Here is a 57,671-nt window from a genome sequence, read left to right as displayed (position 1 = left end):
TGGGCAGTGGATTGGCGGTGGTGGGAACGGCGATGCAGGCTTTGCTGAAAAACTCCCTGGCTGATCCTTATATTATCGGGGTTTCCGCCGGAGCTTCCGTGGGAGCCACCCTGGTGATCCTGTTGGGAGCGTTCAGTCTGTTAGGGGTTTATGCCTTGTCGGCGGCTGCCTTTATCGGGGCTCTGTCGGCGGTTCTGACCGTACTGCTGTTGTCTCATATTCGCGGGCATCTGTCTCCAGTGCGGGTGATTCTGGCGGGAGTCGCCATTTCCGCGATCGGTTCCGCCATTACCCAATTGATCGTCATCACCGCCAAAAACGAAGCGGAGATCCGCAATGCGATGTTCTGGCTGTTCGGCAGTTTAGCCGGCGCTGAGTGGACTTCCCTCTCGCTTCCCTCCCTCGTCGTGATCGCGGGTATCGTCTACCTGTATATCAGGCACCGTTCGCTGAATGCCATGCTTCTCGGTGAAGAGACGGCGGAAACCCTCGGTGTCGCTACCCGGTGGTTCCGTGTGGAGATCATCGTTGCTTCCGCATTGTTGACGGGGATCATTGTGGCGGTCAGCGGGCCGATCGGCTTTGTCGGGTTGATGGTTCCTCACATGGTCCGTCCGTTTACGGGCTCGGATCACCGCCGCGTTTTGCCGGTGAGTGCTTTACTGGGAGCGATGTTCGTCATCTGGGCGGATGTGTTGGCCAGGGTTGCGATCGCCCCGGAAGAACTGCCCATCGGAATCATCACCGCCCTGTGCGGGGGACCTTTCTTTATTTGGCTTTTGCGTCGCAGCTCGTATACGTTTGGAGGGGATGATCGATGAACCTTTCATGTGAGGCTGTCTCTTATTCGATTGGGGAACGCGAACTGCTCCGGGAGATTGACTGCCGGATCGACAGCGGAGAATTCGTCGGGCTGATCGGTCCCAATGGGAGCGGGAAATCGACTTTGTTGAAAAATGTGTATCGCCGTTTCAAGCTCGATCAGGGGGTGATTCGGCTGGACGAGCGGGATGTCCGTTCCCTCTCCCGCCGGCGAATGGCGCAGTTGATGAGTGTTCTGCGCCAGGAAACCATGGTTGAATTCGATTTTACCGTGGAAGAAATGGTGCGGATGGGTCGTCATCCTCATAAAGGATGGTGGGAGGCGGAAACCGATTCGGATCGGGACATTGCGGCGAATGCTTTGGAGCGAGTGGGGATGGCGGATTTCCGGGGGCGATCCTTTTTAAGCCTGTCCGGCGGAGAAAAACAACGGGTATTGATCGCCAGGGCGTTGGCCCAGGAGGCTCAGGTTCTGATATTGGACGAGCCGACCAACCATCTGGATGTCCGTTATCAATTGCAACTGATGGATTTACTGGAGCAACTGGATATCACCATCTTCGCCGCTTTACACGATCTGAATATCGCCGCCACCTACTGTCATCGGCTGTATGCCATTTGCAACGGAAAAATTGCGGCTTCAGGACCACCGGAACAGCTGCTCCAACCGAATTTGCTTCGTCAAATCTTCGGCGTGGATACGGAAGTGATCCGCCATCCGAGAACCGGTCGCCCCCACATTCTTTTTTTCTCCGAAAAACAACGGAAGAAGGAAAGAGATACACCCTAGTAGCGTTGTGATTTAATGTTCGATTCAAGAAGAGGAGGGGAGCGTTTACCCGAATTAGCGACTTTGCACCCACGGGCACCACAGAATTGATGGGCTAGCGCCCGAAGTAAAGGACGCTGTCCTGCCCAGCGGAGAATCAGCCTGCAAGGGCGTTTAGGGGCAAAAGCTTCTTTGTGTTGCATCCGCAGGCATTTGCCCCTGCCCGCAGCAGGAAGATTCGGAGCGGCTTCGGGTAAATGCCGCCGCTCACTTATTTCACAACGCTTCTAGTGCCCCGATCTGGAAACCAAGTTGGGGAGGGGGAGGGCGGCGTAGATCCTTTGCACTCATGGGAGCACAAGCCTCGCCAAGGTTGCTCCATTGACCGGTCTCGCTATGCGTTTTTTGCATATCAAAAACGCCCACCCGGTGCAGTCGGGTGGGCTTTTTTCTTAAAGACGGCAACCGTCGTGCTTAGCAGGTTGAATGGAGTTTATTCCTTGACCTGAACGACGATTTTCCCCCGGGTATGGCCTTCTTTGTTCTTTTCGTGAGCCTGTTTGATCTGTTCCAGGGGAACGGTTTCGGCGATCAGGGGTTTTAATTCGCCCTCTTCCAGCATGTCTCCGATTTTAGCCAGCTGCTCCCCGTTGGATTGAACAAATACATAACCGACCCGGACACCATAGGGTTCCGCATCGCTTTCCCGGGGAGGTTCGGCGATGGAGACCAGTGTACCTCCTTTTTTCAGGACTCGATAGCTTTTTTGCTGGATTTCTCCGCCCAGCGTGTCAAAGACGAGATCATAGTTTTGCAATCGCTCTTCGAAATCCTCCCGGGTATAATCCACCGCTTCATCGGCTCCCAATTTCTTTACCAGGTCGACGTTTCGGGTACTGCAAGTGGTCGCCACGTGGGCTCCGGCACGTGGGCTCCGGTATGTTTGGCCAACTGGATTCCCATACTGCCCACTCCGCCGGCACCGGCGTGGATCAATACCTTTTGCCCTTCGTTCAGGCCGGCGAAATCGAACAGGCTCTGCCAGGCCGTCAAGGCGACAAGAGGGACGGAAGCCGCTTCCTCAAAGGAAAGGTTGTCCGGTTTGGGAGCCACATAAGACTCGTCGACGGCGATATATTCTGCATAAGCGCCGTTCCGTTGAATGTCCGGGCGGCTGAATACCTTGTCTCCCGGTTGAAACCGGGAAGCCTGCGAACCGGTTTCCACAACGATGCCGGCGACATCAAATCCGAGAATCAGAGGAAAGTCGTATTCCAAAAATCCTTTCAGATAATCTTCCCGAATTTTCCAGTCCACGGGGTTGACCGAAGTGGCATGAACTTCGATCAGGACGTCCCGGTCACCCGGTTTCGGCTTGGGGACATCGGCGAGTTCCATCTGTTCCGGCCCGCCGTATCCTTTCATAATAACGGCTTTCATACAAACGCTCCTTTCCCGGTCAAGGATTATACGCTTGAATCTTTCCTTCTGAAAGGGTTGTTCAATCACGGGGCGCTCATTTTTGATCCTACAATAAAATGGGATTGACACCCTTAATACAAATGGAGTAGGGTTGAACAAAAAGAAAGTGTAACCGGTTACAAATAATCTTTTTTACATAAGGTTGTAATTGGTTACCAGTCGAAAATGGGTGATATTCACAATATGACGACTATTCGAGATGTGGCCCGACAAGCCGGGGTTTCCGTGGCGACTGTTTCCCGAGTGATCAATGGGAACAGCTATGTGAACAAAGATACGGAATCCCGGGTGCGGGAAGCGATCCAGGTGATGGATTACGAACCCAATACCGTCGCACGGGGGTTGGCCAGTAAAAAAACCGGGACAATCGCCGTCATTTTGCCGGATATCATGAACCCCTTTTTTTCGGAACTGGCCCGGGCGGTGGAGGATACCGCCCGGCATCACAAGTTCACGGTGATCTTCTGCAATTCCGACGATCAGGCACCCAAAGAGAAACTGTATATCCAAGTGCTTCAGCAGCGGTACATTGATGGTATGATCTTCGCTTCCAACACGTTGGATGAGGAGGATATCCAGACGATGAGGGGCCACGGAATTTCACTGGTGGTATTGGACCGGGCCCCCCGGAGAGGAAACTGCAGTATCATCCGTTCGAAAAATGTCGAGGGGGCGAAAACGGCGGTCCAACACCTGCTGTCCCTCGGGTGCCGCAAGATCGCCCACATCGCCGGGCCGGAAGAGCTGATTACCGCCCAGGAGCGAAAACAGGGATATTTGGATACGATCCGTCATTTGAAAGGGTTCGATCCGGCACTGATTGTTCCCGGACATTTTTCCATATCCGGGGGCATCGGGGCGGCACAAGCTTTGCTGGAGTATCATCCGGATGTGGACGGGATTTTTGCCGGGAATGACTTAATGGCGGCGGGGGCGCTGAAAGCTCTCCATCGGATGGGAGTCTCCGTTCCCGAGCAGGTCAGCTTGTGCGGTTTTGACGGAGTGGCGATTGCCGAGATGACCGAACCGGAACTGACGACCGTTGCCCAACCGATCTACGAAATGGGAGCGACAGCGGCGAAACGGCTGATTGGCCGGATCCGCGGAGAGACGGAGGAGCCGTCCGTGACGGAGTTGGACGTTCAATTGGTTGAAAGGGATTCTACCAAAAGGAGAGTCAGGCGATGAGTCAAAGAGGTAAAGTGACAGTCGTGGGCAGTCTTAACATGGATCTGGTTGTGAAAGCGGAACGGGCGCCTCAGAAAGGAGAAACCGTGATGGGAGAGGAGGTTCACTTCATCCCCGGCGGAAAAGGGGCTAATCAGGCGGTTGCGGCGGCCTCTCTCGGTGCGAAGACCTCGATGATCGGATCGGTGGGAGACGATCCCTTCGGCGAGTCTCTGCTGTCCTCTCTACAGGAGCGGGGAGTGGATACCGGAACCGTGAAAACCGTGACGGAAGCCTCTACCGGGATTGCTTCTATTCTTCTTTCACAGGGAGATAACCGCATCACTGTTGTTTCCGGGGCCAACTCCCACACTTTGCCTTCGGATGTGGAGCAGCACCGACAAGTGATCACCGGGGCGGATGGGGTCTTGTTGCAGCTGGAAGTCCCCTTACCGGCGATCCAACAGGCGGTGGAGCTGGCGAAAAAAGCCGGGAAAACAGTGATTCTCAATCCGGCTCCGGCACGGGATTTACCACAGGACCTGCTGGAACAGGTGGACTATCTGACGCCGAACCGGTCGGAGCTCGAGCTTTTAAGCGGAATTTCCCCGGAAAAAGAGGGATTGGATCGGGCGATGGGTCGCCTGTTGGATCGGGGGGTCGGTCATGTGGTGACCACCCTGGGAGAGGATGGAGCGGCCTACCTTTCTCCCGGGGAAGAAACGGTGCGAGTACCCGGCCATTCCGTGAAAGCAGTGGACACCACCGGAGCCGGCGATGCCTTTAACGCCGGACTGGCTGTCGCCTTGGCGGAGGGCGGGAGTCTGGAAGAGGCGGTCCGTTTTGCCGGAAAAACCGCCGCATTGGCGGTCACTCGGTTAGGGGCCCAATCGGGGATGCCGAACCGGGAGGAAGTGGAATCATTTGATCAAGGAAGAAACCGTCCATGACTGAACCGTTGTTGGAGATGAAAGGGATCAGCAAAGCGTTTGCCGGTGTCCGGGTATTGAAGGAGGTGTCTTTCACTCTCGCCCCCGGAGAAGTACATGCCCTGATGGGAGAAAACGGAGCGGGAAAATCCACGTTGATCAAAATTCTCGGGGGCATCTACGCCAAGGATGAAGGTCGGATTTGGGTGGATGGGAGGGAAAGAACGATTCGTTCCCCCAGGGAAGCGACCCAACTGGGAATTGCCATCATTCATCAGGAGCTTCCGGTGGTTCCCCAACTCACGGTGATGGAAAATATGTTTTTGGGCCGGGAGTTTACATACAAGTGGAGGTCGATCCGATGGAACCGGATGCGGGAGGAGTCGCAAAAATATCTGTCTCAGCTGGGAGTTCGGATCGATCCCGATCAAAAAGTGGGGGAACTCTCCGTCGGACAGCAACAGATGGTGGAGATTGCCAAGGTATTATCCCTCCAGGCGAAGGTGTTAGTACTGGATGAACCGACCGCCGCCTTGACCAACCGGGAGATCGAGTCTCTCTTTGAGGTCGTTGAATCGTTAAAGCGGCACGGGGTGGGTATGATCTATATCTCCCACCGGATGGAGGAAGTTTTCCGGATTTCCGACCGGATGACCGTCCTCCGGGACGGCACTTTTGTCGGCACTCGGGAAACCGGTTCCACCGATATGGACCAACTGGTTCAAATGATGGTGGGACGGGAGATCCGGGAGCGCTTTCCCCGGCGGAGTCTCCGCATGGGCGGGGAGCGTTTGCAGGTGGAGGGGATGACCCGAAAAGAAAAAGTATCGGATATATCCTTTACGATACGGGGCGGGGAGATCTTGGGACTGGCCGGATTGATGGGAGCGGGGCGGACGGAGGTAGCGGATTTGCTCTTTGGCGTCGAGCGCTTGGATGCGGGAAGGGTGTCCATCGACGGTTGGCCTGTTACCATTCGTCGACCGATCGATGCGATTCGCGCCGGAATAGCCTATGTGACAGAGAACCGCAAGGAACAGGGATTGGTCTTGTCCCGGTCGGTTAAGGAGAATTTGTCCCTGCCCAACCTGGGGGCGCTTACTTCCTTCGGTATTCTACGTCGAGGTGTGGAAAAACGAATGACAGAGGCACAGGTGAAACAGCTTTCTGTCCGTGCCGCCGACTCCGATCAGGAAGTGGGGACACTCAGCGGCGGAAACCAGCAAAAGGTAGTGATCGGCAAATGGTTGGCCGCCCGGCCCAAGGTGTTGATACTGGATGAGCCCACCCGGGGCGTGGATATCGGGGCGAAGGCGGAGATTTACCGGTTGATGAACCGGTTGGCCGAAGAAGGGATGGCGATATTGCTTATCTCCTCGGATTTGCCCGAGGTCCTGGAGATGAGCGACCGGGTGCTGGTGATGCATGAAGGACGGATCAGCGGTGTATTCGACCGGGATGAAGCGACCCAGGAAAAGGTGATGATAGCAGCTTCGGGAGGTGGAAAACTTGCAGACTGAAATCAAAACCGAAAATCTCAAACCCGGTCGGGTACAGCAAATCGGTCCACTGGTGGGTCTGGGTTTGATTATCTTGGCCCTGTCCCTGATCAGTCGTGAATTCCTGAGTATCACAAATATTTTCAATGTGTTGCGCCAAATCTCAATTAATGCACTCCTCGCTTTCGGGATGACCTTTGTGATTCTCACCGGGGGGATCGACTTGTCCGTCGGTTCGATTCTGGCTTTGTCCGGCGCATTGTCTGCCGGGATGTTGGCCGGCGGGATGGATCCCTGGCTGGCCGTTTTGGCAGGATTGGCCGCCGGCACGGTGATGGGAGCAGGAAACGGGGTGTTGGTCGCGAAGGGGAAAGTGGCCCCCTTTATCGCCACTTTGGCTACCATGACCATCTTTCGAGGACTGACGCTGGTTTATACCGAAGGGAGGCCGATTTCCTACGACAGTGATACCTTTGCGATGCTGGGGAAGGGGTATTTCTTTGAGATTCCGATTCCCGTCATTTGGATGCTGGTCTCTTTTGTCATCGTCTACTTGATATTGAAAAACACTCCCTTTGGCCGTCATGTTTACGCCCTGGGCGGCAATGAGGAAGCGGCTCTGCTGTCCGGGGTGCGGACCGATCGGGTGAAGATCCGGGTCTATGCCGTCAGCGGTCTGTTTGCCGCTTTGAGCGGGATCATTCTGACTGCCCGGCTCAATTCCGCTCAGCCGACCGCGGGTACCACCTATGAACTGGATGCGATCGCCGCGGTGGTGTTGGGCGGAACCAGCCTGGCCGGAGGAAAGGGATGGGTGACCGGAACCTTGATCGGTGCCATGATCATCGGTGTGTTGGATAACGGGCTCAACCTGCTTAATGTCTCCTCCTTTTATCAGCAAGTGGTGAAAGGGGCCGTGATTCTCTTGGCTGTTTTGCTGGATCGTTCCCGAAAGAAATGACCCTGCACAGGGTTTTGAACAAGAAGGAGGTCATTTCCATGCGCAAAGGGCTGTTGTGTCTGTTGGCGGTCGGGTTGGTTATGGGGTTGTTGTTGGCGGGTTGTTCAACCGAGTCTGCTCTGGAGCAGGAAGAGAAAAAACCGGATCAGGACGTAACGATCGGCCTTTCGATTTCCACCTTGAACAATCCCTTTTTCGTCACCTTACGGGATGAGGCGAAAAAAACGGCTGAGAAAGAAGGGGTGGAGCTGATCGTCGCCGACGCTCAGAACGATACGGCGAAGCAGATCAATGACGTGGAAGATCTGATGGAGAAAAATGTGGATCTGTTGTTGATCAACCCAACGGACAGTAAGGCGGTCTCCACCGCTGTGGAATCGGCCAACCAGTCGGATATCCCGGTTATCACCATCGATCGGGAGGCCGAAGGAGGAAAGGTGGTTTCCCACATCGCTTCGGATAATGTCAAAGGCGGTGAAATGGCCGGAGAATTCATCCTGAATGAGATCGGCGGTGAGGGGAATCTGGTGGAATTGCAAGGGATTGCAGGCACTTCCGCCGCCCGGGACCGCGGCAAAGGGTTTCATGAAGCCGTGGACGGAAAAAAAGATGTCAAGGTGGTGGCCTCCCAACCTGCCGGTTTTGACCGGGCGGAGGGACTGAAGGTGATGGAGAATATCCTCCAGAGCCATTCGGACATCCAGGCGGTTTTCGCCCATAACGACGAGATGGCTCTGGGAGCTTTGCAGGCGATCCGTTCCGCCGGAAAAGACATCCTCGTCGTTGGCTTTGATGCCACCGATGATGCAGTTGAAGCTGTGAATAAAGGAGAAATGGGGGCGACCATCGCCCAAAAGCCGGGAGAGATCGGCAAAATCGCCGTCCGCGTAGCGGCTGAAGCCGCCCAGGGAGAGAAGGTGAAGGAGTTTTATCCGGTTCAGTTGGAGTTAATCACCGAGAAGTGAAGAAAAACCGGGGCCGGAAGAATGCCGGCCTCGGTTTTTGGGGTGATTGTTTTATAAAAAGAAAGGGGGCATCCTATTTGCCTCTCCATATCGAGCCCCTGGTCAAGAAGGATGGTTCGGATGTCGTCCTTCTTTTCGATCGACTGGGTTGGGATTATTCGGAAGAGGAAATCGACCTTATTTTAAAATCGGGATCTCTTTTTGGGCATCGAAACAAAAAAGGAAAAGTGATCTCGACGGCTGCTATTTTTCCCTACAAGACGATAGCTTCCTTAGGTATGGTTATGGTAGATCCGGATTATCGAAGAATAGGATTGGCTACACAATTAGTCAAAAAATGTATCAGTAAGGTTTCCGACCGCTCGATCATGTTGGTAGCCACGGAGGAAGGAAAACCCTTGTATGAAAAACTGGGCTTTCAAACAGTAACTACGCTCCATAAATTCGTGGCCAAAGAATACATAAGCGGTTCCTTGTCCGGGACGGATAGCTATACAATACGACCGATACTGAAACAAGATATTCCGGAAATCATCCGATTGGATCAGGAAGCCTTTGGGGGGGATCGGAGCATTTTTTTGGAGAATCGAATCAAACAAGCCGTATATCGCGTGATGCTCCGAAGCCGGACAGGGGAAGTGCTTGGTTATGGACTCGGAGTTCAAAATCCGAGAATGCTGATGATCGGGCCCGTCGTAGCCCCGGATACGATGGGGCCTATTTACTGATTGATCATCTGGCCAAAAAGCATAACGGGTGGAAGCGTATTGATATCCCTTCAGAACACCGGGTGTTGTCCCGGTTCTTATCCGACAGCGGGTTTGAACGGGTACGAAAGCCCCCGGTGATGGCATTAAAGGGGGATGATCCCCCCTTCAACGAGCATCTATTTGCGGTCGCTGCCCAGGCTTACGGTTAACCCCGTGCGATCAGTGATGCATCTATTTCCGTAGAAAAGAAGAATCTTCCCTCATGATCTTTGCCTTCGGTACCCCATAATCAAAGTCATCAGCAAGGAAAGATACAGGAAGAAGGTGAAGGGGAGATATTCCCCGACGGAGACTCCCAGGGTCGAAGCGAAAAAGGCACCGCTCACTCCCCAGGGAATCAGCGGATTGATCAGGGTTCCGGCATCCTCCAGGGTTCGGGACAGGTGTTTTAAAGGGATGTTTTGTTCTTCGTAGACGGATTTAAAGGCTTGTCCGGGCAATAAAATCGACAGATACATTTCTCCTGCCAACAGGTTGACCCCGACGGAAGAGGCCGCTGTCGCGGCGATTAAATGCCCGGTTCGTCTCAGAGATCCCCGAATCGCTTGCAATAAGAGGTCAAATAAGCCCAAAGTTTTGGTCAGACCTCCCAGAGCCAAAGTGATCAGAATAAGGGAGACGGTTCCCATCATCGACTGTAGACCGCCTTTGTTGACGATGGCGTTTACTGCTTCATTGCCTGTTTCCATGTCGGGGCCGTTTTGCAGTACTTCCATCAGCCGGGGAAGGGTTAAGTCGGGGATCAGGACAAAAGAAAAAAGGACGGAGGCCAAAAGGCCCGACATCAGAGTGGGGAGAACGGGATATCTTCGGTATGCCAGCCCCATCACGATCAGCGGAGGCGCTAAGGTCAAGGGATGAATGGGAAACGATTGCTGCAGAGTCTGCTTGATATCGGTCAACCGGGTCAATTCCCCCGAAGAAGCCGGAGTACCGATCACCGCAAAGAGGACGACGGTGACGAGCAGGGCGGGAACGGTCGTCCCTGTCAGGTGGCGAATATGGGTAAACAAGTTCACTCCCGCTGTTCCCGAGGCCAGATTGGTTGAATCGGACAAAGGGGACATTTTATCCCCGAAACAGGCTCCGCAGATAACGGCTCCAGCCGCCAGGCCCGGGGAGATCCCCATCGCGGAGGCGACACCCATCAGGGCGACACCGATGGTTCCCACGGTGGTAAAGGAGCTGCCGGCGAAGGTGGAGACCAAGATCGTGATGAACAGCGCACTGATCGCAAACCATTCCGGATCGATCCACTCCATTCCGTAAACCAGCAGAGTGGGTACGGTCCCGCCGATCATCCATCCGGCGATGACCAGACCGACGACAAGCAGGATCAAGATTGGTTGCAACCCTTTGGAGATGCCGGTGATTATCCCCTTTTCCATCGATCTCCAGTCCGATCCGGTCAAAAAACCGTATCCGGCAGTGATCACTAAACTGACGAGCAGGGGAATATGGGGGGGTATTTGAAAATGAACCAATGACACGAATAAAATAGCGAATAAAACGGAAAAAAGGAGAAGAACAGGTCCTGTTTTTCGTTGGTTCATGATAGATCTGTATCCTTTCTACAGCCTCTGGGGTGGATGAATAAAAAAACTTCCGTTCCAAAGGGACGAAAGTTTTTTCGCGGTACCCTACTGGTAAATCTTCGATGTGCAGATGTGTACGATCGTTTTTTGAGGCGAAATGGCAGTTCATTCTTCTTTATTGCTTATACGCTTTTAAGTGCTAAAGTGAATTATATAGAGAGAGGCTCATCGATGTCAACTAAAAGGATGCGGTAAAATCAGGATCGACCAGGTTGCCGGAATAGAGTGGAACCTGATACGATCGGATCAACCGTCGAATAGCAGGATATGTCCGGTTCATGAAAGAGTTGACCCTGATTTCCGGTATGACGGTGTTTGTCCGACAAACCTCGCGGAGTTTTCGGAGGATACGGAGCGGATATTCTTATATCTGGGGGCAACCCGGTGCGGAGACAAAAATCGGAGTCAGCCCCCACCTGACCCATGATGAGGGTCGATGACAGTGATTCGTGAAAAGGAGTGTTGGAGTGATGGAAACGGCGGCTTTTGGAGCGGGATGCTTTTGGGGTGTGGAGGAACTTTTTCGTAAAGTGGAAGGTGTGGTCGAAACCGCTGTCGGTTATATGGGCGGGAAAACCGAGAACCCGACCTATGAAGAGGTTTGCACGGATCAAACCGGACATGCGGAGGTGGTTTACCTGAAGTACGATCCCTCTGTGATCTCCTATGAGGAACTGCTTCAGTTGTTTTGGGAAAACCACAATCCGACCACCCTCAACCGGCAGGGGCCGGATGTCGGCCGTCAGTACCGTTCGGTTATTTTTTATTATCATGATGAACAAAAAGAGGCGGCGGAAAAGTCCAAAAAGGAACTGGATGCCTCCGGTCGATTTAAGGATCCGATTGTCACGGAGATTGTTCCGGCTCCCACCTTCTACCGAGCGGAGGAATACCACCAGCGCTATTTGCAGAAACGGGGCCAATCCTCCTGCCAGATCTGAAAGGATCGATTGTGGCAGAATAAATGAAACAAACAAAGGCGATGCCTCCTCTGTCGAGGCATCGCCTTTTTCAGGTCCGTGTTTTGTTAACAGACGGAATCCTCCGGTTTCGGATTCTTCATCCCGAACAGGGGACGCAGGAATAATCCGAGGTAGGACCCCGCCAGGGCCAGGATCATCCACAGCCAACCGTGAAGGCTGAAGGAAGCGATTCCGGAGAAATAAGCCCCGATGTTGCACCCGTAGGCCAAGCGGGCTCCATATCCCATCAATAATCCGCCGACGATGGAGGCAATGGCGAGCCGCCCATCGATTTTTCGGAGGGCGAAAGCCCCTCCGGCGGCTGCGGCCAGAATTGCCCCGAGGATGATGCCAAAGTCCATGACGCTGGTGGCGTGGGCGAAGACGGGATCTTGAAGGGAGGCGGCTCTGTCACCGGACCAGTAGGTCCATTGGGTGACATCGATCCCCCATGCCATCGCCACTTTGGAACCCCAAAGGGCGAAGGCGGAGGTAATACCCCAGGGTTTCCCATTTACCAGGAGAGTGATTGCGTTTAATGCGGCCAAAGCCGCGGCGGCGGCCCAAAGAGGCCAGGATCCGCGGATGATCCGCACCCAGCCTTTAGCACGAGGCAGAGGCTTCATCTGCGGTGGCCGCCGCTTGCGGGCGATATACAGGGTTCCGCCGGCGATAGCGGCCAAAATAGCTAGTTGTACCGCAAGAGCACCGCCGTATCCAAGCCCGGTACTTTCCGCGAGGGAGATCGGGGGCAAGGAAGGCATCCGGTTCGTCCAGAAGTCCCAATGCCAGGCTCCCGCTACCGATCCGGTGATAAAACCGGTCAGGGTGAGCAGGGAGGCGGAGCGGCCGCCCCCGATGTGATAAAGAGTTCCCGAGGCACACCCTCCTCCTAATTGCATGCCGATGCCAAAGAGGAAAGCACCGACGACGACACTCACCCCCAGGGGAGCGACGGAGGCGGTGGGTTCCACTCCGAAAAAGCCGACTCCGGCGGCCAGCAGAGGGGCGAACAAGGCGGAAGCGACCGCCAACATCAACATATGTGCCCGGATTCCGGCTCCTTGCCCGACGGACAGGAGTTGCCGGAAAGCCGATGTAAATCCGAACCGGGCGTGAAACAGCGTATAACCGAACAGGAGACCGATGCCGTAGAGGAGGCCCTGTTGCGGCCCTTGACTGCTCCAAATGGCGTAGCTGAGCGCGAGAGCGATGATCAGGGTGGCGGCGATCACTCCGGTTTGCGGATCAGCCATCGCCGGTTGCCTCGATGATCCAGGAAAATCGCTCGCTTTGTTTAACGGCGGACGGACAGATTCCATCGCCATCTTGATCACCTCAAATTCCTATAAATTTAATCGGATATAAGAATTACAAATATCTTACTATAAGAAAGAGAAAATGTAAACCGAAAGATGTATCACTCACCGGGGAAGACCTGGAGAACATGTAACCATTGAGGGGTACTCTCCTCTCCTTTGTCATCGACAGACAGCACGGCTCATGATCCAGTAACATAGGTGTAAAAAGAGGTGTCGTGTTCTGCCATAGTGCGACCGGCGAAGCGCCCCTAGAGTGTGTCTGGTAAATCGCCGATTCCAGCGTAGCGCCCTTTGCACTCAGGGGAGCACAAGTCTCGCCTCGGTCGCTTCACTCCCGGGTCTCGCTATGCCCGACAATCGAGCGGGTTTTCGAAGGACCGTTTCACATTTGCAGGAGGGAACCCGGCGCGGAGTCGGAAATCGGTTCCCGTACCCCGTTATCGTTCATGATCAGACACGCCCTAGACTCCACCGTATGAGAATTCTCGTCGACAGGGTTTTCTGTGTTAAAATACAGGGTAAGGTTTTATCAGCGAGTTTTGCCCCTTTTCGGTTTCGGGGCATGCTGGAATAAAAGGGATTCAATGAAGATCAGGAGGTTGAAGACAAGCGATGCACAAAGTAATCATCCTGGGAACCGGACCGGCGGGATTGACCGCCGCCATCTACCTGGCCCGGGCTAATATGGAACCTTTGGTAATCGAGGGGCAGGAGCCCGGCGGACAGCTGACCACTACAACGGATGTGGAGAACTTTCCGGGTTTTCCGGATGGGATTCTCGGTCCGGAATTGATGGATCAGATGCGGAAGCAGGCGGAACGCTTCGGAGCCGAATTTAAGCGGGGTTGGGTCCATAAAGTCAACCTGTCCCAACGGCCCTTCAAGATTCAAGTGGAAAACCAGGGAGAACTGGAAACGGAATCCCTCGTACTCTCCACCGGCGCTACGGCCAAGTTGCTGGGAATTCCCGGTGAAAAGGAGAATATGGGACAAGGCGTTTCCACCTGTGCTACCTGTGACGGGTTCTTCTACCGTGGTAAAAAAATCATCGTCGTCGGTGGTGGGGACTCGGCGATGGAGGAAGCCAACTTTTTGACCAAATTCGCTTCCAATGTCCATATCATCCATCGGCGTAAGGAGTTGCGGGCCTCTAAGATCATGCAAGAGAGGGCCAAAAACAATCCGAAGATCAGTTGGGGGTTCAACCGGGTGCCTGTAGAGGTCGTCACCAAGGAAGAAGGCGGCGTCAAAGGGTTGAAGGTGGAGAATAAGGACACCGGAGAAACCGAACTGGTGGAAGCCGACGGAATCTTCATCGCGATCGGCCATCGCCCGAACACCGGCTTTTTGGAAGGCCAGGTCAAGACTGATGAGCTGGGCTACATCGAGGTGGAACCCGGAACGACCAAGACCAATGTTGAAGGGGTGTTTGCCTGCGGGGATGTCCAGGATCACGTCTACCGCCAAGCGATTACGGCGGCGGGTACCGGTTGTATGGCGGCGATGGACTGTGAGAAATTCCTGGAAGGGGCCGCTGTCGTCGATTGGAGCCAGTCTCTGTAATTAACATGTGTGAAGGATGTAGCCGGTTCGCTTTTCACCAGCGAGCCGGTTTTTTTGTTTTGACAATCCTGTATATACAGGTTACAATGCAGAAAAAGAGATAATGAAAGGGCTTTCCTTCGTTTTTATTTTTTGTCCGTAAACCTGTATATACAGGATTGCGTTAAAATCGAATGCTTTTTTACAGGGTCTTATGGAAGCGGATACAATCAACAGGGAGTGAATTCAAATGATCGGAAAGAGATCCTTCGACTTTTTTCAGCGGATCGGGCGGTCCATGATGGCGGTAGTCCTGATTTTGCCCCTCGTATCCATTTTGATGGGGCTGGGGGGCGTGCTGTTGAATCCGAGTGTTCACGAGTTGGTTCCCTTCCTCGGAGGATACGGCTGGCAAGTGACCGGCGAACTGATGCAGCGGGCTGGTCAGGCCGTTTTTAACAATCTGCCCGCTTTGTTTGCGATTGCGATCGCCATTACATGGACCGGCCGGGGCATGGCTGGATTTGCGTCCTTTATCGCCTTTGCGATCATGCATACTACGATCGGGGCGCTGATTGACATTACGGGTATCAAGCTGAATGAGCGGATCCTCGGAACCGAGATGGGCATCGAAACAATGCAGACAGGCGTGTTTGGCGGAATTCTCATCGGTTTTTTGACGGCGTACTTTTACAACCGCTTTCATAAGGTGGAACTGCCCGACGCGATTTCCCTGTTCAGCGGGGAACGTCTGGTGCCGATTGTGGCTTCTTTTGGGGGGATTGTGGCGGCAGTGGGTCTATTCTTTATCTGGCCCCAGATCGGTAAGGGGGTGCTCGCCCTCGGGGATTTTGTAGCGACCCATACCAACCCCTTGATTGTCGGCTTGTACGGGGGGATCGAGAAGCTTTTGATTCCCTTTGGATTGCATCATATCTACAATACCCCATTGCTGTTTACCGAGATCGGAGGTACCTACACCACTCTGGAAGGGGCCCGGATTGTCGGAGACCAGAATGTTTATATCTCCCAGGTGATCGATAAGATGAAAGATGGAAGCGTCTCGATCACGGGTGGAACATATATCGCCGGGAAGTTTATCCCCGTGATGTTCGGTCTGCCGGCGGCGGCTCTGGCCATGTACCGAACAGCCCGGGAGAACCGGAAGGTGAAGGTGAAATCCCTGATGATCGCCGCCGCTGTCACCGCCTGGATTACAGGCATTACCGAACCGCTGGAGTTTACCTTCCTGTTTGTCGCACCGGTGCTCTATGGTGTTCATGCTGTATTGACCGCTCTCGCCTTCGGTCTGATGAATGCCTTTGGCATGCATGCCGGTTTTGCCGGAGGGTCCGGTTTGATCGATTTCGTCCTGTTTAATGTTCTTCCCAACCAGTCCAACGCATGGTTGTTGACGATCGGTTTGGGTATATTGTTTGCAATCATCTATTACTTCACATTTAAAACCATGATTGTGAAAATGGATCTGAAGACACCGGGGCGTGAAGATGAAGGAGAGGAAACGAAGCTTTACAGCAAAGAAGAGTACCGCAGGAAAAAAGGAATCGGGGCGGCGGCGTCGGAAAACCCGGTGGAAAGCAACCGTGCGGCGGAAATTTTGGCCGCTCTTGGCGGCAGGGACAATGTGACCCGGCTCGACGCCTGCATCACTCGCCTGCGTGTGGGTGTCAAGGATGTTGGCCGGGTGGATGAGGAGGAATTGAAACGCTTGGGGGCATCGGGAGTTCTCAAGATGAATGACGGGATCCAGGCGGTTTACGGAACAAAATCATCCATTTATAAGGCAGAGATTGAAGAATGGATGCAAGGTTGAATGTTGGAGGCGATACGGTGACGGAATGGTGGAGGAAAGCAGTCGTCTATCAGATTTATCCCCGGAGTTTTTACGATACCACAGGGGATGGAATCGGTGATCTGCAGGGAATCATTGAAAAACTGGATTATTTGAAGGAGCTCGGTGTGGACGTCCTCTGGCTGACACCGATTTATGACTCTCCCCATCGGGATAACGGTTACGATATCAGCGATTACCGGTCGATCCACGAGGATTACGGTACGATGGAAGACTTCGAACAGCTTTTGGCTGAAGCTCATCGGCGGGGGATGAAGGTTTTGCTGGATATCGTCGTCAACCACACGTCGACCGACCATGAGTGGTTCCGGCAAGCCCGCTCATCCAAGGATCATCGATACCGTGACTTCTATATCTGGAAAGACGGGAAAAACGGAGAGGAGCCTAACAACTGGCAATCCAAGTTCGGCGGTTCCGCCTGGAAATACGATCAAACCACTGGTCAGTATTATCTGCATTTGTTTGATGAAACCCAAGCGGATCTCAACTGGGAGAACAGTGAAGTTCGGCAGAAAGTATACCGAATGATGCGCTGGTGGCTGGACAAAGGGGTGGACGGATTCCGGCTCGATGTGATCAATCTCATCTCCAAGGATCCGGAGTTCCCCGATGACGACGGCTCCATCCCGCCGGGGGACGGGCGAAAGTTTTACACCGACGGTCCGAGGGTGCATGAATTTATGAAAGAGATGCACCGGGAAGTCTTCTCCCGATATCCGATCATGACGGTCGGCGAAATGTCTTCCACATCCATTCCCCACTGTATCCGGTATACCCGTCCCGACAGCGGGGAGTTGAACATGACGTTTAACTTTCATCATTTGAAGGTGGATTACCCCGACGGGGAAAAGTGGGCGCGGGGAGAACTGGATCTTCCTTCGCTGAAACGGACTCTCGCCGAGTGGCAGACGAAAATGAATCAAGGCGGAGGCTGGAACGCACTTTTCTGGTGCAACCACGACCAGCCCCGGATTGTGTCCCGGTACGGGGATGATCGGGTTTATCTCCGGGAGTCGGCGAAAATGCTGGCTACGGTGATCCACATGATGCAGGGGACGCCTTTCCTTTATCAGGGGGAAGAGATCGGGATGACCAACCCGGACTTCGCGTCGATCGATGATTTCCGGGACGTGGAAACCCTCAATATGTACCAAATCCTCCGCCGACGGGGATGGAGCGAGGAAGAGGTGATGGCGGTGATCCATCAGAGATCCCGGGATAATGCCCGGACACCGATGCAATGGAACGCTTCTCCCCACGGGGGGTTTACTGCCGGATCCCCTTGGATCTCTCCGGCACCCAATTACAAGGAGATCAATGTGGAGCAGGCCCTTGCCGACTCCCGATCGATCTTTTATCATTACAAAGAGTTAATCCGGCTTCGCAAAAGGTACGGGATTGTGACGACGGGATCTTTTGAACTGCTCCTTGAGGAGCATCCCGATATCTTTGCTTATCTGCGCGAGGGTGACAGTGAAAAACTCCTCGTCGTCAACCATTTCCGCGGCGGTGAGACCTTATTTCGTCTGCCGGATCGGGTTGAAACCCGGGGTTGGAAGATAACCCCACTCCTGTCCAATTATGATGATTTCCCGGAAGATCCGGGACGAATCCGGTTAAGACCCTATGAATCCGTGATATTTCACTTCACGGTGTGAATGGAGCCCGGAGAGGAGCAGGATATGGAAAATATCTATTGGACGATCTACCGCGATTATGCGGATCAAATCGAACAAGGGCGCCTCTCTCCCGATAGCAAGCTGCCTTCAGAGAATCAACTGGCGAAAAGGTACGGGACCTCCCGGGAAACGGTGCGTAAGGCTTTGCATTTACTCTCTCAAAACGGCTACATCCATAAAATCAAGGGAAAGGGTTCTTTCGTCCTCCATGTGAATAAATTCGACTTTCCGGTTTCCGGTTTGGTCAGTTTCAAGGAGGTTGCTACGAAATCAGGAAAGGAATGGAACACAGACGTGGTTTCCCTGGAGACGGGGAAACCGGATCCTTATGTGGCTTCCCAGTTGAACATCCAAGGGTCGGAAGCGATCTGGAAAGTGGTTCGGGTGAGGGAGGTCGGTGGAGAGAAGATCATTCTCGATAAGGATCATTTTCACAAAGGGCTGATCCCTCCTTTGACAAAGGACATTTGCCGGGAGTCGATCTATGAGTACCTGGAACGGTCTTCAGAGGTGAAAATCAGTTTCGCCAAAAAAGTGATCACCATCGAAGGGGCGACGGAGGAGGATGAAAGGCTGCTCGACCTCGACCGGTATGCGATGATGGCTGTCGTACGCAACTATGTCTATTTGGATGACAGCACCTTGTTTCAGTATACCGAGTCGCGCCACCGTCCGGACAAATTCCGCTTTGTCGATTTCGCCCGGCGTTATTGACGGGACCGTGTGAAGAAAAAAGCCCTTGACTCCGCCGTTAGGCGCGGGGTCAGGGGCTTTTTAAGCAGATGGATCACTTTTTACAGGCTGTATCCGATGAATACACCGACAGCCAGCAGAAATCCGAAAAAAGTATTGACCTGGGCGGTGAATTTCATCGCCGGCATCATCTCCGGCGGGGCGGTTTTCCCTTTGAACTCCCGAACAGCCTGAACCGCTTTGGGCAGGCTGAGAAGAGCCAGAAGAGATTCGGGAGGAACGACCTCCGTCAAGGTGAGGACTACGAGCCAGACGTAGGCGGCGGCGAACATTCCTGCAAGAAGGCGGACGGCTCCCTTGTGGCCCAGCAGGATGGCCAAGGTGCGGCGCCCGTTTTTTTCGTCGCCGACGCGATCGCGAATGTTGTTCGCCATCAGGATATTGCCGATCAGGATCGAAACGGGAACGGACGTGAGAATGGCGGTGTCGGAGACGGTTCCGGTTTGAATGAAGAAAGAGATCCCAATGATCACCAATCCCATGAACAGTCCGGAGACGATCTCTCCAAAGGGGGAATAGGCGATCGGGTACGGCCCTCCGGTGTACAGGTAACCGGTGGCGATGCAGACGGAACCGATCGCGGCCAGCCACCAACTGCTGACCAGGCAGATATAGATGCCCAGTCCCACGGCGGCGGCGCAACATCCGACCGCAATCGCCATCACGGTTCGGGGAGTGATCCCGTGGCGGACGATCGCCCCTCCGATGCCGACGGATTCCGCTGTATCCAACCCGCGCTTGAAGTCAAAGTATTCGTTGAACATGTTGGTCGCTGACTGAATCAGGATGGAAGCGACGAGCATGGCCAGAAAAACCGGGACGTGAATCTCAGTGACGGGCAGTGCAAGGGCGGTTCCGATCAATACGGGAACAAAGGAAGCGGTAAGTGTATGAGGGCGCATGAGTTGCCACCAGATGCGCCACCCGGATTCTTCGGAGGTATGTGTACGCTTTTCCAACGGTGGTTCTCCCCTTTTCTATATCATGATCAATGAAGGATCATATGGCAGAATGAAACGAGGTCATTATATCTCCTCCGTCGGGACAACTCAAGGGGAGAACCGGCCGGCGGGCGGCGGCGAAAAGAGTCGAAAATCCCCGTCGATTGACAGTTTCAGACTGTCAAGTGTATCCTAAAATAGGCGAGACCGAAGGATCGGTCTGCTTCGGTATGGAATGATCTGGGGGGAACAGCCGTGTCGATGGTAAAACAGTTGGACATACGAGAATTGTTGGCACAAGGGGCTGTCCGAGCGCGGGAGGAAGATTGCGAAGTGCTCGTCAGCCAAGTCATCCCGGTTAAACCGATGGACCCCCTTGCTTTTTTTGCATATGGAGCCGAACCATACGCCGGTGAGCGGAGTTTCTGGGCCGATCCGAACCGGGATCGGATTCTGGCGGGATTGGGTACCGCTTACCGGGTGGAAGCGGAGGCGGAAGACCGCTTTGCCGGGGTGGAAGCCCGGTGGCGGGACCTCCTCAGGAAAAGTATCCGCGAACCCCATACACATAGAAACGGGACAGGGCCGCTGTTAATGGGCGGTTTTTCATTTGATCCGTTGAAGCCGAAGTCCGGCAGGTGGGAGGAATATGCCGATGCGTCGATGGTGTTGCCGCGGTTTTTGCTGACAGTGGCCGGCGAAGATTGTTGGCTGACCGTCAATGCAGTGATCCGTCCCGCCGAGGATCCTGTATCGCTGGCGGATCGTTTGGAAAGGGAGAAACAAGATTTGTTGTCTGGAGTACCTGCCACTTTTACCCCGATGGAGTCTCCTTCCTTTGAGACGGTGGAAGTGGATCCGGAAGCGTGGAAACGGTCGGTGGCGGAAACCGCCCGGGAAATTCGGGAGGGAGTCATGGAAAAAGTGGTGCTGGCCCGGCAGCTCCGGGTGGAAGCATCCGGTCGCTTGGCACCCGCCTCAATATTAAAACGCTTACAGGAGCAGCAAACGGACTGCTTCCTCTTTGCCGTGGAGCGGGGAGCCTCCTGTTTTTTGGGAGCTTCACCAGAGCGGCTTGTCCGACGGAATGGAAAGAGGTTTCTTTCCACCTGCCTGGCCGGTTCAATCCGTCGAGGCTCTTCGCCGGAAGAGGATGAGAGACTGGGTCAGGAGTTGCTTTCTGACGGCAAGAACCGGGTGGAGCACGAAGTGGTGGTTCATATGATCCGGGAAGCGTTCCGTACCGGTTGCGACGCGGTGGAGGTGCCGGAAGAACCGGTTCTGTATAAGGCGGGATATATCCAACACCTGTATACACCGGTGACGGGAAGGGCCCGTCCGGGAACGACGCTGTTGTCCATGGTGAAACGGCTTCACCCCACGCCGGCTTTAGGCGGGTATCCCCAGGAAAAATCCGTCGAGAAAATCCGGGAAAAGGAACGGATGGATCGGGGATGGTACGCCGGGCCGGTCGGTTGGGTGGACTGGCGGGGGGACGGAGAATTTGCCGTCGCCATCCGTTCCGCCCTGGTAAAGGGGGATCAGGCTTTCCTTTTTGCCGGTTGCGGGATCGTCGGCGATTCCGATCCGGACAGCGAGTATGAAGAGGCCCGGATCAAGTTTCGCCCCATTCTGTCGGCGATGGGAGGAAGGGACCGATGAGCGTTCGTGACGCAGCCACGGCCTATGTAGGGGCTTTTGTGGACGAGCTGGCGGAGTGCGGTGTTCATCGCGCCGTCATCAGTCCCGGTTCCCGTTCCACCCCGATGGCGATGGTGTTGGCCGCCCATCCGGGAATCCGTGTCTGGATGAACGTGGACGAGCGTTCCGCCGGTTTTTTTGCCTTGGGAATGGCCAAGGCGACGGGGGAACCGGTTGCTTTGTTGTGTACGTCGGGAACCGCCGCCGCCAATTATTTTCCGGCGGTGGCGGAAGCCCATCTGTCCCGGGTTCCCCTGGTGGTGCTGACGGCGGACCGCCCCCATGAACTGCGGGATGTAGGCGCTCCTCAAGCGATGGATCAGCTGCGACTCTACGGCAGTCATGTCAAATGGTTTGCCGAAATGGCACTGCCGGAAAAAGAGGAAACGATGCTGCGCTACGCGCGGACAAATGCCGGCCGGGCGGCGGCGACGGCGAAAGCGGGACCGCCGGGTCCGGTTCATCTCAATTTCCCCTTTCGGGAGCCTCTGGTTCCTGATTTGAACGATTCCGCTCTGTTCAGCGGCGGAAAGCGAAAAGGCAGGCCTTCTCCCTATGTGCGGGTGGCACAGGGGGAAAAAGAGTTGCCGGAATCGGAGCTTGCCGCCTTGGCGGCGGAATGGAGCCGGGTGGAACGGGGACTGATCGTCTGCGGTCCTCAGACGGATCCGGAGCTGGTGAAACCGCTGATCCGGCTGGCGGAGGCGCTTCAGTTTCCATTGTTGGCCGATCCTTTGTCCCAGTTGCGTTGCGGCGATTTTGACAAAGCCCGGGTGGTGGACGGTTATGATGCTTTTTTGCGGGATGCCGACGCAGTGGAGAAGCTGGTGCCGGAAGTGGTGATCCGTTTCGGTGCCATGCCCGTTTCCAAGGCGTTTTTGCTGTATTTGAAGGCACATCCCGACTGCCGCCAAATCGTGGTGGACGCTGACGAAGGGTGGCGGGATCCCACCTTGTCTGCCTCGGAGATGTTGTATGCGGATCCCGTCCGTTTTTGTAAAGGACTGATCCGGCATATGAAAAATCACCGGATCAAGGGGGAAACTCTTTGGAGCCGCCGTTGGCTTCAGATCAATCATCGGACCCAGGAAGTCGTGCGACGATGGGGAGACACCCGGAGTCTTTCCGAGGGAGGTGTATTTCTGGAGCTGGCGGGGCTCTTGCCCCGAGAAAGCCTTCTGTTTGCGGGAAACAGCATGCCGGTCCGGGATCTGGAAACCTTTTTCATGAAGGGGGACCGTCCGGTTCGAACGATGGCCAACCGCGGGGTTAACGGGATTGACGGTGTGGTTTCCACCGCTTTGGGGACTGCCGCCGCCGGTTGTCATACGGTTCTCGTTCTGGGGGATCTCTCCTTTTACCACGATTTGAATGGACTTCTCGCCGCCAAGATGCACCGGATCCATGCCACCATCATCGTGATCAATAATGATGGAGGCGGTATTTTTTCCTTCTTGCCCCAAGCTTCAGAGGCCGAACACTTTGAAAAACTGTTCGGAACCCCGATCGGCTTGGATTTCTCCCATGCCGTCCGCATGTACGGAGGAACCTTCGACCGAGTGGGAGACTGGGATGCCTTCCGGGACGCACTGAGACGGGGAGAGAATCGGGAAGGTTTGTCCGTCATCGAAGTGGTGACGAACCGTCGGGAAAACGCTTCTCTGCATCGACGGATATGGCAGGCGGTTTCCGAAGCGGTGGCCGAGGAGTTGTCGAAGGGGGAATAAGCCTTGTTTCTGAGGGTGAACGGTCTCCGTTATCATCTGAAGGTGAGCGGGGAAGGAACTCCCTTATTACTCCTCCACGGTTTTACCGGTTCCGCCTCCGATTGGGAGCCCTTTGTTCAACAATGGAAAGCGGATTACCGCATCATCCGGGTGGATTTGATCGGCCACGGTCAGACCGAGGCTCCTGAAGACCACCGTCGCTACGGAGTGGAACCGGCGGCGGCGGATTTGGCGGCCATCCTGGATGCCCTTCATATCCGACGGGCTCATCTCTTGGGGTATTCCATGGGTGGACGCCTGGCCCTTTCTTTCGCTCTTCTCCATCCGGATCGGGTTCGCTCCCTGATTCTGGAGAGCAGTTCTCCGGGGCTGGCTGATGAAGCGGCCCGAGAGGAGCGGATGCATTCGGATGCGGCATTGGCGGACCGGATTGAGAAGGAGGGGGTTGAATCCTTTGTCGCCGGCTGGGAGGAGATCCCTCTCTTTGCCACCCAGAAACGGTTACCAGAGAGCATCCGGCTCCGAATCCGGGAGCAGCGTCTCCGGAATCGGCCGAAAGGGTTGGCGGGAAGTCTTCGGGGTATGGGAACCGGGACTCAACCGTCCTGGTGGAGTCGATTAGATCAGTTGAATCGCCCGGTTCTGCTCATCGTCGGAGAGTGGGACGAAAAATTTCGAAAGATCGCTGAGGAGATGAAAAAGCGCTTGTTGCGGGCTGAGACAGTGATCGTGCCGAAGGCGGGGCATACGGTCCATGTGGAACATCCGGAATCCTTTGGTATAATCGTAGTGGACTTCATGAAGCAAAGGGATCGATGGGATTATTGAACCGAGGGAGGTTGAACCATTGGCTATCGAGTGGAAGTCGGTAAAAGAGTACGAGGATATTTTGTATGAAAAAAATGGCCAAATCGCCAAGATCACCATCAATCGTCCGGAGGTACGCAACGCTTTCCGGCCCCAGACGGTGGTGGAGTTAATCGATGCTTTTGCCCATGCCCGGGATGATTCCGAGATCGGTGTGATCATCCTGGCCGGGGCGGGAGACAAGGCTTTTTGTTCCGGCGGGGATCAGAGTGTACGCGGGCACGGCGGTTATGTCGGCGAGGATCAAATTCCCCGTCTCAATGTATTGGATCTGCAGCGTCTGATCCGAGTGATTCCGAAACCGGTTGTTGCGATGGTTTCCGGTTATGCCATCGGTGGCGGCCATGTGCTTCATGTAGTCTGTGACCTGACCATCGCCGCGGACAACGCCGTCTTTGGTCAGACCGGTCCCAAGGTGGGTTCCTTTGACGCCGGATACGGTGCGGGATATCTGGCCCGGATCGTCGGCCACAAAAAAGCCCGGGAGATCTGGTACCTCTGCCGCCAGTACAATGCCCGGGAGGCCGAGGAAATGGGATTGGTCAATACCGTTGTTCCCCTGGACCGGTTGGAGGAGGAGACGGTTCAATGGTGCGAGGAGATGCTGGAGAAATCCTCGACGGCTCTCCGGTTCCTGAAAGCCTCCTTCAACGCCGACACCGACGGCTTAGCCGGATTGCAACAACTGGGCGGCGACGCGACTCTGCTTTATTACACCACGGATGAAGCGAAGGAAGGTCGGGACGCTTTTAAGGAAAAGCGGAAACCGAATTTCGGCAAATTCCCCCGCTTTCCGTAAACCCGAACAAACCACCCTGTGTATCCCGATACATAGGGTGGTTTGTCACATTTGTTCACAAAAAAAGCCCTGCAAAAGGGCTTTTTTAGTATCCATGGCCGAGAAATCCGACAGTGGCGAAAATCGTGGCGATGACCAACAGAAAGATCAGCAACCGCCGCAATCCGAATCCTCCGTAACCTCCGTAGCTCATACATTATCCCTCCTTTCCAGTCATCCATATCTTATGTCGGTCTTGCCACCGTGAGAGGGCCGTTGTCCTAAAAGAATCAGAAATGGAGAGGTGCCCGGTATCCTTTTAAAAAATAATAGAAACCGGCCGATGGGACGGTTTTTCGCAGGAGACGTTTCCGTCCACTTTCCGGTTTTCCGATGGAAAGAGTATAATGGGAAATGAATGGACCGGTAGAAAGGTTGGAAGTGTTGTGAATCACGCGATGACAGATACAAAAATGCCTCACTGGCTGGATCAGCGGGCTCATCTGACACCCGGGCGGAAAGCCGTGTCCGGGGGCGGAGAGTCCTGGACGTTTCAGGTTTTGGCGACAAAATCCAAACAAACGGCTCGACAACTCGTGAAGATGGGAGTCCGACGGGGCGACCATGTGGCCCTGTTGTTGGGGAATGGTCTTCATACGGTTTGTGTCATGCACGCTCTCTCTTATCTCGGAGCGGTCATGGTTCCCCTCAATACCCGGTTGGCGGTTGCGGAGCTGGGCTGGCAGCTGACGGACTCGGAAGCGTCTGTTTTGGTATACGACGAAAAGCACCGGGAGCAGGCGAAACGCCTCAAGCGGGAAGGAGTCGTTCCTTCCGTGATTTCCTGGGATCGACTGACCTCCTTGCCGGAAGAGCCGGTTCTTCTGCGAAGGCACCTCTCTTTGGAAGAGGTACATACTATCATGTACACCTCCGGTACAACCGGCCATCCCAAGGGTGTAATGCTGACTTACGGCAATCACTGGTGGAGTGCTGTCGCCTCCGCCCTTAATCTGGGATTGCGGGCGGAGGACCGGTGGTTGGTCGGGGTTCCGATGTTTCACATGAGCGGCTTATCCATCTTGATGCGGAGTGTCATTTACGGAATGACCGCTGTGATTCAGGAAACGTTTGACCCGGCGGAGGCCAACCGGGCGATTCTTCATGACGGGATTACCCATGTCTCCGCGGTGGCGGTCATGTTAACGCAAATGATGGATAACTTGGGGGAACGCCGGTATCCCGACAGTTTTCGGTGCATGCTTCTGGGAGGGGGGCCGGCACCGAAGCCTCTGTTGGAGAAAGCCCGGGAGCGAAAGATCCCTGTTTTTCAAACCTACGGGATGACTGAGACCGCCTCCCAAATCGTTACCCTGGCTCCTGAGGACAGTTTGCGGAAATTGGGCTCGGCGGGAAAGGTCCTGTTTCCGGCGGAGATCCGCATCCTGGAAGGAAAGCGGGAGTGTGCCGCCGGGGAGCCGGGAGAGATTACGGTGCGCGGGCCCAATGTCACCCGGGGATATTGGAAACGGGCTGAAGCCACGGAACAAGTGATCCGTGAGGGGTGGCTCCGCACTGGGGATATCGGGTATCTGGACGAAGAGGGCTTTCTCTATGTGTTGGACCGGCGCAGTGATCTGATTATCTCCGGAGGGGAAAATGTCTATCCCGCTGAGGTAGAGGCCGTCCTGCTTTCTCATCCTGCCGTGGAGGAAGCGGGAGTGGCCGGTGTCCCGGATCAGCGATGGGGACAAGCCCCTGTCGGATTTGTCAAACCCGGGAGAGGGACACCGGTGGAGGGAGATGAGCTGATCCGTTATTGTCAGGGCAGATTGGCCCGTTACAAGGTACCGACCCGGATTGTCTTTGTAGAGGAGCTTCCTCGCAATGCCTCCGGTAAGCTGATCCGTCGCTCCCTTCCCGACAGGCTGTCAAAAGGGGGTGAGGGGGATGAGGATTGAGGAGATACGACTGCATCGGATTCAAATGCCCTTGAAATCCCCCTTTGCCAATCGTTTAACGGTGGTGTCCGATCGGGAGCTGATCATCGTCGAAGCCTTTGACTCTGAGGGTCGGACCGGATTGGGGGAGTGTGTGGCTTTTTCGGAGCCCTGGTATACCGAGGAGACGGTGGATACCTGTTGGCATGTGATGGAGCGGTTTCTCATTCCTTTGGCTTTGGGTCAACCGCTGGAGCACCCGAGGGAGGTTTCCCGGCGGTTCGCCCCCATCCGTCGTAACCATATGGCGAAAGCGGCGATCGAAGGGGCGGTGTGGGACCTCTACTGCCGCAGACGGGGTCTTTCTCTGGCCGAAGCCCTTGGCGGCACCCGCCGCCGCATCGAGGCGGGGGTGGCCGTCGGCGCCCAGCTGACGATGGATCGGATGCTGGGGGCGATTGAGGAGAGGGTGTCCGAAGGGTACCGCCGGATCAAGGTTAAAATCAAGCCGGGGGCTGATCTCCGGGTATTGGAAAGGATTCGCGGTGCCTTTCCCGACCTTCCCTTGATGGCGGATGCCAATTCGGCGTATACCCTGGCGGATCTCCCGAAGTTGAAACAGCTGGATGATCTGAATTTACTGATGATTGAGCAGCCTCTGGCCGCTGACGATATCGTCGACCATGCTAAGGTTCAAGCCGCGATCCAAACGCCGGTCTGTCTGGATGAAAGCATCTGTAGCGTTGATGATGCCCGCCGTGCCATCGAGCTGGGCAGTTGCCGGGTGATAAACGTCAAGATCGGACGTGTCGGAGGATTATGGGAAGCTAAACGGATTCATGACTTGTGCAGAGAGCGAGGCATCGATCTTTGGTGCGGAGGGATGTTGGAAGCCGGGGTGTCACGGGCTCACAACATCGCTCTGGCCTCCTTGCCTCATTTTAACCTTCCCGGAGACATCTCCGCTTCTTCCCGTTACTGGGAGAGGGATGTGACCGTTCCTGAAGTGACCGTGGATCGCGGGATGATTTCGGTTCCGAGAGAGCCGGGGATTGGAGTGGAACTGGACCGGCATCGTCTGGATGAGGTGACGGTAGCGAGCCGTCGGTATCCATGATGGAAGTCTTATCAGAAATAAGTACCCATGAATGGTTCGTATATACTATAATGGTAGAAAATAGAGAGTGGTGAAAGAGGGTCGTTCTATGTTGAAACGGATTGTCAGCATATCCCTGTCTTCCTTTGTTGCGGGGGCGACCGTTCAATTTATGGTATTCGGCCTCTATGTTTCTGCGTTGGTGGTTCCTCAAAACTTTTCCGTCTGGTTTCTACTGACACTCTATGCCATATCCGAGACGGTATTGCTGTGTACGGGACTTCACTTCGTCTGTGCGGTTCCCCTGTATTCCCTCATCCTGAGGAATCTGAGGAGGGATGAACGCCGGTATTATCCGTTGTGCACCCTACCGGTCGGTATTCTTTTCGCCGCCGGTCTCACCTGGATGACGGGGGAGTTTGACGAACGGATTTTCACCTTTCTTTTACCGGCCGGTTTGATTTTCGGGATCCTGTGGTGGAACCGGATCGAGGTGGGATCCGACGCCACTCCCCGAACTCCCTGAAAAGTTGCAGCGTTTTTGGGGCCGTTACAACGCTTCTAAGACGGCAGTCGCTTGAACTCGTGCACCCACATCTTCAGCTCGGCCGACCAAGGGATTCCGGGATGAATTTCCTCCAAGTGTTTCAGATACGTTTTTTTATCCGGGACTCCCTCTTCCCGGGCGTTTTGGTCGGACATCTCCCCCAGGGTTTGCCGGTAAAGAGCGGTTACCTCAAACCGGTGGCCCTTGAGGCGTATCATTTCACCGGGGAAAGCGTACACGCCGTTCCGGCGCTGGGCGGTTTTTCTTCCTTCCAGTACTTTTTGGATATCTTCCGGTCGGGTGATCAACCGCTCGATGGTGCAGGTTCTCTCGGGAAATTCCTTGTTCATAGTTCTTCCTCCTTGCGGGTCCCGCGTTCTTTTACAGGATATGGCTCTCTTTAAGTATATCCTGATCGAATAGCGGCGTCTATGTCGGTCGAGTGAAAAGGGAGAGCTCTGGTACCCCCAGTGACTGTGTCGGATAGATACGTCTGGGGGGCCTGCCGGGATGTTCGCGACGGCAGTGTATATGGAGAGATATAGACACTTAAAGGGAAAAATCCCGCCCGGGGCAAGGTGGGAAGGCGCCTGCCGACCGTTCGGTTGAGTACAGGATTATCTCTCCTGAAAAAGGGGAAAAAAGAGGTGAAAAACCAATTCAAAAAAGTGGGGAGATTGGATGCCAAAAGAGGTTAATCGCCGGATTCTGTTAGTGAACCGCCCGAAGGGAATGCCCGAGGAGAGCGACTTCAAGACAGTGGAATCGCCGATTCCGGAGCCGAAGGATGGCGAGGTGCTGATTCGGACCGTCTATCTTTCGGTCGACCCGTACATGCGCGGGCGGATGCGCGATGTCAAATCCTATGTTCCGCCTTTTTCACTGAATGAAGCGATTACCGGCGGAGTCGTCGGTCAGGTGGAAGCTTCCGAACACCCGGGATATCGGGCTGGAGATCTCGTCACCGGGATGGCGGAATGGGCGGATTATTCAGTGGTCAAAGGGGAAGATCTGAACCGGGTACAGAACGATCCGGTTCCGGCTTCGACGGCTTTAAGCGTTTTGGGAATGCCCGGTTTGACCGCTTATTTCGGTTTACTGGATATCGGACAGCCCAAGAAGGGGGAAACCGTCGTCGTTTCCGGAGCGGCGGGGGCTGTCGGTACTGTGGTCGGCCAGATCGCCAAACTGAAGGGTTGCCGCGTTGTCGGTATTGCCGGCTCCCGGAAGAAAACCGATTTTTTGACGAAGGAGCTCGGCTTTGACGCCGCTGTCAACTACAAGGAAGATGATGTGCCCAATGCATTGAAAAAAGCTTGTCCCAACGGTGTGGATATCTACTTTGACAATGTGGGAGGCGAAGTTTCCGATGCGGTCATCCGTCTGATTAACCATCAGGCTCGCATTCCTATTTGCGGTCAAATCGCTCTTTACAATCTGGAAAAACCGGATGACGGCCCCCGTATCCAGAGTCAGCTTTTGATCAACAGCGCTCTGATGAAAGGGTTTATCGTTCGCGATTACCGGGACCGGTTTAAGGAAGGGATGGCCCAGTTAACGGAATGGGTTAGCCAGGGCAAGATCCAGTACCGGGAAAACGTGGTTCAGGGACTGGACCACACGGTGAAAGCCTTCCAGGGTTTGTTTAAAGGGGAGAACCTAGGAAAGCAGCTGGTCAAAGTATCGGAGATCCGGTAATCCTTCGCTCAACCGCCGCCGCCCCTGTCAAGAAGGGGGCGGCGTTCTTTTATTTTTCACAGGCTTGAAAGGGGGAAGCGTTTTCATATACGATTCTCAAGGGAAAGGAGGTTACATTCAGCCATTTTGATTGACTTTGTTCACAGGAGGACAGGGCATGGAACTAACTCACAATCCGACACTGATCTGGTATGTAGCCGCTTACGGCGTCATTATGATTGCAATGGGCATTTTTTATTCCAAGAAAATCGAAAATAGTACGGATTTCATCCTGGCGGGTAAAGGGCTCGGTTCGGTGGTTCTGATGGGGACGTTAATCGCCACTTGGGTGGGGAGCGGAAGTGTTTCCGGCGGAGAAACCTCTGTGGCGTACAGCTATGGGATGATACCCGCTTTCTTAATGGGAACGGGCTCTCTGATCGGAATCGCAGTCATGTACCTGATCGCACCGAAAATCCGAGCCTTTGGGAAATATACGGTTTCCTCAATCCTAGAGGAGAAATACGGAGTCTCCGCCCGGTTGTTGGCAGGTGTGATCATTATTCTCGCGTATGTGGGTATCGTTTCTTATCAAATGAAAGGTTTCGGCTTTATTTTAAATATTACGACGGGAGTTTCAGCGGAGGCAGGGACTCTGATTGCAGCCGCTGTCATTATCTTTCTCGCCACGATCGGCGGATTGAGGTCCGTGGCGCCGACCGATGCCTTAAGTGCCTTTTTTATGGTATTGGGTTTGATTATCACTTTGCCTACGGTTTGGGTGGTCGCAGGAGGATGGGGTCAAATCACCGCCAACGTCCCTGCCCACCATTTAACAATGACTGGAACGTTGACACCGGTTCAGATGGCGGGATACATCCTGCCGGCGTTGTTTCTGCTGTTATCCGATCAAAATATGTACCAACGGTTGGCGGCTTCTAAAGGGAATCGGATATCGAAAATGTCTCAAGTGGGTTTCTTTATCGGGATTCTTGTCATCTCTCCGACTATTTCCCTGATTGCATTTGCCTCCCGCTCCCTGTTTCCGGATATCGATCCGGGGTTGGCGTTGATGGCCACCACCACCGTATTGCCCACGTTTGTGGGCGGAGTGCTGTTAGCGGCGGCCGCCGCTTTTATCATCACGACAGGGAATTCTTATCTGCTGTCCGCCGCAACCAATGTGACATATGATCTCTTTGCTCCTTATATCAAGAAAGATGTGACGGATCGTCAATTGCTGATGATGACGAAGTTCTTCATCGTGGGGTTGGGTGTACTCTCCTACGTGCTGATCAATTATTTTCCGACGGTCTTGTCCATACAGATGTATGCATACACCGTTTACGGAGCCGGGATTACACCGGCGGTGTTGGGTGTGCTGCTCTGGAAACGGGTGAATAAAACCGCCGGCATCGCATCGATGCTGTGCGGGGTGATGACCACCTTATTATGGGAGATCCCCTTGCAAAAACCTTTTGAACTGAACAGTGTCATCATTGCTGTTCCTGTCGCTACGTTGGTGCTGATCATGGTCACCTTGATCACAACGAAAAAGCCGGTAAATGCTGTTTAAGAAGGGAGCCTTTAAAAACGGATTCGTTTTTCCTCTTCGGCGGAAGCTGAAGGGGATTTTTATATTCCTTGGGCCCTTGTCGAAGTGGATCGTCCTCCTTTCTCTTTTACATGTTTTCTGCTGGGGTGAGGCAAATTATGGAGGTACCTTCTTTGGGAGAAAGGGGACGAAGCATGGAAGGCTCCATTTGGTCTCTGGTACCTTTTTTGATCGTGATTCCGTTGGCCATTCTCACTCGCCAGGTCCTTCCCGGGTTATTGGCCGGTTTGCTGGTGGGGGCTTATATGATGAATTTCACCCCGCTCGGAGGGGTGGAAGCTGCTATGCATTACATTCTGACCTCCCTGGAGGAGCCGGATAACTTACGGCTGTTGGTCTTCTTGTACGGATTCGGTGCTTTTGTGGGACTGGTTCGGGTGACAGGGGGAGTGGCGGGTTTCGCCGATTGGATGAATCGGCGCATTCGTTCCGTGCGCGGAGCTTTCGGCCTCACATGGCTGTCATCCGCGGTGACGTTCATGGCGCCGGACTTTCGTATCATTACCATCGGGCCGGTCATGAAGCGCATTTTTGAACGGTTGAAGGTCTCCGATGATAAAGTGGCCTTTGTGATCGATGTCACTTCGACCCCCTTGATCGCATTGATTCCGGTCGGCACCGCATTTGTCGGGTATATGGTGGGATTGATCGCTGATTCCAGCAAACACCAAGACCTGGGAGTCTCCGCCTATCAATTGCTGCTGAAAAGTATCCCTTTTAACTTCTTTTCGATCTTGATCCTAATCTACGCTTTGTATCGGACTTTCTTTTCAAAAGAAGCGGAGCCGAAAGGGGAAGAGGACCCGAAGGACCGGCCGCCTCATATTCGAACCCCCTTTCGCGCTTCGCCCCAAGTTGCTTATTTGGAGGATATGTACCGGTCGGATCAACCGGCCAAAAGAGGAGCGGACGGTCAAGAAGAGGGAATTAAGGAATCGGGTGCCGGTCGTGAACAGGACCCTGATGAGGACTTTCCGGACCCGGTTGACATTGTGGCCAAGTCGGCTCAGCCTCGAATGGTCAACTTGCTGTTGCCTCTCGCTTTGTTGCTGTTTTTCACTTTTTTCCTCACCTGGTGGGACGTGCATCTGAAAGCTCGTACTTTCTTCGGGGCGATGGCCCAGGCCAATGCGTCTCGTGCCCTCTTGGAAGCTCTTTTGATCACTCTCATTTTCACCCTGTTGTGGTATGGTTGGAAAAAACAGCCGATTCAGCGGATTCTTTTCGGTTTTCTGCAGGGTGGCAATGAAATGATGGGGGTCAACGTCTTATTGGCCCTGGTATGGGCTTTGACGGAAGTTTCGACGGACCTGGGTTTTATCACTTATACAGAGAGGGTGGTCGGCGGTGTGGTTCCTTCTTTATGGATTGCGCCGGTTCTGTTCGTGCTGGGTTGTATCATCTCTTACGTGATCGGTTCCACCTTCGGGGCCTGGGCGATTTTGATGCCTTTGGGCTTTTCCCTGGCTGCCAGTGCCGATGCATCTCTGCCTTTAATCGCCGGTGCCGTTTTCGCCAGCGGCAGCTTCGGCGGGTTTGCTTCCCCGCTCAGCGACAATACCGTCGCCATGGCGACAGTGATGAAGTTGCCGTTGATGAAGTACGCGCATCAAAAGCTGAAAGCCTCCTTAATCGTCGGCGGGGTGAGTGCCGTTCTTTACGCGGTGGCGGGGTGGTTGTTGTAAGAGGATTGGCTACGCGCCCTGTTGGGATCTCCGAAAGGGGTGTCATATGGCATTCCCAATCAGGAGCGGGGAGTCGAAAAACGACGTTTTTGTCACGCTGTAGATCGGTTCTTGGAAAAGAAAGCCCCCTCACCAACATGGGTAAGGGGGCTTCTTTCCCAAGGGAGCGATTTTCATTTTTCCACTTTCCCGCCGTGTTTTTGCTGGCGGCGGCGTTCGTTTTTCTTGAGCAGGCGCTTGCGGATGCGGAAGTCTTTGGGGGTGACTTCCAACAATTCGTCTTCGCCCAGGTATTCCAAGGCGTCGTCCAGGGAGAGGTCGTGCGGAGGTTCCAGGCGCATGGAATCGTCAGAACCCGCGGCACGGAAGTTGGTCAGCTGTTTTTTCTTGCAGACATTGACCTCCAGGTCGTTTTCCCGGATGTGACGTCCTACAACCATTCCTTCATAGACTTCCGTATTGGGCGAAAGGAACAGTTCCCCCCGCTCTTGGGCGGCATGAAGACCGTAGGTAGTGGCGACTCCGTCCTCCCAGGCGATCAGGGAACCGTGGTTCCGGGTCGGGATTTCTCCGGAGTAGGGTTGGTATCCGGCGAACAGGGTGTTGATCAATCCTTCCCCTCGGGTGGCGGTCAGGAACTGCTGGCGGAAACCGATCAAGCCCCGGGTGGGGACCTGATAGGTGTAGCGGATGGTGTCTTCATTCAAGGGTGTCATGTCGGTCATTTGTCCTTTACGCCTGCCCAGGAGTTCGACAACGGCTCCCTGGTATTCGCTGGCGACTTCCACTTCCACTGTCTCCACGGGTTCGTGCCATTTTTCATCGATTTTTTTCAGGATCACCTCCGGCTTGCTCACTTCGAATTCGTACCCTTCCCGGCGCATGTTTTCGATCATGATGCCGAGGTGGAGCTCTCCCCGGCCCGCTACCAGAAAGGTATCCGGCGAGTCGGTATCGGAGACGCGGAGGGCGACATCCTTTTCCGCTTCGATATAGAGGCGCTCCCGCAGTTTGCGGGAAGTGACGAACTCCCCTTCCCGTCCGGCGAAGGGACTTGTATTGACACCGAAGGTCATGCGGAGGGTCGGCTCTTCCACTTTAATCGGCGGCAAGGGGCGGGGATCCTCGGGATCGGCGATGGTGTCACCGATCCCCACGTTGCCGAGTCCGGTCAGAGCGATGATATCCCCGGTGTCGGCTTCATCCACTTCCACGCGTTGCAATCCGCGGTGGGTGAACACCTGGGACACTTTCAGGGGGTGCTGGGTGCCGTCGGTGGCGATGTGGAGCACGTTTTGGTTTTTGCGGATCTTTCCGCTGTTCAACCGGCCGATGGCAATTTTTCCTTTGTAATCGTCGTAGCCCATTAAGGTGGCCTGCAGCTGGGTGGGGCTCTCGGGATCCACTTTCGGGGCGGGCAGGTCTTTCAGGATTTGTTCGAAGAGGGGTTCCAGATTGTCCGTCAGCCTCTCCGGATCCAATCCCCCTTCTCCGGTGAGGGCATTCGTGTAGATGACGGGAAAATCCGCCTGTTCCTCGGTAGCGCCCAGATCGATAAAGAGATCGAAGGTGGTATCCACGACGTAGTTGGGACGGGCGTTGGCCCGGTCAATTTTATTGACGACGACGATCGCTTTATGTCCCCTTTCCAGGGCCTGGCGCAGAACGAACTTGGTTTGGGGCATCGGGCCCTCGACGGAGTCCACCAGAAGGAGAACGCCGTCCACCATATTCATCACCCGTTCCACTTCGCCGCCGAAGTCGGCGTGGCCGGGGGTGTCGACAATATTGATCTTGACGTCCTTGTAGGTGACGGAAGTGTTTTTGGACAGGATGGTGATTCCTCGTTCCCGTTCCAGATCATTGGAATCCATCACCCGTTCGGCGACAGCTTGGTTCTTTCGGAAGATACGGCTCTGTTTCAGCATCGCGTCGACCAGGGTGGTTTTTCCGTGGTCGACATGAGCGATGATGGCGATGTTGCGGATATCGTTTGGATTCATCATGGTAGGCGCGCAAGGATGGGCGCTCCTGCCTCCTTCGCATCAAAATGATTCATAAAAATAACCCGGCAGGGGTTGCCGAGAGGATCTCCCAGATTCATAAAAGCTTACAAAAGTAAATTATACCACAGACGGGACGAGTTGGCTATGGTTTTCCCGTTTGTCTGCAGAGCCCCTTTGACATTGATGAAGATTGACGGGATACTCTCCGAACAGTTGTGGACTACTCGTTGGCGGAGCAACTTGTATTGCAGTAACGGAGGCGATTTGTGGCTGACTGATCCTTCCCCTTCCTTAGTTAACTGGAAGGGTTTTTTTTACTTCCTATGTAAATAAGTCTTTACATCGCATTTTCATTTAGGTACAATAAAGGTAAAGTGTTATTTACATTGGAAGTGAGTAGATCATGGTTATCAATAGGATTCGTAAATTAAGGGAAATTCATGGATTAACTCAATTAGAACTTGCCAAAAAGTTAAACATCACACGTCAAACTGTAATCGCCATTGAAAGCTACAAATACAATCCAAGCCTTAAATTAGCATTAGAGATTGCTGATTTTTTCAACATGAGGGTGGAAGAGATTTTTGAAATTAGGGAAGGTGATTCAACCAATGAATAAACGTGATGTTGTGATCCTGGTTGGTGTTTTACTAGGGATGTGTGTGGGTATTTTGATAATGAATAGCGGATCACTCGGCTTCGATATTCTTTCTTTCTTACCTTATGTAATAGGTGCCTTAGTTGGTGGCTTAATAGCCGCTTGGTTTGCTCAGAGAAAGAGAAGAAAAGCCCAAACCCCAGAAGTTGATGAGAGAATACAACAAAACTTGATAAAAGCGCTCTTGAACACTGCGATTATTTTTGGAATTCTCTTATGGGTGAGCCTCATGTTTAGTTATGCGTTGGGGTATCGATCGATACCGATCGTTTACCTTATTGTTTATCTGGGGATTGCTTTTCTTTCAACTTCCATTGTTTTTGAAATAGTTAAGAGAAAGTAATACAAACCCTTGATTCCAATACGTGTTGATTAGCTGTATATTTACATTAAAATATAGATCGGAATCGATATTCGGTCCGTAGTGCCCCTTGTAACGACTACCTACCGAAGTCTCTGGTGGAAAACCGTTTAGCGGCCTCTCTTTTTTCCTTAGTCATCGAAATAGTGTGGTCAATAAAAAAATTGCTCATCCGTTTCTCCTCCCTTACAATAAAGGGGTATGTCGAGTTTGAGGAGGAGAGTTCTGTGTTATATGTGGACAATCACGATATAACGGATCCCCGGGTCAACCTGGCGATCGAAGAGTATATTTTGAAACACTTGGATGTGGAAGATTCCTACCTTTTGTTTTACATCAATGAACCCTCGATCATCATCGGACGGAATCAGAACACGGTGGAAGAGATTCACGTGGATTATTGCCGGGAACAGGGCATCCATGTTGTGCGCCGTCTGTCCGGCGGGGGAGCGGTGTACCACGATACCGGCAACTTGAACTTCAGCTTTCTCACCCGAGACGACGGGAAGAGTTTTTTAAACTTCCGCAAGTTTACGGAGCCGGTGATCCGGGCACTGCGCCGACTGGGTGTCGACGCCGAGCTTACCGGGCGCAACGACATCCAGGTCGGGGAGAAGAAAATTTCCGGAAACGCCCAGTTTACCACAAAAGGGCGGATGTTCAGCCACGGAACCCTGATGTTTGATGTGGACCTGGATCAAGTGGCAAAAGCTCTCCATGTGAAACAGGAGAAGTTTCAGTCCAAGAGTACGAAATCCGTTCGCAGTCGTGTCGCCAACATCAGCGAATTGATGGATCGGAAAATGGATATTCATGAGTTTAAACAGCTTCTGCTCCGCTACATCTTTGAAGGGGAAGAGGACATCCCCCAGTATCATTTGACGCAAAAAGATTGGGAGGTGATCGAGAGGATCTCTGCGGAACGCTACCGCAATTGGGAATGGAATTTCGGACGCTCCCCCAAGTTTAACGTGGAGCAGTCCAAGCGGTTTTCGATTGGTACGATTGACGTCCGCATGCAGATCGATCAGGGGGTCATCACCCAGTGTACGATTTACGGAGACTTTTTCGGGGTGAAAGAAGTGAAGGATATTGAAGAACGCCTGGTCGGAACCCGTTACGACTGGTATGCCATCGATCAGGCTCTCGCGGATATCGATGTCCGGGAGTACTTCGGCGATCTCACGAAGGAGGAGTTCGTCGATCTGGTTTACTAACCATCCGGCCCATCCCGGCGGGATTAACATCCATAGGGTACGGTTCGTCTTTGATAGAGAGTGACTTCGTCGTATCGATCGGGGTCACTCTCTTTTAATCCATCGGAAGTTCATCGCTGTGATTTCAACCAGGCTATCTTCCGGGAGTAAGACGAAAGGCACGAACTCATCGCCAAGTCCGTGCCTCGCATTCCATCTGTGGTGTTATTCCTCCCAGACTTTAACTTCCTTCATTTGATCGCCGTTTTTCATTCGCCTGGCCGCATCCAGCCCCTCTGTCACTTTGCCGAAGACGGTGTGGACACCGTCCAGGTGGGGTTGGGACTCATGCACGATAAAGAACTGGCTGGACCCGGTGTCCTTACCGGCATGAGCCATGGACAAAGAGCCGGGTTCGTGCCGGTGAGGATTGTTTTCCGTTTCACAGGGAATGGTATAACCCGCTCCTCCGGTTCCATTTCCTTCAGGACAACCTCCTTGGCTGACAAAACCCGGAATGACACGGTGAAAGGTTAAACCGTTGTAAAACCCTTCATCGGCCAGTTTTTTAAAATTGCGGACGGTTCCCGGAGCCGCCTCGGGGAAAAATTCGATGTGGATTTGATCGCCGTTTTCCATTTCAATACTACCGTTGATGGCCATGGTTTCGTCTCCTTTAGCGGGGAATCCGCTCTCTATTTTAACACAATCACAGGATGGAAAGGGAAGTAAAAAAACCGAGGGATCGCGGGGATCCCTCGAGGTCTTCTATCGTTAGAAGCGCTTATCAGGCGATGGCCGGTTCTTTCAATTCCAGTGTGTCTTCCGGTTTAGCCTGAATGCGCCCGTAATGGCGCATGGAGCGGTAGTTGTGAATTTCATCGCAGGCTTTGGCCATATTTTTCAACACTTGCTTCGGCGTGATTTTGTTCGGGGTCCAGTAGTAGATCAGCATTTCAAAGGTGTCACCATCTTCGGTTTTCCGCTGGTACCGGACTTGTTCGGCCTGGGTGAAGCCGTGCTTTTCGTAGAAATGGATCCGTTTGGCGGTGTCCGGGTCTTTCGGGTCGATCGGTTCCACTTCCAATAAAATCGGCTTCTTTTTCTTTTTCAGTTCGTCAATTACCCGACTGCCGACCCCTGTTCCCCGGGAATGGGGACTGACGAGCAGATAATCCACAAACAAAAAAGAAGGAAACTCTCCATAGAGAATCAGATGATCTTCGGATTCCTCTTTGTGGTAATGATCCTGCTCATTGATCAGATCGCGCAATTGACCGTGCTTTTTCATTTCCTTTTCCGGAAAATATTCATTCAACCTTTGATACCAATCCACGTATGTGGCCTCCTGTTCGCTTTTTTGGATGAGAATGCGATTCTCATCCGCAAACACAACTTATAGTGTAACACAGATCTGTTAAATTTCGTTTAAAAGTGCCGTCAGCCTTATGATTGAAAGGGAGATGAGGGGTTGACAAAAAGAGAAGGGCAAAATGAAAAATCCCGGTGAATCCCTTGAAGAGATTCACCGGGATTTTTCATCCATGGCCAAAACGGTTTCTCTCCACCACTGATACTGATGGAGGGCGAGGCCCCGGTCGAGGGTGTGACAAGCCCGTTCCAACCCCTCTTCCGGCGATTCCGCTCTGCCTGCGGTCCACAGGCGGACAGCGCTGTTCAACAAGACCATATTCCGGTAGGCGGGTTCACCGGATCCCTGCAGGACTTCTGAAATAGTCTGTGCTTGGCGCTTTGCGGTCCATTCGATGTTGGGCATCCGTTTTTTCAATCCGTAGGAATCCGGATCGAATATCATGGTTTCACAACGGCCCTTGCGGAGGATGGCCGCTCGGGAGCGTCGGTCCACCGGCAGATCTTCCGATCCTTCCGTTCCTTGAACAATGATTCCGCTGTGAACGCCGATATGTGTCAAAATCTCTGTCATTTTGTCAAAGGCGGTTTTGTGAAAAACACCGATCGCCATATAAGGGGCATCGGAGAAGCGGATCAGTTTTTCTGCTGTGTTCAGAAGGGTTCGAAACCCGAGTTCTTCCCGCAGGGGTCGAATGGCGCGGAGGGGAGCGCACCAGCTGTCCGCGGGTACGAACAGAAACCCGCTTTGATCAGCTCCAGCCTGAAGAGCTTCCCGGGAACATCGACGGACGGACAGGCCCATTTCTTTCAGGACATCTATTAAGGCAATTCCCCGTTTGGGCGGAAGAGCGGGGGAGCCGTGCAGGGTGACAGGCAGGCCGCAGGCAGTCAGGACAAAGGCGGTGGGTAAGGTAGCGATCCACGAGTGGCGTCGTCCGTCATAAGGTCCGGCACAATCGATTCCGCCATAGAGGAGATAACGAATACTGTGAACGCGGAGGGCTTCAACGAAGGCGAGGATTTCCTCCGGGGATTCCATCTTGATCCGTTCTGCCATGAAGAAGGCACCGATCTGTGCCGAGGTGGCTTTCCCGGTCAGGATTCTTTCCGCCGCGTTACAGGCCTGCTCATAGGTGAGGTTTTTGGCTCCTTTCTTCCCCCGACCGACTTCTTTTAACAGGTCAAACATGATTCGTATTTCCTCCCGCATTCGGTTTTTGCAACATTCGGTAAACATGAACGATAGAAAAAGCCACATCCCCGATCTTTCTCCGTTCATTCATCGCTTGTCGACGCAGTATTCCGTAAGCCTCTGCCTCGGATAACTGTTTGACTTCGCACAAAATTCCCTTGGCCTGATCGATCCACTTTCTTTCTTCCAACTGCGTTTGGAGTCGCCGGATTTCCCTTTGCCGTTGTTGCCGTCGATGGTGGGACCGTTCACCCAAAAGAAGTGTCCACCGGATTTGTTCCGGTTTCATCCCAGGGTGGAGAATGCCGTCGATCTCCTCTTCCAGCAGGGGATGATGATCGGAGACATTACTTTCGTCACACACCCACAACCGGGGGAGTGATTTCCAGAATGGCTTGGAGGTGAAGGATGAAACGCGAGTAGCGGGTACGGCCCAAATAACCGCATCGGCGGAGGGATGAATCTCTTCCATTTGATCACGGGTAGAGAGCGGACGGAGAATATAGCCGGCATCCTTTAACATGTGCCAGACCCGAAAGGGGATGTATTTCCGTCTGTCTGCAGTGACCGATTCCGGGGAGAGGGTCTCAAGTCCTTTGATCTGCGAGGGTTCTGCGATCCAATGGAGCGTATACAATGAAAAATCACCTCGCGTTTCGATAGGTTCAGAATTTAGGAATTCATTTTTTACCATCATACTACACCGTCTTTTTTATGTAAATTAAACTGACATTAAATCAAGGTTAAAAACTTAAAAAACAGGATTTGATGAATATTATGTGAATATAGTTGACATAATCGAAGGGGGTTTTTTATAATGATCTTGTCGCTGAGAGAGCGAAGGAATCTCGATTTCCCGTACAAGGGTGTGCCGGGAAAGGAATCGGTGAACTGATTTTTTTGAAGGCAACGAAGCCTGTCCCCAATCGGGGCAGGCTTTGTTTTAGTTGACGGAATATTTGAGGGAATCCGGATTGTCCCTCAAATAAGTACAAATGGATCGGGAGGTTGTTCGATGAACCGGATGCGCGGATTTTGGAACAGCGGTCACTGGCCCAGTTTACTCGCTTGTTTTCTTTACTTTGATCTCAGCTTTATGGTGTGGGTGTTGTTAGGGGCGGTTTCGGTGTTTGTGGCAGATGACCTTCATTTGACGGCCTCGCAAAAAGGGTTGTTGGTGGCACTTCCTATTTTGGGGGGAGCGGTATTTAGGGTGGTGTTGGGTGTCCTTACCGATCGGGTCGGGGCGAAAAAGACAGCGTTACTCGGGATGATCCTTACTCAAGTGCCTCTCTTTTCGCTCTGGATTTTCGGAAGCACACTCCTGGAAGTGTATACCTACGGTTTTTTATTGGGGATCGCCGGAGCCAGCTTTGCGGTTGCCCTGCCCTTGGCCAGCCGATGGTATCCGCCTCAATACCAGGGATTGGCCTTGGGGATTGCCGGGGCGGGGAACAGCGGGACACTATTGGCGACCCTGTTCGCTCCCCGGTTGGCGGAAGCGTTCGGCAACTGGCATGCTGTGTTCGGGTTGGCGATGATTCCGATGGGGCTGGTCCTGTTGGTGTTTTGGTTGATTGCGAAGGAACCCCCTGATTCGTCTCCTCCGAAAGGATGGTCGGACTATTTCCATGTGATGAAGCAAAGAGATGCCTGGCTGTTCTGCTTTTTCTACAGTGTCACCTTCGGTGGCTTCGTGGGAATGGCCGGATTTATGCCGGCTTTCTTCCACGACAGCTATGAGCTGACTCGTGTGGAAACCGGTGATTTTGTCACGCTCTGTCTCCTGGCCGGCAGTTTCTTCCGACCTGTCGGCGGTTGGGTGGCCGACAAAATCGGCGGCGTACGGGTACTTCAAGCCTTGTTTCTGGCGATTACTGTCCTGTTCGTGATTGTCTCCTTTCTGCCGCCCTTTGCGTTACAGACAGGGACTCTGTTTTTGGTGATGATGGCTTTAGGAACAGGAAACGGAGCGGTATTCCAGCTTGTTCCCCGGCGTTTCGGAAAAGAGATGGGGGTGATGACGGGATTGATCGGAGCGGCCGGCGGTCTGGGCGGCTTTATGCTCCCTGCGCTGCTCGGCGTATTGAAGGACGCTGCGGGAACCTATTCCGCCGGTTTCCTGGCGATTACCGGAGTTGCGGCGGCGGCGTTTGTCACGATGTGGTTGATCGGGCGTCAGTGGGACCGCAAACTGGGTATAGGCGAGGTTTCGCGAGCTTCGCTACATAACGGATAGGAAGTGGTGGGACGATTGGACGCATTTCTCAGGCAATTTCGGGAACAGGAGCAAAAGCTTACGGTTGAACGAAGGGAGAAAACGCAGTGTCCCTATTGCAGTATGCAGTGTACGATGTACCTTCACAAAAAGCATTCTCCATACTCTTCCCGCTATCAAGTGTCTCCCAACAGGGAGGATCCAGTGGTTCAAGGGCGGTTGTGCGTAAAGGGGATGCAAGCTCATGTTCACGCTTTAGACCGGAACCGGTTGAAGAGCCCTCTGTTGCGAAGAAACGGAAAATTGGAACCCGTCTCCTGGGAGGAGGCGATGGATTGGTTCCGGCGAAAGGTGACGGATACTCAGCGCCAGGCCGGGCGGGATGCCGTTGCGGTTTACGGCGGGGGATCCCTGACCAATGAAGAGGCGTATCTTCTCGGCAAATTTGCGAGGATCGGTTTGGGCACCTGCTATATCGATTACAACGGGCGCTTCTGTATGTCATCAGCGGCGACGGCGGCGAACCAGGCCTTCGGGGTGGACCGGGGTATGACAGCCCCGTTATCCGATATTCCCAGAGCTGGATGCATCATCGTGGCGGGTGCCAACATCGCCGAATGTCAGCCGACGATGATGCCTTATCTGCGGAGGGCAAAAGCGAACGGAGCGGTGCTGATTGTCATCGACCCCCGAAAGACACCGACCGCCAAATTGGCGGATATTCATCTGGCGGTTCGTCCGGGGGGTGACGTGGCGCTTGTAAACGGGATATTGAAGGTGATTGTGGAGGAGGGATATACGGATGAGGCGTTCCTCCGGAACCATACGACTGGCGGGGAAGCGTTGATGGATTATTTGCAGTCGGTCTCCATCGGTGAAGCAGCCCGGGAGTCCGGGGTGCCGGCAGAAGAGATTATTCGGACGGCGCGGGCTTACGGTGAAGCGGAGACGGGTTGGGTGTTGACGGCTCGGGGAGTGGAACAGCATGCCACCGGGGTCCAGAATGTCCGCAATTTTATCAATTTGATATTGCTGACAGGAAAAATCGGTGGTGTCGGGTCCGGTTACGGGGCCGTAACCGGTCAGGGAAATGGACAGGGCGGTCGGGAACACGGGCAAAAGGCGGATCAACTCCCGGGGTACCGGCGTATCGACGAACCGGAGCACCGACGGGCGGTGGCGGAAGTTTGGGGAGTGAAGGAGAGCGATCTTCCGGGGTCCGGGGTATCCGCCTTTGAGATGTTTTCATTGGCCTTGGAAAGGGCGATCCGAGGGATGGTGATTCTTTCTTCCAATCCTCTTGTCTCCAGCCCCGACGTCGGGTTTGTGGAGAAGGCGCTGAAGCAGTTGGATTTTTTGGTTGTGATTGATCTCTTTCTGTCGGAGACGGCCGAGATGGCCGATCTGGTCCTGCCCGGTTCCTCCTATTTGGAAGACGAAGGGACGATGACCAATCTGGAAGGAAGGGTGACTCTGCGCCGAGCGGTTAAAAAGCTGCCGGGTACAGCAAAGCCGGATTGGGTGATTCTCGGGGAGATGGCTCGCGTACTGGGGAAAGGGAAGTATTTTTCCTATTCTTCGCCAGAGAAGATTTTTGACGAACTTCGCTGTGCCAGTCGGGGAGGAATCGCCGATTATTCCGGTATCAGCTATGGGCGAATCGAGGAGGAGGGGGGTGTATTCTGGCCTTGTTCCCGGAAAGATACGCCGGGAGAAGCGCGACTCTTTACCGATCGCCGTTTCTTCCATTCCGACGGGCGGGCCCGGCTCACCCCCGTTCCTCATGTTTCCCTTCCCGAGCCGACAAACGATGAATACCCCCTGGTTCTGACTACCGGCCGATTGATGCCGCATTATCTCAGTGGAGCTCAGACCCGGCGAACGCCGGATCTGAATGGTAAAGCGCCGGAGCCGTTCCTGTACATGCACCCGGACAGGGCGAAACGGTGCGGCCTCGAGAATGGACAGGAGGCCCATATTGTATCCCGACGCGGAGAAATGGTGCTCAGGGTCAAACTGACATCCGGAATTCGGGAGGATACGGTGTTTGGACCGATGCACTGGGGCGGGGAACAGTGTATCAATCGCTTGACGCTTCCCGAGTTGGATCCGGATAGCCGGATGCCCTCTTTCAAGGCTTGTGCCGTCCGTGTCACACCGGTGAAGGTGAAGGGTATTCCGAAAATATCATCGATGCAAGGAGAGAGATCAGGGTGAAAAAGAAATTGGTTTTAGTTGGTAACGGAATGGCCGGAGTGAACGTCGTCGAACACGTGTTGAAACTGGCGAAGGATCAGTATGAGATCACGATCTTTGGACAGGAGCCTCATCCCAACTATAACCGGATTTTGTTGTCATCGGTGTTGGCCGGCGATACGGAAATGGAGGATATTATCCTCAACGATTGGGATTGGTACGAGAAAAACGGAATAACGCTTTATGCCGGGCATGAGGTCACCCGAGTCGACACGGAGAAGCGGAAAGTTTACACGGACAACGGTTTATCCGTTCCTTATGATCAGCTCCTCCTGGCAACCGGTTCCCACCCCCTCATGCTTCCGCTTCCGGGAAGGGAGAAAGACGGAGTGATCGCCTTTCGGGATATGAAAGATTGTGAGGCGATGGTGGAGGCTTCCCGGAAATATAAAAAAGCGGCTGTTATTGGCGGCGGTCTTCTGGGGCTGGAAGCGGCCAGGGGGCTGTTAAATCTGAACATGGATGTGAGCGTGATTCACCTTTTCGATCGGTTGATGGAGCGGCAACTGGACCGGGAGGCGGCCAAGATGCTCCAGGCGGAACTGGAACGGCAGGGGATGCGCTTTCTGATGGAAAAACAGACAGAAAAAATTCTCGGTGAAAAACGGGTGACGGGTCTCCAGTTTAAGGACGGGTCCACCATAGATGCGGATCTGGTGGTGATGGCTGTCGGGATCCGGCCCAACGTCCGCTTGGCTGCAGAGAGCGGATTCGAAGTGAACCGCGGGATCGTCGTCAACGATTTTATGGAAACGAGTACCCCGGATGTTTATGCCGTCGGTGAATGTGCCGAGCATCGGGAGACTGTGTATGGACTGGTTGCTCCCCACCGGGAACAAGGGGCGGTTTTGGCCAAACGTCTCTGCGGGCTGGATACGCCGCCCTATGAAGGTTCGGTGGTGTCCACCAAGCTGAAGGTGTCGGGAGTGGATGTGTTTTCTGCAGGGGAATTCAATGACCAGCCGGATACCCGGTCTCTCCGTATTCAGGATGAATGGAAAGGGATCTACAAAAAAGTTCTTTTGAGGGATGACCGCATCATCGGCGGTGTCTTGTTCGGGGATACGTCCGATTCCGCTTCACTTTTTCGCTGGATCCGGGATCGCCGGGAGATGACGGATGCGATCCACGCGGCCTTAGCGGTAACGGATTCCAGTGACAGCGGTATTTCACCGGTTCGAGAGATGGAGGATGCGGATCAGGTCTGTGATTGCAACGGAGTGTCCAAGGGTCAAATCCTCGAGGGAATTCGGGAAAAGGGATTGGCATCGGTGGCGGAAGTGAAGCGGTACACCAAGGCCGGTTCCTCCTGCGGCGGTTGCCAACCCCTGGTGGAGCAAATTTTGCAGCAGGAGCTGGGAGAGGAATATGATCGGGAGAACGCCTCTCGTACGCCGATTTGTTCCTGTACGGATCTGACCCGGGATGAGGTTGTGGAAGCTATCCGCCAAAAAAGACTGACCATGGTGAAAGAAACGATGAATGTATTGGACTGGAAAAATCCCGAGGGATGTCCTCGATGCCGTCCGGCCCTTAATTACTATCTGGGGATGGTATGGCCCCGGGAACACGAAGACGAACGGGAATCCCGCATTATCAACGAACAACGGCACGCTAACATTCAAAACGACGGTACCTACTCCGTGGTCCCCCGGATGTACGGGGGGGTCACCTCGCCGGAGGAGCTGCGAAGGATCGCCGATGTGGCGGAAAAGTACCGGGTGCGGATGGTGAAAGTGACCGGGGGTCAACGGTTGGATTTACTCGGCGTCCAAAAGGAAGACCTCCCAAAGATTTGGTCGGAGCTGGGGATGGCTTCGGGGCATGCTTACGCCAAAGCGATCCGCACCGTCAAAACCTGCGTCGGCGCCGACTTTTGCCGGTTCGGCACGCAAAATTCGATTCAGATGGGGATCGATATGGAGAAGAAATTTGAGGGGCTGGATACACCCCATAAGGTTAAGATGGCCGTCTCTGCCTGTCCCCGCAACTGTGCGGAATCCGGTATTAAGGATTTGGGCGTGGTCGGTGTGGAAGGCGGGTGGGAAATTTATATCGGAGGCAATGGCGGAGTGAATTTGCGGGGAGCGGACTTTTTGTGCAAAGTGCAAACATCAGAGGAAGTTATGGAGGTTACCGGCGCTTATCTGCAGTTTTACCGGGAAACCGCCGAATACTGGGAGCGTACCTCCGGCTGGATCGAGCGGATCGGGCTGGAGGCGATCAAGAAAGCCGTGGTGGAGGATCAAGAAAACTGCAAACAGTTACTAAGCCGGTTGGAACAAGTGTTGAGCTCAAGACGGGACCCCTGGAAAAAGGATGCCTCCGATTCCGCTATACGGCAAAGTTTATACGAGGAGAGCCGGGTTTCGGTCTCTGCAGAACATGGACGGGAGGGAGATATATGAGAGAGGTTACGATCGGAAAAGTGACGGAGATCCCCGAGCGTACAGGCCGGGTGGTTCATATCGGGAATTTGGAATTGGCGGTGTTCCGTTTATCTGGTGGAGAGATCCGGGCAGTGGAAAACAGGTGTCCCCATCGCGGCGGTCCTCTGGCCGAAGGTATGATCAGCGGGGGATACGTATATTGTCCCCTCCACGAGTGGAAGATTCGGTTGAAGGATGGAAAGGTGCAGGATCCCGATTCCGGATGTGTCCAAACCTATCCTGTCATTGTGGAGGGGGATGAGGTGAAGATCGGTTTGAGGGAGAATGAAGAATTCCGTCAACGGGAGGAAGAAACAGGATTGGTTTGAAGGGAGGGAGCGTGGTACATTGGAAAATAAGAGATTCAGCTGAAGCAAAGGAGACGGGATGATGACTTCGTCGCGGAATACAGGCGTATTGGTGATCGCACACGGTTCCCGCTCCGGGCGGTGGGTACGGGAGGTGGAGGAAGCGGTGGCACAGGCGGGGATTCACCTCCCGGTCGTCGTCGGATACTTGGAGATGGTGGAAGGCCGGAGTATCGCTGACGGGGTGCGTAAGCTGGAAAGGTGGGGAGTGAGACGGATCCTTGCAGTTCCTCTCTTCGTCTCCTCAGGCAGTACCCATTTGGAAGAGATTCGATATGCTTTGGGGATCAACCGGGGGCCCTGTGTGCCAACGGATCTGCAACCGATTCATCCCCGGGCGGAGGTTTTTTGGTGTCCCGCTATGGATACCCACTCCTGCATGGTAGATATCTTGACGGAGCGGGTTCGGTCCCTGTCCCGATGCCCGGAGCGTGAATCCCTGTTGCTGGTGGCTCACGGCAGCGACAAACCGGGGTTCCGGCAGAAGTGGGAAAAGGGACTGCAACGGTTGTCTGAAATCCTGAAGAATCGGTTTGCTTTTCCCGCCGTCGACTTTGCGATGCTTCAAGTCGGAGATGTGAGACAAAAGGCGGAACGATTAAAGGATTTCGATCCGGTACTCGCCTTGCCGATTTTTTTGAGTCCGGGTTACTTTACGGAGGAAGTGGTACCGAAAGCGTTGGAGGATATCCCTTGTTCCTACCTTGGAGAAACCTATCTTCCCCACCCGGCGGTCAGCCGGTGGATCGAGGAGACGGTGGATCGGTACGGGTCCCTTTGACTGGTTGACGTAGATGGAGAAGTCGGAGACGGAGGAGCGGGGAGTTGCGGAGAAGGCGGTTCTCCGGATGTCTGCAGGATATTTAAAATCCCTCGATGATCAGGATCTCCGGTTGGCGTACGACTTGAACCTCGTCTGGCAGAATGTCGTAGGCCAAATGGGAATAGACAGGGGCTTCCACTTCCGGAAGCCCCGCTTTGACGTTGGCTGAAAATGGTTCCTTCTTCGACAAAGGCAACGGGGCGGAGGCCCGGAGCTTTCTCCATTCTTCCCGGGCGAAGGATCGATAGGATGAAAAGCAGGTGTCAGTCGTCATCGATGGTTCTCCTATTGTGTTGGAATGCGTTCCTGGTCAGTCGGGATGGGGCTTTTTCTATACTGCTGATACGGCGAGACGGCATTAACACCCTCAGCCGTCTCCCCCTCCACCCCCGTCCCCGCCGCTGTCGGAACCGCTGTCCGGGGAAGAGGATCCGCCGCTGTATCCTCCGGAATACGGGGAGTGGTTGCCGGACCCTGATCCTTTTTTTGAAGCTTTCGGGAGAAGCAGAAGGATGATCACGGCCAAAACGAGTATCAGGCCGATGAGTGAAATGCCCATGGGTTTTGTCTCCTTTCACCCCTGGTTGTTTTGATCGGTTCTCCGTTCAATCGTAAGGGAAATCGAGGGAAACAGCAATGGAGGCTATAACATGGGCTTCAATCGAAGCCTCTAAAATAGTACTGTTGATAAGCCGGTAATTGGGTGCCGGAAGGGGGACGTGTTCTGGCTAAGCGACCTTTGCCATCCTACTTATCAGATCATTGACAACGTTTCGTATCTTCTTGTATCATAAAACCAAGCAAGCGCTTGTTTTTAATCTGCGGCAGTTGAGGAACGAGGCGATGAATCATGCCCAGAATCGGACGCAGAGAGCGGATTCTGGAGAAATCCAGCCAACTATTCAGCAAACAAGGATATCACGCCACAACGATCCGGGATATTTCGGAAGCCTGTGGAATGCTGTCCGGGAGCTTGTATGCTCATATTCAGTCCAAGGAAGATCTTCTGTTTGAAATCACGGATCGGGGAGCGGAGCTGTTTTTACAGTCTCTTCGCCCGATTGTGGACAGCCGGGCGGATCCTGTCGACAAACTGCGCCGGGCAATGATTGCTCATATTCGGGTGATTACGGACAATTTGGAAGCGGCGACGGTCTTTTTTCACGAATGGAAATCGCTTGCATCCGAACGCAGAAGAATCATTCAACAAAAGCGGGACCGATATGAAAGGATGTGGGCCCGCCTGCTTTCGGAAGGAGTGGAGAGCGGAGCGTTTCGGATTGTGGACGAAAAATTCGCCCGGTTATTGATTTTGTCCGCGGCCAATGGATTATACCAGTGGTATCGGCGGTCGGGGGATCTGACACCGGAGCAGGTGGCGGATCGATTCACGGAGATTTTATTGTCGGGATTGTCCGATGGGAAGGAGGAAAAGCGATGACTGAAGAGGAGCGCCAGGCTCGTTTCATGGAGAGGCTGGAGCGGGGAGAGAAAATTGAGGCGACGGACTGGATGCCCGACGAGTATCGGCGTCTGCTGCTCAAACTGATCCACATGCACGGCGTGAGTGAGATCATGGGCGCTTTTCCGGAGAAGGAATGGGTGCCCCGGGCGCCGACGCTGAAGCGGAAGCTGGCCATGATGGCCAAGGTGCAGGATGAGATGGGGCACGGTCAGCTTTTGTTGCGGGTGGCGGAGGATATCGCCGCTCCGTTGGGCAAGACCCGGGAGGATTTGGTGACGGATTTGATCGATGGCCGGGTGAAATTTCACAATGTTTTTCATATGGAAGCCCCGACATGGGCGGATGCCGGGGTGATCGGCTGGCTGGTGGACGGCGCGGCGATCATCAACCAGGCGGCCCTGCTTGAAACCTCCTACGGTCCCTACGCCCGGGTACTGAAGCGGATTTGTGCCGAAGAAAGCTTTCATATGCAACACGGGGAGAACATCATCCTGGCGCTGACCGGGGGGACGGATGAGCAACGCCGGATGCTGCAGGACGCTGTCAATCGTTGGTGGGAGTCCCTCCTTTTCTTCTTCGGCCCGGTGGAAGTGACGGAAGCAGCGCGAAAAATGATCCAGTACAAGATTCGCACCAAGACCAATGAAGAATTGCGGCAACAGTTTTTTAACAAATACGTTCCCCGCATCCGGTCCCTGGGGCTGACCATTCCTGATCCGGATCTGCGTTACGATGAAAAGGAAAAACGCTGGCGATTCACCCCGCCGGACTGGAAGCGATTCAGTGAGATCGTACGGTTCAACCGGGGGCCCAAGTCCCGGGACCGCATCCGTCTTCGCCGCTTTGCTCATGAAGAACAACGTTGGGTGCGGAAAGCGATGGTCCGGTCGGGAGCCGCCCAGTCTGTGGTATGACGGGTGTTACAGGGAGGGAATGGGAATGAACCATGGGGATAGCGGACGCATCCAGTACGATGTTTTTGAAGTCTTTGTCCAGAAGACTCAAGCGGACCCGCACGTCCATATGGGGAGCGTCGTCGCTCCTTCCCCGGATATGGCCTTACATACCGCCCGGGAAAATTTTCTGAGGCGGGAGAGCGGGGTCAATATCTGGGTCGTCCCCCGGCGGGAGGTGACGGCGACTCCCTACGACGACCCGGATTATTTCGCCCGGGAGATGGATCGGAAATACCGGGAAGTGTCGGGCTACTCGGAAAATGGGCGCCTGTGGAAAATGTACCGGGAGAAGGCGATGCATTTGGACGATATCGTCCGGGACTTGGAAGAGAAACCGTTACGGGACAGGTGAGCGCCGATGAGAGTGGAAAACGCTGAGCAGGCCGCCGCCCATCCGGCCTACCGGAAAGCGTTGGCGGATCTGCTGCTTCAACTAGCGGACGATGAGTTGTGTCTGGGACATCGGGATTCCGAATGGCTGGGTCTTGCCCCGGACATCGAGGAGGATGTCTCCTTCAGTTCCATCGCTCAGGACGAAGTGGGCCATGCCGTGTTCTTTTTGGAAAGGCTGCAGGAGCTGGGAGAAAGGGATCCCGACCTCTTGGCTTTCCAAAGGCCGCCTGATGAGCGCCGAAACGCGGTTCTGACGGAACGGCCCAACGGGGACTGGGCCGCTACCATCGCTCGTCATTTTTTGTATGATTGCTTTGATGCGGTTCGGTTGGAGGCGCTCCTCGATTCCGGCTACCGGCCTCTGGCCCGGGGAGTGGCCAAGATCCGCCGGGAAGAGCATTATCATGGGATGCACCTTTCTTTGTGGTTCACTCGGCTGGGTGCAGCGGGAGGCGAGGCCAGGCAACGGATCACTGCCGGTGTCGAATCCCTGTGGCCGGATGTGGCGGGACTTTTCTCTCTGGGCGCTTATGAAGCGGAGCTGATCCGATACGGGGTGATTGCCTGCGATTCCGCCGAAATGCACCGCCGTTGGGAGGAACGGGTGCGCCCCGCCTTTGAAGAAGCGGGACTGGTCTGGCCGGGGGAACTTCCTCTGCCGGAGCGGGACGGGCGCCGGGGAGAGCACACCCTCGATCTTCAGGAGTTGATCGAAACGATGGGACAAGTGCATCACCTCGATCCGGCGGCTCAGTGGTAAAAGGGGGGAGAATGGTGGCTGAGACGGTGACGGATACCGACCACATCCCCGATGATTTGCGAAGAGCCCTTCAGGAAGTGAAGGACCCGGAGATTCCTGCGATCAGTGTTTTGGAGCTGGGGATCATCAACCGGGTGGAATCGGAGAAAGGGAGGGTCCGAGTGGAGATCACCCCCACCTTTGTCGGTTGCCCGGCCCTGGACCTGATTGGAGAGGCGGTGAAAAAGCGTTTGTGCCGGGTGGACGGGGTGAAGGAAGTGGAAGTCTCCTTTGTCATGGATCCGCCTTGGACCAGTGACCGGATGACTCCGGAGGGGCGGCGCAAGCTGAAAGAGTTCGGGATTGCGCCTCCGGTGGAAGAAGGGGCCGGCTTCGGTGTCCATGTGCCGGAATGTCCCTATTGCGGTGCCGAAGAGGGGGAAGTACACAACTTGTTCGGTCCGACGGCTTGCCGTTCTATCTTTTATTGTAAGCGCTGTCACCAGCCCTTTGAGGGGATGAAGCCGGTTTGACAAAAAGACGGAGCGTCCGGGAAAGGGGAGGAATCCTTCTTGTTTCAGAGGGAACTGGAAACATTGGCCCGGGAAGAGTTGAAGCGCCTACAGGGGGTGCGCCTGGCGGAGACGGTAGAACGGGTTTATCGCCGGGTTCCTTTTTACCGCCGGCGGCTGGAGGAGTCGGGGATCCAGCCGAACCGGATCCGGAGTGTGGAGGATGTGAAACGTCTTCCTTTTACTCGAAAGGGAGATTTGTGGGAAAATTATCCCTTCGGCCTGTTTGCGGTGAATCGGGAGGAAGTAGTTCGTATTCACGGATCTTCAGGAACCAAAGGGAAGCCGACGGTGGTCGGGTATACGAAAAGGGACATCGATCATTGGGCCGATCTTTGTGCCCGGGCGATCGCCACCGCCGGAGGACGGCCGGGGGACCTTTTTCACAATGCTTATGGTTATGGCCTCTTTACCGGGGGACTGGGGATGCATTACGGCGGGGAGCGTCTGGGGATGACCACTGTTCCCGTCTCCGGTGGCAACCGCTCCCGACAGGTCGCGTTGATCCGGGATTTTCACCCTCGGGGCATCGCTGGAACCCCTTCCTTTATCCTCAGTTTGGGGGAGACGTTCGCGGCGGCGGGGGAAAACCCCCGGGACACCCGGCTGGAATACGGTATTTTCGGTGCGGAGCCCTGGTCTGAAGGGATGCGGGAGACCCTGGAGGACACCTGGGGGATCGATGCAGTAGATATTTACGGTTTGTCTGAGGTCATCGGTCCGGGGGTTGCCATTGAATGCCGGGAGGCAAAGGATGGTCTACACATCGCCGAAGATCACTTTCTGGCGGAGGTGATTGATCCCGATACAGGGGAGAATTTGCCGGACGGGGAGTTTGGGGAATTGGTCTTCACCTCCCTGACCAAGGAGGCGTTTCCCGTCCTGCGCTACCGTACCGGGGATATTGCGGCTCTGAACCGGGAGTGTTGCCGCTGTGGGCGGACCCATGCCCGAATGTCCCGGATCAAGGGGCGCCTCGACGATATGCTGATCATCCGGGGAGTCAATGTATTTCCGTCGGAGCTGGAATCTGTGATGCTGGGAGTGGAAGAGGCGGCTCCCCATTATCGGTTGGTGGTGACCCGGCAGGGGCACCTGGATCGGCTCACCGTCGAGGTGGAGGCGGCGGAAGCCCTTGTACGGCGTCTCGGAGGCACCTTCGATCCCGGTGATCCCCGGTGCGGTGAGGTTTGTAATCGGTTGCGGGTTTTGTTGAAAGAGGCCCTCGGCGTGAATGCCGAAGTGATTCTGCGGGCCCCGGAGAGTCTTCCGCGCAGTGAAGGAAAAGCGGTTCGGGTGCTCGATCGCCGGAAGTCGGATGCAAGTCCTTTATTTTAAAGAGAAAAGGGGAATCAGGCATGGTCAAATTGATCGCTCTGTATCAACATCCCGACAACAAGGAATCCTTCGACGACCACTATCAAAAGGTTCACACTCCATTGGTGAAAAAGATGCCGGGGTTAAAGAGGCTGGAAGTGACGAAAATGCAGGGAGCTCCTATGGGCGGGGAAGCCAAGTACTATCTGGAGGCGGCGATGTACTTTGACAGTCGGGAAGCGCTGGATGCGGCGATGAACTCTCCCGAAGGAAAAGCGACTGCCAAGGATCTGATGGGTTTTGCCGGTTCCCTGGTTACGATGATGATCGGTGAAGTGACCTGCAGTGAATAAGCCTCGCCATCAACAGGAAGCGGCGGCAGTGATCGGTGCCGGGACCATGGGCGGCGGGGTCGCTGAAGTGTTGGCCGCTTCCGGCTGTGAAGTCATTTTGTATGATGTGACCCGGGAGGCACTGGATGAGGGAGTCCAGCGCATACAACGGCGGTTGGGGCGGCAGATGAAAAAAGGGCGGATCGAGGAAGCGGAGGCAGAGGAAATCCAATTCAGGATTCGACCGACGGTCCGGCTGGAAGAAGTTGCTCCCGCCCGGTGGGTGATCGAAGCGGTGGTGGAAAAGTTGGATGTGAAGCGGGAACTCTTCACACGACTGGAGGAAGTCGTGGACGGTGAATCCGTATTGGCTACCAATACCTCTTCCCTCTCTGTCACTGCCATTGCCGCGGCGGTGAAACACCCGGAGCGGGTATTGGGTCTTCACTTTTTCAATCCGGCCCCGGTGATGCCGCTGGTGGAAGTCGTCTCGGGGCGAATGACTCACGCCGATACCATGGACCGGGCGGTATCCTTTATCGCCGCTTTAGGGAAGGAGCCTGTCCGGGTGAAGGATACACCCGGTTTTCTCGTCAACCGGATCGCCCGCCCGTTCCACAGTGAAGCGTATCGTATGGTAGGGGACGGGGTGGCGGACAAGGAGCAGCTAGACCGGATTCTGCGCTCCGCCGGGTTTAAGATGGGCCCCTTTGAATTGCAGGACTTGATCGGGATCGATATCAATTATGCCGCTTCCACCTCGGTGTATGACGGATTTTTCCAGGAACCCCGCTTCCGCCCTCATCCGGACCAGCGGCAGATGGTGGAGAGCGGCGCTTTGGGACGCAAAGCGGGAAGGGGGCATTACCGACATGGCGGATAAGGTGTTGTTGGTCGGAGATGGCCCCTTGGCGGAAGAAACGGCGGCCTTTTTCCGGGAGAAGAAGGTGGAGGTATGGTCGCTGGAACAGGCCCGAGAGAAGGCGGTCCCGGATATCGCCGCAGTCATCGATGGAGTGAGCGGCCCCGCCGACTGGAAGAAAGAAGGGCTTCGGCAGGCGGAAGCCCTGGTTTTCGAACAGGTCCCCATCTTTACTTCGGCTTTGTATACTTGCGCCGCGCAGGCCGCTTCCTGGTTGAATCATCCTCAGCGGGTGGCCGGTTTTTCTCCGCTCTGTCTCCGGGAGATGAAAACGGTGGAGATCAGCCGGCCGTTGCAGGCGGAGGAGGATTCCGGGTGGACTGCCCGCCTCGCCTGTTGGGAACGCTGGGGCAAGTCGGTGGAGGTGGTCGGAGACGAGCCCGGTCTCGTCTTTCCCCGTACACTGGCCTTGATGGTGAACGAGAGTGCCTATGTATTGACGGAGAAGGCGGCATCGGCGAAGGATATCGACACAGCGATGAAAAAGGGGACGAATCATCCCCGCGGTCCCCTGGAATGGGCGGACCGGATCGGGGTGGACCAGGTGGGATGGATTCTGAAGGGTTTATTTGAAGAGTTGGGTGAGGACCGCTACCGACCGGCTCCTCTCATTCGGAAAATGATTTATGCCAACCGGCTGGGCCGATCGACAGGACGGGGGTTTCATCGATACCGGTGACAGGCTCGATCCGCCGGAGTGATCGAGTCTGGATCAGAACGATTTATGATCCAATCATCCGGTTTCAAAAAGGGGGTGACGTGTTCTCTGTAGCGTGACCGGGGAGCGAAGCGACTCTAGTGCCTCATCTGGGAATCAAGTTGGGAGGGTGGTGGGCCGGCGTAGATCCTTTGCACTCAGGAGAGCACAAGTCTCGCCAAGGTCGCTCCGCTTCCCGGTCTCACTATGCGTTTTTTGCAAGAGATCGGAGACGGCCTGCCAGCCCGATCGCCTCCAGCAAGGATAAAATAGATTAAAGTTGCCTGAAGAGGCACTAGGCGCGACTTGTGCCCTTTGGGTGTAACGGGAGTGTGGTAGAACACAACCCCCTATGCCTGAATCCGAGTGAATTTGGATTCCATCAAAAGGAGGAGGTACCGTGCGGGAAGCGGTCATCGTCGATGCCCTCCGCTCCCCCTTCGGCCGGTACCGGGGAAGCCTGAGCGGTCTTCGGCCCGACGATTTGGGGGCTGCCGTGATTCAGGCGCTGCTGGAGCGCCATCCGCGGCTGGATTCCGGTGAGGTCGAGGATGTGATCTTCGGGAATGCCAACCAAGCCGGGGAAGATAACCGAAATGTAGCCCGGATGTCCGCCCTGTTGGCGGGACTGCCGGAACAGGTGGCGGGGACGACCGTCAACCGGCTGTGCGGATCCGGATTGGAAGCGGTGAACCAGGCCACGGCGGCGCTGATGATGGGAAGCGGAGACGTTTTTATCGCTGGAGGGGTGGAAAGCATGTCCCGGGCGCCTCTGGTTTTGTTAAAGCCGGAGGAGGGCTTGCCCCCGGGAAACCGGGAACTGGTGGATACCACACTGGGTTGGCGCTTTGTCAATCCCAAGCTGGCTGAAAAACATCCGCCGATCCCGATGGGGGAGACGGCGGAAAATGTGGCTGAAAGATACGGGGTGACCCGGGAAGAACAGGATGCCTTCGCTGTCGAGAGTCAGCGCCGTGCCGCCCGGGCTTGGGAGGAAGGCAGGTTCGGCGACGAGGTGGTTTCCGTCACCGTTCCCCAAAAGCGGGGGGAGGATCGGGTGGTGGAGAGGGATGAGCATTATCGTCCCGGAACGACCCTGGAAAAATTGAGTCAACTGAAACCCGCCTTCCGCGAGGGAGGCACGGTGACTCCCGGCAACGCTTCCGGAATCAACGACGGTGCCGCCGCTCTGTTGTTGATGGAACGGAAGCGGGCGAAAGATCTGGGTTTTTCGCCGATGGCCTCGGTTCGCGCCTTTGCCGTGGCCGGTTGCGACCCGAGCTATATGGGGCTCGGTCCGATCTACGCCACCCGTAAACTGTTGCAACGGACCGGGCTGACCGTCGATGCCATCGATTTGGTGGAACTGAATGAAGCATTTGCCGCTCAGGCAATCCCCTGTATCCGGGAGTTGGGTTTGGATTCCGCCAAGGTGAATGTCAACGGTGGTGCCATCGCACTGGGCCACCCTCTGGGGGCCAGCGGAGCCCGCTTGATGACGACACTCGTACATGAGTTGAAACGGCGAAACGGCCGGTTCGGTCTGGCGACGATGTGTATCGGAGTGGGGCAGGGGATCGCCACCCTGGTGGAAAATACAGAGGGATCCTCCGACGGTACAGAATGACCCCCCCTAGAAGCGTTGTGACAAAGCTCCTGTTCGGGAGGGTGGGGTTTCACACGGAGTACCTTTGGCTCGTCAGAACAACGAAACGGAGTGTGGAACCCCACCC

At 54.6% G+C, this 57,671-nt stretch carries 52 protein-coding genes and 2 pseudogenes (1 of these 54 running past the window's edge); 42 read left to right on the top strand and 12 right to left on the bottom strand.

Going from position 1 to position 57,671, the window contains the following annotated elements; genetic code table 11:
• Window positions 1-821 carry the 3' portion of a FecCD family ABC transporter permease gene (locus CHM34_RS11970; RefSeq protein WP_094265039.1) on the top strand. The gene continues 259 nt to the left of window position 1, outside the view, so 821 of the gene's 1,080 nt are visible here — the last part of the coding sequence; the start codon falls outside the window, past its left edge; its stop codon occupies window positions 819-821.
• A complete protein-coding gene (locus tag CHM34_RS11965) occupies window positions 818-1,612 on the top strand; it encodes an ABC transporter ATP-binding protein (RefSeq protein ID WP_094264853.1) in 795 nt (264 codons plus the stop codon). Before CHM34_RS11970 ends, CHM34_RS11965 begins: the two co-directional genes overlap by 4 nt.
• A gap of 472 nt (window positions 1,613-2,084) precedes the next feature.
• Here CHM34_RS11965 and CHM34_RS11960 read toward each other — a convergent pair.
• Window positions 2,085-3,031, bottom strand: a pseudogene (locus CHM34_RS11960) (NADP-dependent oxidoreductase).
• 225 nt (window positions 3,032-3,256) lie between these two features.
• Between CHM34_RS11960 and CHM34_RS11955 the strand changes: the two are divergent.
• From CHM34_RS11955 to CHM34_RS20435, 7 genes are all read left to right on the top strand, one after another.
• Window positions 3,257-4,261, top strand: a complete 1,005-nt coding sequence (locus CHM34_RS11955; protein ID WP_094265038.1) for a LacI family DNA-binding transcriptional regulator — start codon at window positions 3,257-3,259, stop codon at window positions 4,259-4,261.
• Window positions 4,258-5,190 (top strand): ribokinase, encoded by a 933-nt coding sequence (gene rbsK / locus CHM34_RS11950; protein ID WP_094264852.1) that lies wholly within the window; start codon window positions 4,258-4,260, stop codon window positions 5,188-5,190. The genes CHM34_RS11955 and rbsK overlap by 4 nt, the downstream gene beginning before the upstream one ends.
• The gene (locus tag CHM34_RS11945) at window positions 5,187-6,689 is read left to right on the top strand and encodes a sugar ABC transporter ATP-binding protein (RefSeq protein ID WP_094264851.1); all 1,503 of its coding nucleotides are present in this window, start codon (window positions 5,187-5,189) and stop codon (window positions 6,687-6,689) included. The genes rbsK and CHM34_RS11945 overlap by 4 nt, the downstream gene beginning before the upstream one ends.
• Window positions 6,679-7,629 (top strand): ABC transporter permease, encoded by a 951-nt coding sequence (locus CHM34_RS11940; protein ID WP_094264850.1) that lies wholly within the window; start codon window positions 6,679-6,681, stop codon window positions 7,627-7,629. The genes CHM34_RS11945 and CHM34_RS11940 overlap by 11 nt, the downstream gene beginning before the upstream one ends.
• Before the next feature lie 38 nt (window positions 7,630-7,667).
• Window positions 7,668-8,594, top strand: coding sequence for a ribose ABC transporter substrate-binding protein RbsB (gene rbsB, locus CHM34_RS11935; RefSeq protein WP_094264849.1), 927 nt, complete (start codon window positions 7,668-7,670; stop codon window positions 8,592-8,594).
• A 77-nt stretch (window positions 8,595-8,671) separates the two neighbouring features.
• Window positions 8,672-9,322: a GNAT family N-acetyltransferase gene (locus CHM34_RS11930; RefSeq protein ID WP_169713712.1), complete on the top strand. Its 651-nt coding sequence runs from the start codon at window positions 8,672-8,674 to the stop codon at window positions 9,320-9,322.
• Window positions 9,319-9,513: a GNAT family N-acetyltransferase gene (locus CHM34_RS20435; protein WP_500690233.1), complete on the top strand. Its 195-nt coding sequence runs from the start codon at window positions 9,319-9,321 to the stop codon at window positions 9,511-9,513. The genes CHM34_RS11930 and CHM34_RS20435 overlap by 4 nt, the downstream gene beginning before the upstream one ends.
• Before the next feature lie 51 nt (window positions 9,514-9,564).
• On the opposite strand, the gene nhaC is transcribed toward CHM34_RS20435, so the two are convergent.
• A complete protein-coding gene (gene nhaC / locus CHM34_RS11925; RefSeq protein WP_094264847.1) occupies window positions 9,565-10,917 on the bottom strand; it encodes a Na+/H+ antiporter NhaC in 1,353 nt (450 codons plus the stop codon).
• 512 nt (window positions 10,918-11,429) lie between these two features.
• Here nhaC and msrA point away from each other — a divergent pair.
• Window positions 11,430-11,900 (top strand): peptide-methionine (S)-S-oxide reductase MsrA, encoded by a 471-nt coding sequence (gene msrA, locus CHM34_RS11920; RefSeq protein WP_094265037.1) that lies wholly within the window; start codon window positions 11,430-11,432, stop codon window positions 11,898-11,900.
• An 86-nt stretch (window positions 11,901-11,986) separates the two neighbouring features.
• Here msrA and CHM34_RS11915 read toward each other — a convergent pair whose 3' ends face one another.
• Window positions 11,987-13,249, bottom strand: a complete 1,263-nt coding sequence (locus CHM34_RS11915; protein ID WP_094264846.1) for a YeeE/YedE family protein — start codon at window positions 13,247-13,249, stop codon at window positions 11,987-11,989.
• Window positions 13,250-13,855: 606 nt separating this feature from the next.
• On the opposite strand from CHM34_RS11915, the gene trxB reads away from it, so the two are divergent.
• From trxB to treR, 4 genes are all read left to right on the top strand, one after another.
• Window positions 13,856-14,806 (top strand): thioredoxin-disulfide reductase, encoded by a 951-nt coding sequence (gene trxB / locus CHM34_RS11910; protein WP_094264845.1) that lies wholly within the window; start codon window positions 13,856-13,858, stop codon window positions 14,804-14,806.
• A gap of 229 nt (window positions 14,807-15,035) precedes the next feature.
• On the top strand, window positions 15,036-16,619 hold the full coding sequence (locus CHM34_RS11905) for a PTS transporter subunit EIIC (RefSeq protein ID WP_094264844.1): 1,584 nt from the start codon (window positions 15,036-15,038) through the stop codon (window positions 16,617-16,619).
• Window positions 16,604-18,316, top strand: a complete 1,713-nt coding sequence (gene treC / locus CHM34_RS11900; protein WP_094264843.1) for an alpha,alpha-phosphotrehalase — start codon at window positions 16,604-16,606, stop codon at window positions 18,314-18,316. The genes CHM34_RS11905 and treC overlap by 16 nt, the downstream gene beginning before the upstream one ends.
• Window positions 18,317-18,340: 24 nt before the next feature.
• The gene (gene treR, locus CHM34_RS11895) at window positions 18,341-19,051 is read left to right on the top strand and encodes a trehalose operon repressor (RefSeq protein ID WP_094264842.1); all 711 of its coding nucleotides are present in this window, start codon (window positions 18,341-18,343) and stop codon (window positions 19,049-19,051) included.
• Between the two features lie 80 nt (window positions 19,052-19,131).
• On the opposite strand, the gene CHM34_RS11890 is transcribed toward treR, so the two are convergent.
• On the bottom strand, window positions 19,132-20,049 hold the full coding sequence (locus CHM34_RS11890; protein WP_094264841.1) for a 1,4-dihydroxy-2-naphthoate polyprenyltransferase: 918 nt from the start codon (window positions 20,047-20,049) through the stop codon (window positions 19,132-19,134).
• 243 nt (window positions 20,050-20,292) lie between these two features.
• On the opposite strand from CHM34_RS11890, the gene CHM34_RS11885 reads away from it, so the two are divergent.
• The 7 genes from CHM34_RS11885 (at window position 20,293) to CHM34_RS11855 (ending at window position 28,666) form a co-directional block, all read left to right on the top strand.
• Window positions 20,293-21,693, top strand: a complete 1,401-nt coding sequence (locus CHM34_RS11885) for an isochorismate synthase (protein WP_240512013.1) — start codon at window positions 20,293-20,295, stop codon at window positions 21,691-21,693.
• Entirely contained in the window at window positions 21,690-23,459 is a 1,770-nt protein-coding gene (gene menD / locus CHM34_RS11880) for a 2-succinyl-5-enolpyruvyl-6-hydroxy-3-cyclohexene-1-carboxylic-acid synthase (RefSeq protein WP_094264839.1), read from the top strand. Before CHM34_RS11885 ends, menD begins: the two co-directional genes overlap by 4 nt.
• A gap of 9 nt (window positions 23,460-23,468) precedes the next feature.
• Window positions 23,469-24,287: a 2-succinyl-6-hydroxy-2,4-cyclohexadiene-1-carboxylate synthase gene (menH, locus tag CHM34_RS11875; protein ID WP_094265036.1), complete on the top strand. Its 819-nt coding sequence runs from the start codon at window positions 23,469-23,471 to the stop codon at window positions 24,285-24,287.
• Window positions 24,288-24,306: 19 nt separating this feature from the next.
• Window positions 24,307-25,125: a 1,4-dihydroxy-2-naphthoyl-CoA synthase gene (gene menB, locus CHM34_RS11870; protein WP_094264838.1), complete on the top strand. Its 819-nt coding sequence runs from the start codon at window positions 24,307-24,309 to the stop codon at window positions 25,123-25,125.
• 437 nt (window positions 25,126-25,562) lie between these two features.
• Window positions 25,563-27,065, top strand: coding sequence for an o-succinylbenzoate--CoA ligase (locus CHM34_RS11865; RefSeq protein WP_206093806.1), 1,503 nt, complete (start codon window positions 25,563-25,565; stop codon window positions 27,063-27,065).
• Window positions 27,055-28,161, top strand: a complete 1,107-nt coding sequence (gene menC, locus CHM34_RS11860; protein ID WP_094264837.1) for an o-succinylbenzoate synthase — start codon at window positions 27,055-27,057, stop codon at window positions 28,159-28,161. Before CHM34_RS11865 ends, menC begins: the two co-directional genes overlap by 11 nt.
• A gap of 88 nt (window positions 28,162-28,249) precedes the next feature.
• Complete coding sequence (locus CHM34_RS11855; RefSeq protein WP_094264836.1) at window positions 28,250-28,666, top strand: hypothetical protein; 417 nt, start codon at window positions 28,250-28,252, stop codon at window positions 28,664-28,666.
• Window positions 28,667-28,701: 35 nt separating this feature from the next.
• Here the strand turns inward: CHM34_RS11855 and CHM34_RS11850 are convergent, their stop codons facing one another.
• Window positions 28,702-29,037 (bottom strand): ASCH domain-containing protein, encoded by a 336-nt coding sequence (locus tag CHM34_RS11850; protein WP_094264835.1) that lies wholly within the window; start codon window positions 29,035-29,037, stop codon window positions 28,702-28,704.
• A gap of 331 nt (window positions 29,038-29,368) precedes the next feature.
• On the opposite strand from CHM34_RS11850, the gene curA reads away from it, so the two are divergent.
• The 3 genes from curA to CHM34_RS11835 all read left to right on the top strand — a co-directional run bounded on the left by curA (window position 29,369) and on the right by CHM34_RS11835 (window position 33,664).
• Entirely contained in the window at window positions 29,369-30,385 is a 1,017-nt protein-coding gene (gene curA, locus CHM34_RS11845) for an NADPH-dependent curcumin/dihydrocurcumin reductase (protein ID WP_094264834.1), read from the top strand.
• Between the two features lie 157 nt (window positions 30,386-30,542).
• On the top strand, window positions 30,543-31,940 hold the full coding sequence (locus CHM34_RS11840; protein WP_094264833.1) for a sodium:solute symporter family protein: 1,398 nt from the start codon (window positions 30,543-30,545) through the stop codon (window positions 31,938-31,940).
• Between the two features lie 173 nt (window positions 31,941-32,113).
• Entirely contained in the window at window positions 32,114-33,664 is a 1,551-nt protein-coding gene (locus tag CHM34_RS11835) for a Na+/H+ antiporter NhaC family protein (protein WP_094264832.1), read from the top strand.
• 173 nt (window positions 33,665-33,837) lie between these two features.
• Here the strand turns inward: CHM34_RS11835 and typA are convergent, their stop codons facing one another.
• Complete coding sequence (gene typA / locus CHM34_RS11830) at window positions 33,838-35,670, bottom strand: translational GTPase TypA (protein ID WP_094264831.1); 1,833 nt, start codon at window positions 35,668-35,670, stop codon at window positions 33,838-33,840.
• A 403-nt stretch (window positions 35,671-36,073) separates the two neighbouring features.
• On the opposite strand from typA, the gene CHM34_RS11825 reads away from it, so the two are divergent.
• The 3 genes from CHM34_RS11825 (at window position 36,074) to lplA (ending at window position 37,906) form a co-directional block, all read left to right on the top strand.
• Window positions 36,074-36,289 carry a helix-turn-helix transcriptional regulator gene (locus CHM34_RS11825; protein ID WP_338048664.1) on the top strand — a complete coding sequence of 72 codons (216 nt, stop codon included), beginning with the start codon at window positions 36,074-36,076 and terminating at the stop codon, window positions 36,287-36,289.
• Entirely contained in the window at window positions 36,282-36,671 is a 390-nt protein-coding gene (locus tag CHM34_RS11820; protein WP_094264829.1) for a hypothetical protein, read from the top strand. Before CHM34_RS11825 ends, CHM34_RS11820 begins: the two co-directional genes overlap by 8 nt.
• 245 nt (window positions 36,672-36,916) lie before the next feature.
• Window positions 36,917-37,906, top strand: coding sequence for a lipoate--protein ligase (lplA, locus tag CHM34_RS11815; protein WP_094264828.1), 990 nt, complete (start codon window positions 36,917-36,919; stop codon window positions 37,904-37,906).
• A gap of 204 nt (window positions 37,907-38,110) precedes the next feature.
• Here lplA and CHM34_RS11810 read toward each other — a convergent pair whose 3' ends face one another.
• The 4 genes from CHM34_RS11810 to CHM34_RS11795 all read right to left on the bottom strand — a co-directional run bounded on the left by CHM34_RS11810 (window position 38,111) and on the right by CHM34_RS11795 (window position 41,088).
• A complete protein-coding gene (locus CHM34_RS11810; protein ID WP_094264827.1) occupies window positions 38,111-38,548 on the bottom strand; it encodes a peptidylprolyl isomerase in 438 nt (145 codons plus the stop codon).
• A gap of 124 nt (window positions 38,549-38,672) precedes the next feature.
• Window positions 38,673-39,221 carry a GNAT family N-acetyltransferase gene (locus tag CHM34_RS11805; protein ID WP_094264826.1) on the bottom strand — a complete coding sequence of 183 codons (549 nt, stop codon included), beginning with the start codon at window positions 39,219-39,221 and terminating at the stop codon, window positions 38,673-38,675.
• Between the two features lie 189 nt (window positions 39,222-39,410).
• Window positions 39,411-40,448: an anthranilate phosphoribosyltransferase gene (locus tag CHM34_RS11800; RefSeq protein ID WP_094264825.1), complete on the bottom strand. Its 1,038-nt coding sequence runs from the start codon at window positions 40,446-40,448 to the stop codon at window positions 39,411-39,413.
• Window positions 40,441-41,088, bottom strand: coding sequence for an ANTAR domain-containing response regulator (locus tag CHM34_RS11795; protein ID WP_169713711.1), 648 nt, complete (start codon window positions 41,086-41,088; stop codon window positions 40,441-40,443). The genes CHM34_RS11800 and CHM34_RS11795 overlap by 8 nt, the downstream gene beginning before the upstream one ends.
• A gap of 378 nt (window positions 41,089-41,466) precedes the next feature.
• Here CHM34_RS11795 and CHM34_RS11790 point away from each other — a divergent pair, with 378 nt between their 5' ends.
• The 5 genes from CHM34_RS11790 to CHM34_RS11770 all read left to right on the top strand — a co-directional run bounded on the left by CHM34_RS11790 (window position 41,467) and on the right by CHM34_RS11770 (window position 48,503).
• Window positions 41,467-42,690, top strand: coding sequence for an MFS transporter (locus CHM34_RS11790; RefSeq protein ID WP_240511994.1), 1,224 nt, complete (start codon window positions 41,467-41,469; stop codon window positions 42,688-42,690).
• Between the two features lie 6 nt (window positions 42,691-42,696).
• A complete protein-coding gene (nasC, locus tag CHM34_RS11785; protein ID WP_439116328.1) occupies window positions 42,697-44,886 on the top strand; it encodes an assimilatory nitrate reductase catalytic subunit NasC in 2,190 nt (729 codons plus the stop codon).
• Window positions 44,883-47,333: a nitrite reductase large subunit NirB gene (nirB, locus tag CHM34_RS11780; protein WP_094264822.1), complete on the top strand. Its 2,451-nt coding sequence runs from the start codon at window positions 44,883-44,885 to the stop codon at window positions 47,331-47,333. The genes nasC and nirB overlap by 4 nt, the downstream gene beginning before the upstream one ends.
• The gene (nirD, locus tag CHM34_RS11775; protein ID WP_094264821.1) at window positions 47,330-47,683 is read left to right on the top strand and encodes a nitrite reductase small subunit NirD; all 354 of its coding nucleotides are present in this window, start codon (window positions 47,330-47,332) and stop codon (window positions 47,681-47,683) included. The genes nirB and nirD overlap by 4 nt, the downstream gene beginning before the upstream one ends.
• 61 nt (window positions 47,684-47,744) lie before the next feature.
• Window positions 47,745-48,503: a sirohydrochlorin chelatase gene (locus CHM34_RS11770; protein WP_169713710.1), complete on the top strand. Its 759-nt coding sequence runs from the start codon at window positions 47,745-47,747 to the stop codon at window positions 48,501-48,503.
• 88 nt (window positions 48,504-48,591) lie between these two features.
• On the opposite strand, the pseudogene CHM34_RS19000 reads toward CHM34_RS11770, so the two are convergent.
• Together CHM34_RS19000 and CHM34_RS11760 are read right to left on the bottom strand one after the other, a co-directional pair.
• Window positions 48,592-48,717, bottom strand: a pseudogene (locus CHM34_RS19000) (type I pantothenate kinase); the annotation flags it as partial.
• A gap of 195 nt (window positions 48,718-48,912) precedes the next feature.
• Window positions 48,913-49,104: a hypothetical protein gene (locus CHM34_RS11760; protein ID WP_094264818.1), complete on the bottom strand. Its 192-nt coding sequence runs from the start codon at window positions 49,102-49,104 to the stop codon at window positions 48,913-48,915.
• A 291-nt stretch (window positions 49,105-49,395) separates the two neighbouring features.
• Here CHM34_RS11760 and CHM34_RS11755 point away from each other — a divergent pair, with 291 nt between their 5' ends.
• From CHM34_RS11755 to CHM34_RS11710, 10 genes are all read left to right on the top strand, one after another.
• A complete protein-coding gene (locus CHM34_RS11755) occupies window positions 49,396-49,986 on the top strand; it encodes a TetR/AcrR family transcriptional regulator (RefSeq protein WP_094264817.1) in 591 nt (196 codons plus the stop codon).
• Window positions 49,983-50,924 (top strand): 1,2-phenylacetyl-CoA epoxidase subunit PaaA, encoded by a 942-nt coding sequence (paaA, locus tag CHM34_RS11750; RefSeq protein WP_094264816.1) that lies wholly within the window; start codon window positions 49,983-49,985, stop codon window positions 50,922-50,924. The genes CHM34_RS11755 and paaA overlap by 4 nt, the downstream gene beginning before the upstream one ends.
• Before the next feature lie 25 nt (window positions 50,925-50,949).
• A complete protein-coding gene (locus CHM34_RS11745) occupies window positions 50,950-51,318 on the top strand; it encodes a phenylacetic acid degradation protein (RefSeq protein WP_240511993.1) in 369 nt (122 codons plus the stop codon).
• 6 nt (window positions 51,319-51,324) lie between these two features.
• Window positions 51,325-52,119, top strand: a complete 795-nt coding sequence (gene paaC, locus CHM34_RS11740; protein WP_094264814.1) for a 1,2-phenylacetyl-CoA epoxidase subunit PaaC — start codon at window positions 51,325-51,327, stop codon at window positions 52,117-52,119.
• Window positions 52,120-52,133: 14 nt separating this feature from the next.
• Window positions 52,134-52,631, top strand: a complete 498-nt coding sequence (gene paaD / locus CHM34_RS11735) for a 1,2-phenylacetyl-CoA epoxidase subunit PaaD (RefSeq protein WP_240511992.1) — start codon at window positions 52,134-52,136, stop codon at window positions 52,629-52,631.
• 39 nt (window positions 52,632-52,670) lie between these two features.
• Window positions 52,671-54,008, top strand: a complete 1,338-nt coding sequence (locus CHM34_RS11730) for a phenylacetate--CoA ligase family protein (RefSeq protein WP_094264812.1) — start codon at window positions 52,671-52,673, stop codon at window positions 54,006-54,008.
• 20 nt (window positions 54,009-54,028) lie between these two features.
• Window positions 54,029-54,340 carry an EthD family reductase gene (locus tag CHM34_RS11725; RefSeq protein ID WP_094264811.1) on the top strand — a complete coding sequence of 104 codons (312 nt, stop codon included), beginning with the start codon at window positions 54,029-54,031 and terminating at the stop codon, window positions 54,338-54,340.
• On the top strand, window positions 54,333-55,202 hold the full coding sequence (locus tag CHM34_RS11720) for a 3-hydroxyacyl-CoA dehydrogenase family protein (RefSeq protein WP_276207701.1): 870 nt from the start codon (window positions 54,333-54,335) through the stop codon (window positions 55,200-55,202). The genes CHM34_RS11725 and CHM34_RS11720 overlap by 8 nt, the downstream gene beginning before the upstream one ends.
• Window positions 55,192-55,920 (top strand): 3-hydroxyacyl-CoA dehydrogenase family protein, encoded by a 729-nt coding sequence (locus tag CHM34_RS11715; RefSeq protein WP_141201698.1) that lies wholly within the window; start codon window positions 55,192-55,194, stop codon window positions 55,918-55,920. The genes CHM34_RS11720 and CHM34_RS11715 overlap by 11 nt, the downstream gene beginning before the upstream one ends.
• Before the next feature lie 418 nt (window positions 55,921-56,338).
• Window positions 56,339-57,565, top strand: a complete 1,227-nt coding sequence (locus tag CHM34_RS11710; protein WP_094264809.1) for a thiolase family protein — start codon at window positions 56,339-56,341, stop codon at window positions 57,563-57,565.
• Window positions 57,566-57,671: the final 106 nt, after the last annotated feature.

It is taken from the genome of Paludifilum halophilum, assembly GCF_002245355.1.
GTDB classification, from domain to species: Bacteria; Bacillota; Bacilli; order Thermoactinomycetales; family DSM-45169; genus Paludifilum; species Paludifilum halophilum.
Note: the sequence above shows the minus strand (reverse complement) of the source record. Positions and strands in the feature narration are given on the sequence as shown.

What these genes read in the sequence shown, in the direction of transcription:
- CHM34_RS11855 (WP_094264836.1), top strand. Translation starts at nt 28,250, where the DNA reads ATGTTGAAACGGATTGTCAGCATATCCCTGTCTTCCTTTGTTGCGGGG.
- CHM34_RS11915 (WP_094264846.1), bottom strand. Translation starts at nt 13,249, where the DNA reads ATGGCGATGGAATCTGTCCGTCCGCCGTTAAACAAAGCGAGCGATTTT.
- rbsK (WP_094264852.1), top strand. Translation starts at nt 4,258, where the DNA reads ATGAGTCAAAGAGGTAAAGTGACAGTCGTGGGCAGTCTTAACATGGAT.
- CHM34_RS11745 (WP_240511993.1), top strand. Translation starts at nt 50,950, where the DNA reads ATGAACCATGGGGATAGCGGACGCATCCAGTACGATGTTTTTGAAGTC.
- nhaC (WP_094264847.1), bottom strand. Translation starts at nt 10,917, where the DNA reads ATGAACCAACGAAAAACAGGACCTGTTCTTCTCCTTTTTTCCGTTTTA.
- CHM34_RS11905 (WP_094264844.1), top strand. Translation starts at nt 15,036, where the DNA reads ATGATCGGAAAGAGATCCTTCGACTTTTTTCAGCGGATCGGGCGGTCC.
- CHM34_RS11850 (WP_094264835.1), bottom strand. Translation starts at nt 29,037, where the DNA reads ATGAACAAGGAATTTCCCGAGAGAACCTGCACCATCGAGCGGTTGATC.
- rbsB (WP_094264849.1), top strand. Translation starts at nt 7,668, where the DNA reads ATGCGCAAAGGGCTGTTGTGTCTGTTGGCGGTCGGGTTGGTTATGGGG.
- CHM34_RS11810 (WP_094264827.1), bottom strand. Translation starts at nt 38,548, where the DNA reads ATGGCCATCAACGGTAGTATTGAAATGGAAAACGGCGATCAAATCCAC.
- CHM34_RS11770 (WP_169713710.1), top strand. Translation starts at nt 47,745, where the DNA reads ATGACTTCGTCGCGGAATACAGGCGTATTGGTGATCGCACACGGTTCC.
- paaA (WP_094264816.1), top strand. Translation starts at nt 49,983, where the DNA reads ATGACTGAAGAGGAGCGCCAGGCTCGTTTCATGGAGAGGCTGGAGCGG.
- CHM34_RS11865 (WP_206093806.1), top strand. Translation starts at nt 25,563, where the DNA reads ATGACAGATACAAAAATGCCTCACTGGCTGGATCAGCGGGCTCATCTG.
- paaC (WP_094264814.1), top strand. Translation starts at nt 51,325, where the DNA reads ATGAGAGTGGAAAACGCTGAGCAGGCCGCCGCCCATCCGGCCTACCGG.
- menC (WP_094264837.1), top strand. Translation starts at nt 27,055, where the DNA reads ATGAGGATTGAGGAGATACGACTGCATCGGATTCAAATGCCCTTGAAA.
- CHM34_RS11790 (WP_240511994.1), top strand. Translation starts at nt 41,467, where the DNA reads ATGAACCGGATGCGCGGATTTTGGAACAGCGGTCACTGGCCCAGTTTA.
- CHM34_RS11715 (WP_141201698.1), top strand. Translation starts at nt 55,192, where the DNA reads ATGGCGGATAAGGTGTTGTTGGTCGGAGATGGCCCCTTGGCGGAAGAA.
- trxB (WP_094264845.1), top strand. Translation starts at nt 13,856, where the DNA reads ATGCACAAAGTAATCATCCTGGGAACCGGACCGGCGGGATTGACCGCC.
- treC (WP_094264843.1), top strand. Translation starts at nt 16,604, where the DNA reads ATGGATGCAAGGTTGAATGTTGGAGGCGATACGGTGACGGAATGGTGG.
- CHM34_RS11760 (WP_094264818.1), bottom strand. Translation starts at nt 49,104, where the DNA reads ATGGGCATTTCACTCATCGGCCTGATACTCGTTTTGGCCGTGATCATC.
- CHM34_RS11955 (WP_094265038.1), top strand. Translation starts at nt 3,257, where the DNA reads ATGACGACTATTCGAGATGTGGCCCGACAAGCCGGGGTTTCCGTGGCG.
- treR (WP_094264842.1), top strand. Translation starts at nt 18,341, where the DNA reads ATGGAAAATATCTATTGGACGATCTACCGCGATTATGCGGATCAAATC.
- CHM34_RS11800 (WP_094264825.1), bottom strand. Translation starts at nt 40,448, where the DNA reads ATGTTTGACCTGTTAAAAGAAGTCGGTCGGGGGAAGAAAGGAGCCAAA.
- typA (WP_094264831.1), bottom strand. Translation starts at nt 35,670, where the DNA reads ATGATGAATCCAAACGATATCCGCAACATCGCCATCATCGCTCATGTC.
- CHM34_RS11820 (WP_094264829.1), top strand. Translation starts at nt 36,282, where the DNA reads ATGAATAAACGTGATGTTGTGATCCTGGTTGGTGTTTTACTAGGGATG.
- nirD (WP_094264821.1), top strand. Translation starts at nt 47,330, where the DNA reads ATGAGAGAGGTTACGATCGGAAAAGTGACGGAGATCCCCGAGCGTACA.
- CHM34_RS11965 (WP_094264853.1), top strand. Translation starts at nt 818, where the DNA reads ATGAACCTTTCATGTGAGGCTGTCTCTTATTCGATTGGGGAACGCGAA.
- CHM34_RS11835 (WP_094264832.1), top strand. Translation starts at nt 32,114, where the DNA reads ATGGAAGGCTCCATTTGGTCTCTGGTACCTTTTTTGATCGTGATTCCG.
- CHM34_RS11945 (WP_094264851.1), top strand. Translation starts at nt 5,187, where the DNA reads ATGACTGAACCGTTGTTGGAGATGAAAGGGATCAGCAAAGCGTTTGCC.
- curA (WP_094264834.1), top strand. Translation starts at nt 29,369, where the DNA reads ATGCCAAAAGAGGTTAATCGCCGGATTCTGTTAGTGAACCGCCCGAAG.
- CHM34_RS11725 (WP_094264811.1), top strand. Translation starts at nt 54,029, where the DNA reads ATGGTCAAATTGATCGCTCTGTATCAACATCCCGACAACAAGGAATCC.
- CHM34_RS11840 (WP_094264833.1), top strand. Translation starts at nt 30,543, where the DNA reads ATGGAACTAACTCACAATCCGACACTGATCTGGTATGTAGCCGCTTAC.
- CHM34_RS11825 (WP_338048664.1), top strand. Translation starts at nt 36,074, where the DNA reads ATGGTTATCAATAGGATTCGTAAATTAAGGGAAATTCATGGATTAACT.
- msrA (WP_094265037.1), top strand. Translation starts at nt 11,430, where the DNA reads ATGGAAACGGCGGCTTTTGGAGCGGGATGCTTTTGGGGTGTGGAGGAA.
- CHM34_RS11755 (WP_094264817.1), top strand. Translation starts at nt 49,396, where the DNA reads ATGCCCAGAATCGGACGCAGAGAGCGGATTCTGGAGAAATCCAGCCAA.
- menD (WP_094264839.1), top strand. Translation starts at nt 21,690, where the DNA reads ATGAGCGTTCGTGACGCAGCCACGGCCTATGTAGGGGCTTTTGTGGAC.
- CHM34_RS11885 (WP_240512013.1), top strand. Translation starts at nt 20,293, where the DNA reads ATGGTAAAACAGTTGGACATACGAGAATTGTTGGCACAAGGGGCTGTC.